The organism is Bartonella sp. CM120XJJH (assembly GCF_042194715.1).
Taxonomy (GTDB): domain Bacteria; phylum Pseudomonadota; class Alphaproteobacteria; order Rhizobiales; family Rhizobiaceae; genus Bartonella.
The window spans coordinates 115,343-169,711 of sequence record NZ_JBHINE010000004.1 but is presented as its reverse complement, the minus strand read 5'-3'; the positions used below and the strand labels follow the sequence as shown (position 1 = coordinate 169,711).

General features: G+C 35.9%; 44 protein-coding genes, 1 tRNA gene and 2 pseudogenes (1 of these 47 running past the window's edge). 8 read left to right on the top strand and 39 right to left on the bottom strand.

The genetic code is table 11. From position 1 onward, the window contains the following. From ACFIKU_RS03355 to ACFIKU_RS03330, 6 genes and pseudogenes are all read right to left on the bottom strand, one after another. Window positions 1–260: addiction module antidote protein (locus ACFIKU_RS03355; protein ID WP_375656679.1), on the bottom strand; the 260-nt coding region annotated here is incomplete at its 3' end. Next, window positions 247–549, bottom strand: coding sequence for a type II toxin-antitoxin system RelE/ParE family toxin (locus ACFIKU_RS03350; protein ID WP_317994005.1), 303 nt, complete (start codon window positions 547–549; stop codon window positions 247–249). The genes ACFIKU_RS03350 and ACFIKU_RS03355, both read right to left, overlap by 14 nt. A 127-nt stretch (window positions 550–676) precedes the next feature. Then, window positions 677–1,155: pseudogene (locus tag ACFIKU_RS03345) on the bottom strand (SMI1/KNR4 family protein). 108 nt (window positions 1,156–1,263) lie between these two features. Beyond that, window positions 1,264–1,725, bottom strand: coding sequence for an SMI1/KNR4 family protein (locus ACFIKU_RS03340; RefSeq protein ID WP_375656678.1), 462 nt, complete (start codon window positions 1,723–1,725; stop codon window positions 1,264–1,266). 54 nt (window positions 1,726–1,779) lie between these two features. After that, window positions 1,780–2,349 carry an SMI1/KNR4 family protein gene (locus ACFIKU_RS03335; RefSeq protein WP_375656684.1) on the bottom strand — a complete coding sequence of 190 codons (570 nt, stop codon included), beginning with the start codon at window positions 2,347–2,349 and terminating at the stop codon, window positions 1,780–1,782. 53 nt (window positions 2,350–2,402) lie between these two features. Beyond that, window positions 2,403–4,334 carry a DUF637 domain-containing protein gene (locus ACFIKU_RS03330; RefSeq protein WP_375656677.1) on the bottom strand — a complete coding sequence of 644 codons (1,932 nt, stop codon included), beginning with the start codon at window positions 4,332–4,334 and terminating at the stop codon, window positions 2,403–2,405. A gap of 152 nt (window positions 4,335–4,486) precedes the next feature. Between ACFIKU_RS03330 and ACFIKU_RS03325 the strand changes: the two genes are divergently transcribed. Together ACFIKU_RS03325 and ACFIKU_RS03320 are read left to right on the top strand one after the other, a co-directional pair. Next, the gene (locus ACFIKU_RS03325) at window positions 4,487–4,858 is read left to right on the top strand and encodes a hypothetical protein (RefSeq protein ID WP_375656676.1); all 372 of its coding nucleotides are present in this window, start codon (window positions 4,487–4,489) and stop codon (window positions 4,856–4,858) included. 575 nt (window positions 4,859–5,433) lie between these two features. Next, on the top strand, window positions 5,434–5,973 hold the full coding sequence (locus ACFIKU_RS03320) for a hypothetical protein (RefSeq protein ID WP_375656675.1): 540 nt from the start codon (window positions 5,434–5,436) through the stop codon (window positions 5,971–5,973). On the opposite strand, the gene ACFIKU_RS03315 is transcribed toward ACFIKU_RS03320, so the two are convergent. From ACFIKU_RS03315 to ACFIKU_RS03280, 8 genes are all read right to left on the bottom strand, one after another. After that, a complete protein-coding gene (locus ACFIKU_RS03315) occupies window positions 5,957–6,814 on the bottom strand; it encodes a hypothetical protein (protein WP_375656674.1) in 858 nt (285 codons plus the stop codon). The genes ACFIKU_RS03320 and ACFIKU_RS03315 overlap by 17 nt on opposite strands. A gap of 228 nt (window positions 6,815–7,042) precedes the next feature. Beyond that, window positions 7,043–7,264: a BrnA antitoxin family protein gene (locus ACFIKU_RS03310; RefSeq protein ID WP_375656673.1), complete on the bottom strand. Its 222-nt coding sequence runs from the start codon at window positions 7,262–7,264 to the stop codon at window positions 7,043–7,045. Window positions 7,265–8,039: 775 nt separating this feature from the next. Continuing rightward, window positions 8,040–8,606, bottom strand: a complete 567-nt coding sequence (locus ACFIKU_RS03305) for a biotin transporter BioY (protein WP_375641567.1) — start codon at window positions 8,604–8,606, stop codon at window positions 8,040–8,042. 260 nt (window positions 8,607–8,866) lie between these two features. After that, complete coding sequence (locus ACFIKU_RS03300; protein ID WP_375656672.1) at window positions 8,867–9,430, bottom strand: biotin transporter BioY; 564 nt, start codon at window positions 9,428–9,430, stop codon at window positions 8,867–8,869. Next, a complete protein-coding gene (locus ACFIKU_RS03295) occupies window positions 9,427–10,083 on the bottom strand; it encodes an energy-coupling factor transporter transmembrane component T family protein (RefSeq protein ID WP_375656671.1) in 657 nt (218 codons plus the stop codon). Before ACFIKU_RS03295 ends, ACFIKU_RS03300 begins: the two co-directional genes overlap by 4 nt. Further along, window positions 10,080–10,760 carry an energy-coupling factor ABC transporter ATP-binding protein gene (locus ACFIKU_RS03290; protein WP_375656670.1) on the bottom strand — a complete coding sequence of 227 codons (681 nt, stop codon included), beginning with the start codon at window positions 10,758–10,760 and terminating at the stop codon, window positions 10,080–10,082. Before ACFIKU_RS03290 ends, ACFIKU_RS03295 begins: the two co-directional genes overlap by 4 nt. A gap of 40 nt (window positions 10,761–10,800) precedes the next feature. Next, a complete protein-coding gene (locus ACFIKU_RS03285; protein ID WP_375656683.1) occupies window positions 10,801–12,228 on the bottom strand; it encodes an amino acid permease in 1,428 nt (475 codons plus the stop codon). Window positions 12,229–13,314: 1,086 nt separating this feature from the next. Then, window positions 13,315–13,518 carry a SlyX family protein gene (locus tag ACFIKU_RS03280; protein WP_375641571.1) on the bottom strand — a complete coding sequence of 68 codons (204 nt, stop codon included), beginning with the start codon at window positions 13,516–13,518 and terminating at the stop codon, window positions 13,315–13,317. Between the two features lie 450 nt (window positions 13,519–13,968). Here ACFIKU_RS03280 and ACFIKU_RS03275 point away from each other — a divergent pair. Further along, a tRNA-Thr gene (locus tag ACFIKU_RS03275) sits at window positions 13,969–14,044 on the top strand. A 527-nt stretch (window positions 14,045–14,571) separates the two neighbouring features. Here the strand turns inward: ACFIKU_RS03275 and ACFIKU_RS03270 are convergent. Further along, window positions 14,572–14,892 (bottom strand): hypothetical protein, encoded by a 321-nt coding sequence (locus ACFIKU_RS03270; protein ID WP_375641572.1) that lies wholly within the window; start codon window positions 14,890–14,892, stop codon window positions 14,572–14,574. Between the two features lie 508 nt (window positions 14,893–15,400). Here ACFIKU_RS03270 and ACFIKU_RS03265 point away from each other — a divergent pair. Continuing rightward, window positions 15,401–15,526: a hypothetical protein gene (locus tag ACFIKU_RS03265; RefSeq protein ID WP_375641573.1), complete on the top strand. Its 126-nt coding sequence runs from the start codon at window positions 15,401–15,403 to the stop codon at window positions 15,524–15,526. A gap of 1,043 nt (window positions 15,527–16,569) precedes the next feature. Here the strand turns inward: ACFIKU_RS03265 and lldD are convergent. After that, the gene (gene lldD / locus ACFIKU_RS03260) at window positions 16,570–17,721 is read right to left on the bottom strand and encodes an FMN-dependent L-lactate dehydrogenase LldD (protein WP_375641574.1); all 1,152 of its coding nucleotides are present in this window, start codon (window positions 17,719–17,721) and stop codon (window positions 16,570–16,572) included. A 1,154-nt stretch (window positions 17,722–18,875) separates the two neighbouring features. After that, window positions 18,876–19,964 (bottom strand): 2'-deoxycytidine 5'-triphosphate deaminase, encoded by a 1,089-nt coding sequence (locus ACFIKU_RS03255; protein ID WP_375656669.1) that lies wholly within the window; start codon window positions 19,962–19,964, stop codon window positions 18,876–18,878. A 275-nt stretch (window positions 19,965–20,239) separates the two neighbouring features. Between ACFIKU_RS03255 and mutL the strand changes: the two genes are divergently transcribed. Then, window positions 20,240–22,093, top strand: coding sequence for a DNA mismatch repair endonuclease MutL (mutL, locus tag ACFIKU_RS03250; protein WP_375641576.1), 1,854 nt, complete (start codon window positions 20,240–20,242; stop codon window positions 22,091–22,093). A gap of 108 nt (window positions 22,094–22,201) precedes the next feature. After that, entirely contained in the window at window positions 22,202–22,438 is a 237-nt protein-coding gene (locus ACFIKU_RS03245) for a DUF2093 domain-containing protein (RefSeq protein ID WP_273787833.1), read from the top strand. A gap of 19 nt (window positions 22,439–22,457) precedes the next feature. Here ACFIKU_RS03245 and lpxK read toward each other — a convergent pair whose 3' ends face one another. The 9 genes and pseudogenes from lpxK to ACFIKU_RS03200 form a co-directional block, all read right to left on the bottom strand. Beyond that, window positions 22,458–23,498, bottom strand: a complete 1,041-nt coding sequence (lpxK, locus tag ACFIKU_RS03240; RefSeq protein WP_375656668.1) for a tetraacyldisaccharide 4'-kinase — start codon at window positions 23,496–23,498, stop codon at window positions 22,458–22,460. Continuing rightward, window positions 23,488–24,810: a lipid IV(A) 3-deoxy-D-manno-octulosonic acid transferase gene (gene waaA / locus ACFIKU_RS03235; protein WP_375641578.1), complete on the bottom strand. Its 1,323-nt coding sequence runs from the start codon at window positions 24,808–24,810 to the stop codon at window positions 23,488–23,490. Before waaA ends, lpxK begins: the two co-directional genes overlap by 11 nt. Before the next feature lie 904 nt (window positions 24,811–25,714). After that, window positions 25,715–25,989: pseudogene (locus tag ACFIKU_RS03230) on the bottom strand (type ISP restriction/modification enzyme); the annotation flags it as partial. A gap of 261 nt (window positions 25,990–26,250) precedes the next feature. After that, window positions 26,251–26,496, bottom strand: coding sequence for a DUF4170 domain-containing protein (locus ACFIKU_RS03225; protein ID WP_375641579.1), 246 nt, complete (start codon window positions 26,494–26,496; stop codon window positions 26,251–26,253). A gap of 46 nt (window positions 26,497–26,542) precedes the next feature. Continuing rightward, the gene (locus ACFIKU_RS03220; protein ID WP_375656667.1) at window positions 26,543–27,346 is read right to left on the bottom strand and encodes a 3'(2'),5'-bisphosphate nucleotidase CysQ; all 804 of its coding nucleotides are present in this window, start codon (window positions 27,344–27,346) and stop codon (window positions 26,543–26,545) included. Further along, on the bottom strand, window positions 27,333–28,664 hold the full coding sequence (locus ACFIKU_RS03215; protein ID WP_375656666.1) for a TldD/PmbA family protein: 1,332 nt from the start codon (window positions 28,662–28,664) through the stop codon (window positions 27,333–27,335). The genes ACFIKU_RS03220 and ACFIKU_RS03215 overlap by 14 nt, the downstream gene beginning before the upstream one ends. A 1,749-nt stretch (window positions 28,665–30,413) precedes the next feature. Beyond that, on the bottom strand, window positions 30,414–30,842 hold the full coding sequence (locus ACFIKU_RS03210; RefSeq protein WP_375656665.1) for a hypothetical protein: 429 nt from the start codon (window positions 30,840–30,842) through the stop codon (window positions 30,414–30,416). A 725-nt stretch (window positions 30,843–31,567) separates the two neighbouring features. Further along, entirely contained in the window at window positions 31,568–32,134 is a 567-nt protein-coding gene (rsmD, locus tag ACFIKU_RS03205; protein ID WP_375656664.1) for a 16S rRNA (guanine(966)-N(2))-methyltransferase RsmD, read from the bottom strand. Further along, the gene (locus tag ACFIKU_RS03200) at window positions 32,115–33,509 is read right to left on the bottom strand and encodes a pseudouridine synthase (protein WP_375656663.1); all 1,395 of its coding nucleotides are present in this window, start codon (window positions 33,507–33,509) and stop codon (window positions 32,115–32,117) included. Before ACFIKU_RS03200 ends, rsmD begins: the two co-directional genes overlap by 20 nt. Window positions 33,510–33,778: 269 nt before the next feature. On the opposite strand from ACFIKU_RS03200, the gene ACFIKU_RS03195 reads away from it, so the two are divergent. Then, on the top strand, window positions 33,779–34,225 hold the full coding sequence (locus tag ACFIKU_RS03195) for a nucleoside deaminase (RefSeq protein WP_012754668.1): 447 nt from the start codon (window positions 33,779–33,781) through the stop codon (window positions 34,223–34,225). A gap of 641 nt (window positions 34,226–34,866) precedes the next feature. Here ACFIKU_RS03195 and ACFIKU_RS03190 read toward each other — a convergent pair. The 8 genes from ACFIKU_RS03190 to ACFIKU_RS03155 all read right to left on the bottom strand — a co-directional run bounded on the left by ACFIKU_RS03190 (window position 34,867) and on the right by ACFIKU_RS03155 (window position 48,223). Further along, entirely contained in the window at window positions 34,867–35,358 is a 492-nt protein-coding gene (locus tag ACFIKU_RS03190; protein WP_375641585.1) for a hypothetical protein, read from the bottom strand. Window positions 35,359–35,536: 178 nt separating this feature from the next. Beyond that, window positions 35,537–38,452 carry an isoleucine--tRNA ligase gene (gene ileS, locus ACFIKU_RS03185; protein WP_375656662.1) on the bottom strand — a complete coding sequence of 972 codons (2,916 nt, stop codon included), beginning with the start codon at window positions 38,450–38,452 and terminating at the stop codon, window positions 35,537–35,539. A 248-nt stretch (window positions 38,453–38,700) separates the two neighbouring features. Beyond that, complete coding sequence (locus ACFIKU_RS03180; RefSeq protein WP_375656661.1) at window positions 38,701–40,317, bottom strand: outer membrane protein; 1,617 nt, start codon at window positions 40,315–40,317, stop codon at window positions 38,701–38,703. 1,846 nt (window positions 40,318–42,163) lie between these two features. Further along, window positions 42,164–43,054, bottom strand: a complete 891-nt coding sequence (locus tag ACFIKU_RS03175) for an outer membrane protein (RefSeq protein WP_375656660.1) — start codon at window positions 43,052–43,054, stop codon at window positions 42,164–42,166. A 181-nt stretch (window positions 43,055–43,235) separates the two neighbouring features. Continuing rightward, window positions 43,236–43,655 carry an outer membrane protein gene (locus tag ACFIKU_RS03170; protein ID WP_375656659.1) on the bottom strand — a complete coding sequence of 140 codons (420 nt, stop codon included), beginning with the start codon at window positions 43,653–43,655 and terminating at the stop codon, window positions 43,236–43,238. Between the two features lie 737 nt (window positions 43,656–44,392). Continuing rightward, window positions 44,393–45,214, bottom strand: a complete 822-nt coding sequence (locus ACFIKU_RS03165) for an outer membrane protein (RefSeq protein WP_375656658.1) — start codon at window positions 45,212–45,214, stop codon at window positions 44,393–44,395. Window positions 45,215–45,550: 336 nt separating this feature from the next. Next, entirely contained in the window at window positions 45,551–46,384 is an 834-nt protein-coding gene (locus ACFIKU_RS03160) for an outer membrane protein (RefSeq protein ID WP_375656657.1), read from the bottom strand. Between the two features lie 1,509 nt (window positions 46,385–47,893). Continuing rightward, window positions 47,894–48,223 (bottom strand): hypothetical protein, encoded by a 330-nt coding sequence (locus tag ACFIKU_RS03155; RefSeq protein ID WP_375656656.1) that lies wholly within the window; start codon window positions 48,221–48,223, stop codon window positions 47,894–47,896. A 722-nt stretch (window positions 48,224–48,945) separates the two neighbouring features. Here ACFIKU_RS03155 and ACFIKU_RS03150 point away from each other — a divergent pair. Continuing rightward, entirely contained in the window at window positions 48,946–49,149 is a 204-nt protein-coding gene (locus ACFIKU_RS03150) for a DUF4102 domain-containing protein (RefSeq protein ID WP_375656655.1), read from the top strand. A gap of 507 nt (window positions 49,150–49,656) precedes the next feature. On the opposite strand, the gene ACFIKU_RS03145 is transcribed toward ACFIKU_RS03150, so the two are convergent. The 5 genes from ACFIKU_RS03145 to ACFIKU_RS03125 form a co-directional block, all read right to left on the bottom strand. Then, window positions 49,657–50,277, bottom strand: coding sequence for a ribonuclease D (locus ACFIKU_RS03145; protein WP_375656654.1), 621 nt, complete (start codon window positions 50,275–50,277; stop codon window positions 49,657–49,659). Then, the gene (locus ACFIKU_RS03140; protein WP_375641593.1) at window positions 50,270–51,664 is read right to left on the bottom strand and encodes a M20/M25/M40 family metallo-hydrolase; all 1,395 of its coding nucleotides are present in this window, start codon (window positions 51,662–51,664) and stop codon (window positions 50,270–50,272) included. The genes ACFIKU_RS03145 and ACFIKU_RS03140 overlap by 8 nt, the downstream gene beginning before the upstream one ends. Before the next feature lie 84 nt (window positions 51,665–51,748). Beyond that, window positions 51,749–52,612 (bottom strand): bifunctional DNA-formamidopyrimidine glycosylase/DNA-(apurinic or apyrimidinic site) lyase, encoded by an 864-nt coding sequence (gene mutM / locus ACFIKU_RS03135; RefSeq protein WP_375656653.1) that lies wholly within the window; start codon window positions 52,610–52,612, stop codon window positions 51,749–51,751. Window positions 52,613–52,893: 281 nt separating this feature from the next. After that, window positions 52,894–54,141 (bottom strand): aminopeptidase, encoded by a 1,248-nt coding sequence (locus ACFIKU_RS03130; protein ID WP_375656652.1) that lies wholly within the window; start codon window positions 54,139–54,141, stop codon window positions 52,894–52,896. Between the two features lie 175 nt (window positions 54,142–54,316). Beyond that, window positions 54,317–54,369, bottom strand: partial view of a cell wall hydrolase gene (locus tag ACFIKU_RS03125; RefSeq protein WP_375641596.1) — the 3' end only. The gene runs 784 nt beyond the window's last position; 53 of the gene's 837 nt are visible here — the last part of the coding sequence; the start codon falls outside the window, past its right edge; the stop codon is at window positions 54,317–54,319.

Genomic DNA, 54,369 nt, shown 5'->3' with positions numbered 1-54,369 from the left:
ATCTGCAAATTTAAAGCACTCAAAACACTGAGAAAAGTAGAAAGCCGTGGGTCGCCTTTATCACTTAAAGAACGATAGAGGGACTCGCGATTTAAACCTGTCTCTTGAGAAACAGCTGTCATTCCTTGTTTACGTGCAATAATACCTAATACATGTGCAATATAACCACTATTTTTAGTTTCTAAAGCATCATCTAATAAAATCTTAAAGTCTTCAGGCGTGTTAAAATATTCACTTACATCAAATTTAGTAATTTCCATGTTTCATTTCCTTTACTAATTGAAGGGCTTTTTCGATATCTTTTTGTTGTGTGGATTTATCACCAGCATTTAACAATAAAATGATTTGTTTTCCTTGTTTTACAAAATAAACCCGATAGCCTGGTCCATAATTTATTTTTAACTCACCAATACCACGGAAATATTTCACGTCTCCTAGAAGCCCATATTCAAGGCGGAAAATACGTGCAGCAATTTTCTTTTGCACTTGTTTGTCTTTTAATGAGTCTAACCACTCTGTAAAATAGTGTGTTTTTTTAACAATAAACATCTGTAGTTTATATGCTACAAAATTGATAATGTCAAATACATTCTTTTGTTCCAATGAAAGAGCGACATGAAGCTTAACCAAGCTATCTTTCCGAATGAGAAAGATGTCAATTTTTTAATCCAGGTCATTACCCCCCAGCTTGTTCCATAATTCTTTTACAGAGAAATTCATAAAAATTACTTGCATAATAATGTGACGCTCCAGATGGAATCTCGACGTAGAGTGGGCATTCATCATCCTGAAACTGAGTATAATCAAAGTAAATGTCTCACCAAAATCAGTTCTACTGACAACAAGCTGTTCTAATGTCGCAAAACCATGTTTCCTATGATATAAGTTTTTATGCACAATATCACCAGCAGGATGATCCTCAAAACTTGCGTTATAAATGCTAAAAATTTCCTCATAACCAATTTCTCCTCCCTTATAATTTTTTAAAAAATCCTTATAAGAAGTTGTAAACTGTAAACCGAGAGTTTTTTCTGCCTCTTTAATCCGTACATCACTAACTGCATCCTCTGCAGTACCAAAATTGATAATCTCATCATCATATTTATTTACTTTATCAATTAATTGTACAACATCAGCTAAAGTATAAGTTTTCATAAGTCCTTCCCCCCTAAAAAATATTAACGACGCTTGCATTCTTGAAAAGAAAAAAATAATGGTGGTTTAACATTGCAATTTGAAAGTAAAACCACCATACAAAGAAATTTACTTCAAATTATCTGTAATCCTTTTACAGAGGAATTCATAGAAGTTACTTGCATAATATTGTGGATCTTTGGGTGGAAAATCAAAATAGAGTGCACATTCTCCATTCTGGAATTGAGAATAATCGAAGAAAAATGTCTCACCAAAATCAGTTCTACTCACAACAAGCTGTTCTGATGTCGCAAAACCATTTTTTATATCTGTTAAGTGATAATAAACAATATCACCAGCAGGAATACCTACATAATCCCCATAAAGGCTAAATATTTCTTCACAACCAATTTCTCCTCCTCCATAATTTTTCAAAAAATCTTTATAAGAAGTTGTGAACTGTAAGCCGAGAGTTTCCTCAGCTTTCTTTATCCATATATCATCAGGCGCATCCTCTGCAGTGCCAAAATCGATAACATCCTGATATTTATCAACTAATTCTAAAACATCAGCTAAGGTATAGGTTTTCATGGATGATCCTCAAAACTTGCGTTATAAACGCTCCATATTTCCTCACTATCAATTTCACCTCTTCCATAGTTTTTTCCAAAAACTCTTGTAAAAAGGGATAGGTTGCGGAGTGGGAGTGTGCTCAATCTTTTCAATCGGTTGATCACCATCAGGTATCTCTTCTCCCGCGCTTTCTTTAATTCTTTTACAAAGGAATTCATAAAAATTGCTAGCGTAATATTCGCAATCTTCAGATGGAAGCATGACATAGAGTGGGCATTCTCCATCCCTAAACTGCGTATAATCAAAATAAAAGGTTTCACCAAAGTCTGTTCTACTAACAACAAGCTGTTCTGGTGTTGCAAAACCATCTTTTCTATCATTTAAGTTCTGAAAAACAATGTCATTAACAGAAACACCTATAGGATACTCATAAAGACTATAGATTTCATCACCACCAATGTCCCCGCCTTTACAATGTTCTAAAAAACTCTTGTAAGACGATGTGAATTGTAAACCGAGAGCTTTCTCCGCCCTTTCAATCACGAGATCATCAACTGCGTCATCTTCAGTACCAAAATTGATAATATCACCATTATATTTATCAACTAATTGTATAACATCATCTAAGGTATAGGGTTTCATCAATTATGCTCCATCAATTATTCTATAAGTTTCTTTTCATCAACCGTAGAGCATTACTGCCGATGCTCCTGTCTCCATCTGTCAAAATTTAGACCTATAATGCCCCATTTCATATTGATTATTCCTCCTAAACTACTGTTTTCTTGTTCTCCATACCCATTACCAAGTTTATACCAATATTCCTCTCTCTGCTTCTCAAACTTTTTTCTCTCTATGAGCGATTGATGTGTTTTTGGATTAGCATGAATAACAGAAGTATATTTTTTATGAAATTCATGGCTCATTTCTGCTAAGGGTCCATCAGGGGTTTGATTTAGGTGATGCAACTCAACCGACCTATTATCAAATCCTATAGGTGCTCTTCTTGCTTTCATTCTATCAATATTAGTGCCCCATACCGTTTTTTTGTTATTTTTCCAATCAGAAACTCTGTAAGGATCAAACAGGTCGTCTCTCCGATAAACTGTGTAGGTCTGTCCAAATTTGCTATCGGTAAATTTAGTGGGTTTCTTTTTTAACCACTTCTTTTTTTCTTTAGCAGCGAGTTTAGTTAGTTCTTTCCTAGCCGCAAGTTTGTCAGGATCTCCTTGAGCTGCAAGTTCTGCAAGATTTTTCTTGGAAGCGAATTGAGCAAAATCTTTCCTAGCATTGAACTTGATCACAGCCTTTTCGCCAAGCTTTATGGCTCCCTTGGCTGCTCCAGCAACTCCTGTCATTAGGGATGCTGTTTCAGTCAATAATTTTCCAAATTCAAGTCCAGCTTTAAAGGATCCACCAGCACCGGCTCGCTCATATTCCTCCTCCATTTTATTAATGCGATCTACATAGGACTGTCCAAGGGTCCGACCAATTGTCGCCAAAATCTCACCACTGCTGAAAAAATCTTTAAGTGCTTTCAAAGTCTCTTCGGGATGTTTGGCTAGTTGCCAAAAACCATCAAGCGTATCGTATATTTCAGCCGGTACACCAGCTACTATACCAGCCCCAAAGCTTATACCTTGCCCTGTACTAATCGCAGACCACTTCGCAGACACTTCTGCTTCACATAAAAGGTCAGGACACTCCTTTAATTCTTTATTCATCTGGGCTATTTGAGCACTGCTGAGGTAGTTATTTGCAGCGGCATTACCTGCGGCATCGGCGCCGGCATCAACATCGCCACCGGCAAGGGCAGCGGCAACGCCCCCAGCAGCCCTTGCAACATCAATGGTGTGGTCTCTAAAGTCAGCAAACTGCGCATCAATCCTTGCATTTATACGCGCTTCCTCTTCCGCAGTAGGGGTGCGACCGTTTAGATCCCCCATTTCCTCTTTCACAATGCCTTGCACCCACAATTGAAACTGGAGCATAGCAGTGGCTTCGCCCACAGCCCCGCCGATAGCACCGGCAGAGCAAGCACCGCTCGCAACAGCGCCTTTTAAGCAGCCAAGACCGGCGTGGGCAACGATCTGAGTGACCGTATCTATTTTGCCTTCTGCCTTGGCGGTACCGATTTCTTCTGCCAACGATTTGCCAACCGTATCAGACAGGGCGATGCGCAGATTGTTAAAAAAGTTCTTGTCAAGAGAGCCGCCTTCAAGAGCCGTTTGAACGCTCGTGCCAATGGCGGCTTTGATCAGGTTCTTTTTCGCTTCAAGGGCAATGCGATCGACAAAAGGAGCGGTTTTTGGCAAAGATTGTCCAACACCAGCCATTTCCGTTATTTGGCTGGTTAAGCCTGCTGTCAACATCGAAGAGACAATGCTGAGAATATTCTTGGAAGAGCCAAGCTCATGCAAGGCGCCGGCAATATTGCCGCGATTATTGACAAGAGCCACAGCGCTTTTGTTAATCAGCGCTTGGACACCTGCCTGTATCGCCGCATTCATGACGGTACTCGAGCCAAGCCCTAAAGCACCTGTAATGGCACTGGCAGCGCCCGAGGCTGCTCCGCCCGTAACCGCCGTGACAGCCAATGCCACGATAGCTGCGCCGGCTTCTGTCAATCCTTGGGCTTTATAATCCCAGTCTTTAAATTCAGCCTTAACTGCTTGCCAATCAACTTTCCTTACAAATCTTAATCACTCCAAAGAAATAGCCTGAAATAGCAGTGTGTCGTATGGAAAATTAAAAACAAAAACCGAATGAAGAAAAACTTATGTGGGGAAACAAAGAAAATGTACTTAAGGCTTACCTATGGCGTCACAGGTTTATTGCTATAAAAGCTTCAAATGATGATATCTCTAATACTTTTCGCTTGTTCTCTTGTGTTAGCTTCCACATGCGAAAATATATGGACTATGATACCTCTTCTCAAGCTTATCAAACTGAACTCAAAGGTTTTTCCTTATTGATTTTGAAAGAGTCCTTAAAACGCATTTTGCAGAGCAACGTAGAAGGCATGTCTAAAAAAATCATTCCAAGAGCAACAGATTTTTCTAAGTATTATGAAGAGATTGAAAAAGATCTTCTTTCACGAGCCAAAACTCTTCATGAACTAATGATAGGAGAGTTTAAAATAGATTTCTAAAAAATAGCAAAATAGTGAAAAGTGCTGATCATTTTTGGATTGGATATGCATTTAAAGAGTGATTAAAAAGTTTTTTTAATGTACAATATATTTTTAGAAGCCAAAATGGCTCTATAGTATCAAATTTATAAAGTAAATAAATCCATTAATACAAATTAAGGATTTTAGGATACACGAATTTCAAAATATTTGTTTTTTAAAACATGAGTCGCCAGCATCAGCGCAAAAAATGTTGCGGCAATTATGATTCCTTTTCGTGTACTTTTGAAATAACAGAGCTTTTCTTTAATCTTTATGAAAGGGTTGCAAGTGCTATGGGCTTTGTTGAAAGGTGGATTTGGGTATCAAAATGCAAGCGAGAGTTTGGGATTATGGAGCTCTGTGTTTAAAGCTATCATCAACTATAGATAAATCATAGACGAGGTTAACTAAAATATTAAAAGCAACTGGATGCAATAGAAGACATTGCTATTAAAAGAAAAGCAAATGCTAAAAAGACTAAAAGGTAGTTTGTGTTTTTATATCAGAAAATAATTTAAGAAATTGAGATCATAATTTTTTCACAGGAAATAAATATGTTTACAGATAAGAAGAGAAAAGCCTTGTTTGGCGTTATAATTTTTATATTTATATGTTTTTTAGGAATAAGAAAAAATCTTGACTTTATTCAGGGTATTTTGACATTCGCGTCTATTTCTTTGGTGATCGTAACAACTGTTTTTGCAATTTTATGCAATTCTAATATCCCTTCTGAGTTGCAAAACAACCCACAATATAAATGCGGCAATACAACAGGTTGGAAGAGATTAACATGTGAGTTACATCAGTATATGCACAGTCTCCTAAAGTTAATAATTTTAGCGCTTGTCGTTTTAATTTTCCCAAGTAGTTATAAAGAAACTGTTTCTTTGCCTGTCATTTCTAAGTACGTGGAGCACAAGTTTTCTTTTTCATTGGATACCGTACTTTGGTACTTAGATATTGCTCTTGGATATTCAAATATTATAATTTGGTACTTTTTTTTAGTCTGTGTATTCTTCCTTATGTTGCGTACACGCAGTTTAATAAATATATCTATTTACACGCTACAGTGCTCTATTAAAGAGATACAGTAAAACTTACGATTTCATGCTTTAATTTTTCTTTTATATGACCTTCATTATACATACCATTATCATTTTTACTTGTTTTAATAGCAAATTTATGTTGAAAAGTTTCAGTATTAAAGATTATATCAAAATTATTATGTGTCTTTCCAACAAAACTTATGTTTTTAAATTCTGGATTTAATTTATATTTTTTAAAAAGATTCAAAAAATAATTCTTTAAATTATTTTTTTCTTTAAATTTGATACCCAAGTCAAGTTCCATTTCAGAATAATCATCCGTGGGAAATTCACCCAACAAAAGTTTAGCCATCTTTAGCAAGTTGTCTTCTGATTGCATTGCAAAAAAGTCTGATTGTTTTGGTTGTGTATATTTCAGTTTTATCTCTTTAATTAAACGCAATTTTTTTTCAAACTCTTCCTTACCAACAATATCAGGTGAGATATCAATCGTTTTCGGGGGAAAAGATTTTTTGTAGTGTAGCTGCAAGAATTTATTTAACTCTTTATTTGAAGAAAAAAGAGTTAACTCTATAGGAATCAAAATTCCAAAATATTGCTTATTCTGTTCAATCTGATTTTTAGAACGTGGGTTAGGAATATTCTGAAAGTCATTTTCAGAATCAATAACCTCAGGATTATAAGGGCTATTTTCTCCCGTTAAAACATAAATCCAATAGCAAATCTTCGAGTTCACAGAAAACTTTTCGATTATTAAGGTAGCACATTGATTATCACGGTTAATAGAGTATCTTCCTTCCTCTAAAAATTTATCAACACCATTAATATTAACTAATTCTGAGGCTGGATCTATTTTATATTTATAAGAAAGAAAGTTAATAGTATTCATAAAGTTAACATAATTACAATGTCTACAGTCTTATCAGAGGTGGGTGCTGCCTAAATTATCTTAGTGATTATGAGGAGGTAGTATATCCAAAATATATTGCGTTGTTTAGAATCATTTAACTGAAAATTGAAGCTATAAAATTTTAATTGCAAAAGCAATCCGAGTTTTAGAGAACTCTGCAGTGAGAGCTGCTTAGATTTTTAGAATATGACTCCCCTTCCCTGCTTTTTAAGTAGAGGAAAAATAAGGCATTGAACGGAGCATGGCATCACGTAAAATGGCGTTAATCTGCGTTTGATATCCCTTCCCTTGACTTTTAAACCACGCTAGCATATCTGAATCCACACGCACAGTTAGAAACAGTTTTTGTTCGTTTATAAAACGAATTGAGAGCGGTGTTTTTCCAGAACGCATCATTGAGTGACGGAATATTTCTATGATCAATTGCATTATCCGACATTACAGCCAATTTATCAATTTCAACTCTCTGTTCATCTGTCACAGGCGATAAGTTACCCACATCAATTTCATAACGAACTTTCTTCTTTATAACGTTTTCTCTCTTTCAAATTGGCTCGCCGTGCTGAAATAATACGAATTACCTCTATGCCATCTTTATCGTCATGGACAGTATGCGCTACGAATAGTGATAAAAACATCCACAAGCACTAAAGCTTGCTAACCATACTCTCCATTTTCAATACGGTTTTGTTTAGCTATGGAGAATGGATCTGAAAAAACACATGCAGCTATTTCAAAACTTTACACGGTGCTTTCTAAGATTACTTTTTGTTTTAGCGTCACCCTATTTAAATCTTATTTTTATACTTTATATTCATACATTTATAAGGGGATTATATACATAAAATTTTTTAAATGAACACTGAATTATCCATGTTTTCGTACAATTAATATAATTTAATACTTTAAAAATGAGTGATTAATTAACTAAAAATATTAAAAAAATAATAAATTATTCTAAGGCGTTATGCATATAATATGCAAATCAAATAAAACTTACAAGTATGTTGAATAAAATGATATTACTTGGCTATTTAGGGGTTACTCCTGAAGAGAACAAAGTGAATTTTAGTGCCGAAATACTCAATTTTTATATGGCTACCTCTGAGAGCTATACAGATAAAAATACCAATGAAAAGTAGATAAAACAGAATGATATTCCGTGGTGTTTTTTAATCCACATACATTTGGCAAAAATTGTTCTTCAGTACAGAGCTTCCCCTTTTTCCAAATGAATGAGAGGGGAAACTTTTTTAATGGTCAACGCTACAAAGGATGCAATCAGCACTTTCAAGAAACCACCAGCCAAAAAACCTAATGAACTTATTAAAACTGTTAGCAAAGGAATCTGTGTCATATAAGCTACCCATGGCATTCCAAAAGAATAGACTATCCCAATGCCACCCACAGTATTTATCACAAATAATATTATAAAATTTAACCGCTTCCAAAACAACTCTACCATAAAGCCAATCAAAAATGCAGCAAATGGAAAACTAATCAGATAACCACTCGTAACTCCTGAAAAAACACTAATTCCACCACGACCACCAGGCAATAGAGGTAACCCAATCGCAATAAGAACAAGGAAAAGAAGTGATGCTAAAGCTCCCCTTTTCGCTCCAAGTACAGAGCCTGCTAACATCGGAGCCATAGACTGAGCTGTAATAGGGACCCCCAACAAAAAAGGAAGATAAATAGGAGGAAAAAGACTCAAAACAGCGTAAATAGCGGCAAATAAAGCAATATAAACTAAATCTTTTGTGTTCACTGAATTATTCCTTCACTATGGAAAAGCTTTCGTTATTGTTACACAATTAATAAAAAGTATCAGATTTATAAAATTACAATTTAAAAAATGCCGTAGATATAGAGAGAAATACTATAATAACTTATTTTAATAATATTACTTATATAAATCATATTAGATTCTACAATGTTTAATTATGTCATAAATTCATATAGTTAAATTCAATAAAATTATTGTTGTATATCAATATTATATAATAACAGTATAACAAAATAATACATTTATTTTAGCTTATTATGCTTTGAATGAATGAGAGGAACAGATCTTTTAATCGCGAGAGCAACAAAGGATGCAATCAACACTTTTAAACAATCGCCTATCAAAAAACCTGATGAAGCCATTAAAACCTTCAGTACAGAAACTTTGGTCATATACGCTGTCCATGGAACACCAAAAGAATAAACTATCCCAATGCCACCCACAGTATTTATCACAAATAATGTTATAAAATTTAACCGCTTCCATAACAATTCTACCATTAAACCAATAAAAAATGCAGCAAATGGAAAACCTATTAAATAACCACTTGCAATCCCTGAAAAGACACTGATTCCACCACGACCACCAGGCAACAGAGGTAATCCAATCGCAACAAGAACAAGAAAAAGGAGTGATGCTAAAGCTCCTCTTTTTGCCCCAAGTATAGACCCTGCTAGCATCGGCCCCATCGATTGAGCTGTAATAGGTACCCCTAGAAGAAAAGGAAGATAAATAGAAGGGAAAAGGCCCAAAATAGCATAAATAGCGGCAAATAAAGCAATATAAACTAAATCTTTTGTACTCATTTGATTATTCTTTTACTATAAAAACCCTGTTTATTATGAGATGCTGTATCAATAGTATCAGCATCATAAGAGCGCGCTTCCAATGCTTCAGCCACTTCTGAAGCCATTCTTATGGTCCGTATAATTAAAGGTATCGCAAGGGCAACAATGTTAGTATTAAGTCCCCGTGCTTGCTGTGCTTCATGTACCTCATTAAACTTTTCACTCAAAAGAGGAATAAACCTGATCGCCATAGAGATAACCATACTCACTTTTGATGGATTTATACCAAAACAACGAAAAGGCTGGAGTCCTGCTTCAATTGCATCCACCATATCTGAAACTTTTGTTGTGAATGAAATAACTGATGATAAAGAAAAGAGGATAACAAGACGTAATATGACCTCAACCCCCGTAAGCCAACCGCTAAAAATAGTTTGAAATACAAATAGAAGAACTAAAAGCAATCCCATCGATTTAAATTGCTTTATCACAGTTTTGAAAGGGATCTTGGCAACTCTATAGAATAAGACGACAAACAACAAAAATAAACCAAGAAGCGCTATGGAAGAAACCATCATTATGAAAGTTCCACACACCATAAGAAATAATAACTTAACTCCAGGACTTAACCTATGAATAAATGTATCCCTCGGAATATATAAACCGATCATGACATTCTTCTTATATACTCCTTGATAGCAACAAAAGGTACATCATCAATTGCTATCTCCCCCTTATCAAAAACCAGCACTCTATCAAACTTTTTCAAAAACTCTAAATCATGCGATACAACTATTGCCGTTTGTGGTAATTCTTCTATCACTTGCGTAACGCGATGCTTATTTCGCAAATCAAGTAATGTCGTCGGCTCATCAAAAATAATGTAGTCTGGTTTCATTGCAACTACACTGGAAATAGCAACAAGTTGTTTTTGCCCACCACTTAATAAATGGACAGCGTGATTTCTGAAATCTTGAAGTTCATAGCGCTGTAAAATTTCATCTACACGCTCCTTAATTTCATCTTTATTAAGCTTTAAATTTTTGAGACCAAAGGATAAGTCCTCTTCAACTAATGGTAAAACAATCTGATTATCGGGATTCTGAAAAACAAATCCAACTTTACGCTTTACTGCTTTTGCATCGCGTTTGGTATCAAGCCCATCAACGCTTACAAAACCATGAGATGGTAATTGAAGTCCATTAATAAGACGAACAAATGTACTCTTTCCAGAACCATTCGCTCCTATAACAGCAATTCGTCTTTCGGTAAGCTGTACAGTAATATCTCTTAAAACACACAAATCACCAAAAACTTGTGTTACCTCATCAAATTTTATAATCCCCAAGGTTTATTCCAATCAATCCCTTTTATTAGCTCTTCTTTCTCTATCGTTTCAGTTTATAACCTAAAAGTAATAACAAGCACCATAGAGGAATAATAATGACTGCCAAACTCATATCAGGCATTTGTACAGGAATATATGTTTCAAGAAAAGGCACGCTTATTCCTATCATATCAAAAAGTCGAGTCATCAATCCATTTTGCCCAAAACCACTGACAAACATAATGCAAAATAATAAAGCAAGAAAGCAGAGGCAAAGATAGTTAGCATAAGGATATAAACCAAACGCATAAGTAAAGTTGCCCTTTCTATTCTTATGTGCATTGCGAAATTTCAAATGAACAATAACAATAATAGCCCAAGTAATCACTGCTGCTGCAGTTGCAAGAGCCATGATCCGCATGAAACTATTATCAGGAACAAGAGCATTAACAACGACAATCAACGCCGTACATAATGATGAAAAAAGGATAGCAATATAAGGAACACGAGCAGCACTCAGTTTACTAAAAATATGTGGTGCATTTTTTTGTACAGCTAAACTATAAAGCATACGGCCATTAGAATAAATGCCACTATTGTAAACAGAAATAGCAGCCATAATCACCACAAAATTCAAAATATGACCAGCAGCAGGAATTCCTATAGTCTCGAAAATTGTAACAAAAGGACTCCCATTTTTTCCAATCATATTCCAAGGGCTGATTATCATAATAATGCTGATAGAACCAATATAAAAAATTATAATCCTCCACATAACTTGACGGATAGCCGCTGGAATTGTTTTTTGTGGATTAGATGCCTCTCCAGCAGCAATACCAATAAGCTCTGTTCCTCCAAAAGAAAACATTACTACAGAAGTCGCTAAAACAACCCCTACTGCTCCATAAGGAAAAAAACCGCCATGGTCCCAAAGATAATGAATATTCGCTTGATTTTCCCCTAGTCCAGTGACAATGAGAAAAATTCCCAAAATAATCATACCAATAACAGCAGCCACTTTGATCAAAGCACAAGCAAATTCAAATTCTCCATAAAAACGAACATCAAACAAGTTAACGAATGTAACAAATAAAAGAACAATGAAAGATGTCTTCCAATGATCAATCAAAATCCAATGATCAAGGTAAAACCCTATCACTGTAAGTTCAGCCATGCTTACAAGAATATAAAGAAACCAATAATTCCAACCTGTTATGAAACCAGCTAATCTCCCCCAATATTTATAAGCAAAAAAACTAAATGCTCCTGACGACGGTTCTTCTACTGACATTTCACCAAGCATTCGCATAATGAAATACATAACAAGCCCGCCGACAAGATAAGATAAAATGACCGATGGACCAGCTAATTGAATCGCCTCGGTTGACCCATAAAAAAGTCCCGTCCCAATAACGCCACCCAAAGCAATCATTTGAATATGGCGATTTTGAAGGCTACGCTTCAATTCCTCGTGCTTTTTTTCAGACATCATGCCTCACTACTTCTGTTGAACCTAACCTCAACTTTTATCGAAAAATTAGGCACTTCTTTCAAAAAACACAAAACAAACGTAAACTTATTTTCTTATCATAATGCAACTCCTTATTTTTTTGTGCATTATACGTATGTCCCGTTGAAATTTTAAGAAAAAATATGCCCCACCCTTTATTTAAATTAATGTCTTTCATTTTCGTTACACTAACCATTATAGTATTGGTTATTGATAACGCACACTCTGTAATAACATCACATTGGACAACAACCCCCTTTAATAAAATCTTAATAAACCTTCTGCAAACAGATATCTATCAACTTAATCAATCTCTATGCAAGGTAATGCCTGATTTTCTGTCCTCAATTTGCGTTACTCTCACTTATTTACCAGCATGGTCTATCTTTGGTGCTTTAGCAATAGTATTTTGTATCTTAAATTACGAAAAACAAAAGCCTTTCTACAAAATATCATATACATATAACGAAGAGTACATTTAATCTTGAAAAAACTTCTAGAGCTCTCTGTACTACAACACAACCAATGTCGCTTAAAATCCCTCACTCTATTAAAACAACCGAAAACCACTTGATCATCAGAACGGATTAAAACGCTTTATTATAAATATATGCACTCACTTATGATTTCTATAGATAAAGATAACATCACTTTATTTGTACCAATTTAAAAAATTAGCGAATAAATCTAACTCCCCTCTATACAAAAACTCTGTACAGAAAAAATTTAACATATTGCAGTTCATATATTTTTCTATAGCTGCTTCTTTATACTCTAAATACTCTAAAAAAAACTTTTCTTAATTTTCGTACTAGAAACTCCATATAAAAAACGTCTTCTAATATCAGCACTCCTTATAAGATTGGAACTTATTAAAATTAATGAAGAATCTTATAAAAATTATTCTACAAGCCTAACAAAATACGTTAAATAAAAACTAATCTGTAAATAATTGCAATTGTGATAAAAAATATTTTGCACCTTCCTCCCATTGTGATATCCACCCTATTACATCTAAAAAAACAAGAGACTATTACTAGAAAAAATTTTTAAGCACCTTTTTCCTTATTGAGAAGATGTTAAGATAACAGCTTCAGTAACACTCTGTTCTTTAAAGTCTGAAAATCTTCTCGCTAAAATATCAACTTTTTTAGATATCTCATCCAAACTTTTCCATTGATTAGTTACCTCTTGAGAAAGTTCCTCAATGAATTTTTCTTGGTAAGCTAGCTTCATTTCTAGTTCTATCAGCCGATCTTTATCCGACATGATTCTTACTCCATCTTAAATAAAAAACGTGATTAATTTTATTAACCCTCCCCCTTTTCTTCCCATAAAAATGAGAAGTAACTTTTCAAATAATTCTACTCATCTTATTTTCACATTATAAAGGATTTATGATGATCTTTATTTTCCCAATCGCTTATGCAATAAATTCCTTTCTTAAGAATCAGAAAATGTTTTTATCTTTACTAAGTTATCTTGACACCATTTTTCATCCTAAGATCTACATTCCCAGCTTCTTAATTTAAGTGTTACCGTAAATTAGAAAGCATTTTATAGCATTAAGGTCAAAGAATACTTTTCCTGACTTTTACATACTCCTCCTTCAAATTATTATCATATTTATAAATTATTGGAAAAATGCATTCTTGCTTTTATACGTACTTTTAGCTATTACCCTCAAATTAGTTTTGTCTCATTGACTTACAAACCTATGCCGCATTAGCTCAGTTGGTAGAGCACATCATTCGTAATGATGGGGTCGCTGGTTCGAATCCGGCATGCGGCACCATTTTGTATCTTGCGCATACTGGAACATATAGATTTTTTCTTTAATACTTACTTTTTTGTTGAATCATAAAAATATGTCCCAATCTTACCTCTATGCATTTTTATATGCTTTGCTTCTTGTTGCTAAAGCCTAAACTGCCTGCATATCCCACTGTTTTTATATTTAATATATATTTTTAGATTTATTCGTAACTTGTTAGAAAAGTTTCTATATTTTGATAGAAATATCTTCTATCAGTTCACTTTTTTCAACAGATTCTGAAAAGATTCTCAAAAAGCCTGCAAAATTAAAGACTATTTAATACGTATTGTTTCTTTTTTAGAAATCAAAATTAGTGATGCCCCATTCCTTACCAGCAATTGTGTTATTTGCAGAGTAATCTGTATAAGATGGTGCAACCTCTTTTATGAAGTTAACTAAAGTTTTTTGAATTTCTAGCATATTGTTTAAAGACAAAAACTCCCTTTTATTTATGAAAGCAGCTTAGATATCGGCTGATAATCCTTCCGCTTATAAAAATCCTTTCTTTAATAACCTTCAAAACCACAATTAAAGTGGTGAAGATAAAACAAGATTTTTAGACGATCATAACGCACAATAAAATCGGACCAGTTTAAATGTTCAATGCTAACACCTGCTAAACAGAGAAAAATAAGTTTTAGCACGCCTTCAAATCGGAAGGGCTTAAGCCCCCGCGCGCTACGATGAGTTTCAACTCTCATCGTACGATTTACCTTCTCTCTAAAACTTAATCGTTGTAAATATAAAAATCTTGAAGCTCGTTCTAAATCCGTGAGAGTTTCTGGATCTTGCTGTATTAAACGTTGAAACTCCTCACGGCTGCTCATCTGAACTGCTAATATTTTTCATAAAAGGACGATAGTGGCGTTGTAATGTCCCTAAAAAGTTTACGACATCACCTGAAAGATTATTGCTAATTTCAGGGGATAGAATCAATTTCAGCTCAAAGAAAATCACACCTATGCCAACAAAGGGGGGCGTTCTATATGCTATGAAAAATGTTCTCAATAATTTTGATAATTTTTTCGGTCAAATTTCTTTTGTCACCAATATCAGCAGCAACTGTGTGGAATTAACAGGATTATAATTTTTTATCCTAAAATGTATCCATCATTTTTTTACATTCTTTCATCTATCTTAGCCTTCTTTTCACAGCTTCAAGTGATAAAAAGTAACTGCAATGTTAAGTTATCTTGTATCGAACAAATTGTTCGCAAACTATCCCTATTGACTAGATGATAATCTATCCTCTATTTAAAGAGAGAAAAACTTTTCTTTTTTATTCAGTATTAAAGTAAATATTATCCAATTACTTATGAGTAGTAATTTGATCAAATGGAAACTGTAACTCTTTCTACTCTGAGTAATCTTGTACCCGTTTATATAGGTTTAGGAAAGCGCGCTGTTATGAATATTCATAAAAATGCTTCAAAAATTGATATCAGCAAAACTTCTGTTTAAAAAAGGAAAAAATGTTCCCTTACTTGCTACTGAATAAACTGTTCAGATTTGTCTTGATGTTGCTGAAGAGCTTCAAAAAATATGAAGTTATCCCAACGCTTACAAGTGTGCCAACAATTCAACTTTGAGATAATATATCTGTGCTAGAGTTATGCCAATCTCACTAATCTGTTGTTGTCTGTAAAGAGAATAATATCAGTGGAGAAGCTTAGACATGAAATCAATCGAGAAAGCATAAATAGTGTTAGTAATGACATACTATACAAAAAATATTCAACTGCTTCCTAATATGCTCGCCAGTTCAAAAACATCATAACTCATTGAGGATGCAAGAAAATAAGAAATAACCGCACATTAATTCACGCAGACTTGCTCTCAGTAAACGAGATTTTTTAAAGATCGTATGGGTGTTTTTTTTTCATTGCTTTAAAATATACTCCATAAAAACAATATCATATCCATATAATATATTATCCAATAAACTTAATATAAATAATATACGGATTATAGAAATATTATTTATTAGATCCATTTTTTATTATAATTATAGCTTACAATAAATACATATTGACATTTTTAATAATTTTATTTATATAATAATTAATATTATTCTATATTAAAATAAAACTAAATGAAGTTTACGTTTTATGTTAATGTGGAAAATAAGTAATTAACATATTATATTTTAATGTTTTTATATATATGAGGGAAAAATGCTCACAGCATTATTTATATCTATTTTTTCTATATCAACAGTTGTTTTACCTTTAATATCAGCGCTTGTTCCTTTTTATCCATAGAATGAGCTTTTAATAAATTAAGTAAAAGATGTATGCAATGTTATTAGTGTTTTTTTTGTGTTTATTATTATTAAGATTTTTGCGTTAATATTATTGTAGTTACTGAGTATTTTCTGTGATTTTATAGAGGAGCGTTTTGATCTTTTCTATTTAACTTTAACTGTCAATATATTTGTAAAGTATATAATTATGCTCCTCTATAAAAAGACTTTCTTTTTCTGAAAGCAGTATAACATATTGCTTTCATTGCTTAAAAATATCTATATTTACTAAACTCTTGCGTGTAATATCTTTGATTATCTGAGTACCGGTCAGTGTCATAGCTACCCGCATTTCATTGGCAAAAAGATCAAGGAGATGCATAACACCTTTCTTACCTGCTGCTGCAAGCGCATAAACAAAAGCACGACCAATCATAACAGCATCAGCACCTTGTGCAATCATGCGTACAACATCAAGACCAGAACGAACACCTGAGTCCGCTAAAATAGTCAAATGATCCTTTACAGCATCTGCAATTGCAGGCAACGCCCGTGTTGTTGATAATACACCATCAAGCTGACGACCGCCGTGATTAGAAACAACAATACCATCCGCACCAAACTTTACTGCTTCTCGCGCATCTTCTGGATCAAGAATACCTTTCAAAATCATTTTTCCTTTCCAAAAATCGCGAATCCATTGTAGATCATGCCAACCAATTGATGGATCAAAATTTGCACCAAGCCAACCAACGTAATCATCCAATGCAATTTTCTTTTTGAGATAAGTGGAGACATTTCCAAGATCATGAGGGCGCCCCATAACACCAACGTTCCAAGCCCAATATGGATGAGTCAAAGCTTGTAAAAAACGACGTAAGCCAGCATAAGGACCAGACATCCCCGAATGCGCATCACGATAACGTGCACCAGGAACCGGCATATCAACTGTAAAAACCAATGTGCGTACACCAGCTAACCAAGCCCGTTCTAGTGCATCACGCATGAAACCGCGATCTTTGAGAACATAAAGTTGAAACCAAAATGCACCTCCAACCGCCTCTTGCACTTCCGCAATGGGACAAACTGAAACAGAAGATAAAGTAAAAGGAATCCCTTTTGCTACTGCGGCACGCGCTGCTTTTACCTCTCCACGACGTGTATACATGCCCGTTAGCCCAACAGGAGCAAGTACAATTGGTAAATTAAGTCTCTGATCAAAAAGCTTTATTGAAAGATCAACTTCACCAACTTGCCTTAGAATTCTCTGACGCAGTGCAAGTGCTTGAAGATCTGTACAATTACGTCGCATCGTTTCTTCAGCATAAGCCCCACCATCAATATAATGAAAAAGAAAGGGAGGAAGACGACGCTTTGCTGCCTTACGATAATCAAGTGTTGAAGAAATAATCATTGATGGCACCATTGTTCCTAAATGAAAAGAGAAGACATCCTAAAACACATAAAAGCGAATCCGTGTCCCTACCTATTCGATATTCTCCCAAAACACTCTATTGAATAGATAGAAGCAACAGAGACTGCAACTTTCTAAAAAAACTAATTGATAAAAACAACGTCTTTATTTCTCTTATCCAAATTTTAAATCTCATAGTATGAAATATCATTAATAACGTATCTACTCATATATTATTCATGTGCAATTGAAATGTTATACTTTCTTTAAACGAATACCTCTTCGAAAGCGATTGCTCCGCAGATTAATTAGTTATAATTTAAAGTCGTTTCTTCCTCCAAAGGTCCTTACATTATCGGTTATAAGAATATAGGGTGTCATTAAGTATAAACCATAATCTCCCCCAAAAGATGAAAAAATCCTTTATTAATACTGGAAATAAAGCTGTCGCATACATCCAGAAATCTTCTTATATCAATATTCAAAACTGAGACCTGTTACTTATTCATGAAAATTTATAAAAATATACAGTGCCTAATTCAGATAAAGTATAAAATTTTTTTAATGTCCATACTAATAGAAGATTTCCATATTGAATTGAATAATTTTCTAGCAATATTATATATTGAGACTATAAATGAGTTACTAAAAGTAAAACAATGTTTATTAAAAAAATTGTTACTAAACTGTAGTGCGAAAGTTATTTATTGGCTCTTAAGGATAAGTTTTATACGAAATAAAATATACTGATCATTTAAGCTCTAGAAAAATGGAGTCAAGTGCAGCATCCAGTCTCGCATATTTATTTTGAAAAGTGAATACGCTACTGTTATATTGAATTTTAGTAACTTATTGATTTATTATAATAATAAATATGAATAACATATTGAATATAGTAAAATTCTTTCATTTTAGATTTTTCATGATGAAATACTCAAAGCTATTCTTTTGTGCATCATAAACGGAGTTCGTATAGATACAACCTCTTGAAAAAAGAAGTACAAATGCCTCTCATATCCTCTAAAATGTAAGGGATGCGATAACTTTTGAAACTAAAAATAGAAGGAATGGCGCCGGTTTTGCGAAGCACATAATTTTCTTTTATCCAAAATACGCTTTCTGCATACATGTTATCAAAACTCCTAGTTTCCAACTCATTTAAAATGCTTGGACAACTTTAAACCCTGTGCTTGATAATGTGAGCCAACATCATGTCCATAAAGGGTTGATGGTCGATTCAGCATATGCTCATAGACCAAACGGCCAATCATTTGACCATGCTCTAAGATAAAAGGAACTTCATGACTCCGCACTTCTAAAACCGCTCTTGCTCCTTTTCCACCCGCCTCCTTATGCCCAAATCCTGGATCAAAAAAGCCTGCATAATGCACCCTAAACTCACCAACTAAAGGATCAAAGGGTGTCATTTCTGCGGCATAAAGCGGAGGCACATGAACAGACTCTCGTGAAACTAAAATGTAAAATTCGTCAGGATCAAGAACTAACTCCCTTTGACCACGATCAAAAAGAGGTTCCCAAAAATCTAAAACGTGGGCAACAGCACGTTTATCAATATCAATAACACTTGTATGATGTTTACCACGATAACCTATAAGCCCGTTTTCATCTCCCTTTAAATTAATGGAAAGACCAATACCACCAGCGCTAATATTAGGAAGATCCTCCGATATCAGTGTTTCTTGCCTTTGCAAAGTGTGCAACTCTATTTCATTTAAATAGCTTTGCCCTTTTCTAAACCGAAGCTGTGATAAATGTGAGCCTGTATGCACCAAAATTGGAAATGTGCGTGGACTAATTTCCAAATAAAGTGGACCATGATAACCAGCACAAATTTTATCAAACTCCTGAGCATTATCCGTAATGACGCGTGTAAAAATATCTAATCGGCCTGTAGAACTTTTGGGATTGGCAACAGCAGATAAAAATTCTGGTAAAGCTAAACTTTCCAAAAGAGAAACAATATAAACACACCCCGTTTCCAAAACGGCTCCGTCTCGTAAATCAAACTCATGCAACTTTAACCGTTCAAGCTTATCCAAAACTTTTGTATCAGGGCCTGGCATAAAAGAAGCACGTATACGATAAGCTTTCTCCCCTAAACGAAGATCAAGACTTGCTGGTTGTATTTGAGATCTATCAAATGGATACTGAGCCTTGAGAACGTTATTCTCAATCAAAGCTTGTATATCACTATCTGCTAAAATACCGCTTATACGCGCCATATATATTGCCTTCCCTTTTTACATTGTTTCTTTTTTGACCTAGATGATAAATTGGTGCAAGCTATTTTAAGGTGATAAAAACTATTTTTTCTGTTTTTTCCAACTAAGTTGTTATCATAAAATAAAATACTTCGAATGATGAAGAGCTCTTTAAAAATAAAATAGGAGGTATTGTAAAAATAATACCTTCCATGCTCTCTTATTCTTGAATGTCGCACAAATGATGTTATCATAATTATTCTATAGAACCCTTAAGATTCCTATTAGAATTTATTATGATTATACGCCATCTTAGCGAAAATATTATTAACCAAATCGCCGCTGGTGAAGTTATTGAACGACCAGCAAATGTTGTCAAAGAACTTGTTGAAAACGCTATTGATGCTGGTGCAACACGCATCGAAATTATTACAGCAAATGGTGGAAAAAATTTTATAAAGGTGAGTGATAATGGTCATGGAATTCCTGCAGATCAATTAACTTTAGCAGTTTCTCGCCATTGTACCTCAAAGATTACCGATGACGTACACAATATTTGCTTCCTTGGGTTTAGAGGAGAAGCCCTCCCCTCTATTGGTTCTGTTGCTAAACTTAAACTCATTTCACGAACAAAAGATGCTGAGAGCGCTGCTGAAATTTCCGTTACTGCAGGAAAAATTGTAGGACCAAAACCAGCTGCTGCAAATCTTGGAACAATTGTTGAAGTTCGTGATCTTTTCTTTGTCACGCCGGCACGATTAAAATTTATGAAAACTGATCGGGCTGAAACAAATGCTATTAGCGATATGATTAAGCGAATTGCTATCGCATTTCCACATATCCGCTTTTCTCTTTCGGGACTAGACAGAACATCTATGGAACTGTCTGCTACAGAAAATAATATTCAAGGACAATTACAACGTATTACGCAAATTATGGGAAAAGAATTCGCCCCTAATAGCATCGCACTGAATGCTGAACGCGAAGCAGTGCGCTTAACGGGTTTTGCCTGTTTGCCATCTTTCAACCGAAATAACAGCCTTCATCAATTTGCTTATGTTAATGGGCGTCCCGTGCGTGATAAGTTTCTATGGAGCGCTATTCGAGGTGCTTATGCTGATGTCATGACACGAGATCGTTATCCTGTCGCTATTCTTTTTATTGATCTCCCACCTGCTGAGGTAGATGTTAATGTACATCCAGCCAAAGCTGATGTACGATTCCGTGATCCAGGATTAATTCGTGGTCTGATCGTTGGAGCTATTCGTGAAGCATTGCAGCAATCTGGTATTCGTCCTTCTTCAACCCGTTCTGAAGCAACGCTAGCTGCATTTCAAATACAAAAACCATTGGCACAACAACCGTTAGGCAATTTTAAGAACACGTACCAATCCTCTTCTTATAGCCCACAGCCTCATCATTTTTCCGCCGCTTCAATGGTTCACAAACCATTGGATATTACCAGCTCTTTTGGTTTAAAAGAAGATGCTACTCCTATTATGGAGGGCTTAGATATACCAAGTGGAGATGCGTACATTCCAAACACTACATCTTCATCAGAAGAGTTATCTTATCCATTAGGAGCGGCCAGAGCACAAATCCATAAAAACTATATTATCGCCCAAACACAAGATAGTTTGATCATTGTCGATCAGCATGCAGCTCACGAACGATTGGTTTATGAAGCACTCAAAAATGCACTTTATTCCAAACCGCTTCCTTCACAGTTATTACTTATTCCTGAAATTGTAGAACTCTCTGAAGAGGATGCAACATGCCTTTTAACGCATAAAGATGCTTTGCAAAAATTTGGATTAGGAATAGAGCCATTTGGACCAGGAGCAATCGTTGTGCGTGAAACACCTTCCATGTTAGGAGAGATCAACGTCCAAGCCCTTATTAAAGATCTCGCAGATGAGGCCGCTGAGTATGATACAACAAACAATTTAAAAGCAATGCTTGATTATGTTGCCGCAACGATGGCTTGTCACGGTTCAATAAGGTCAGGGCGCCTTTTACACCCCGAAGAAATGAATACACTGTTACGACAAATGGAGGCAATACCCAATACAAGTACGTGTAATCATGGACGCCCTACTTATATTGAACTCAAATTGGCAGATATAGAACGGCTTTTTGGTAGAAAATAAAATCTTAAGCATTTTATCAAGAAAAATATTTTTAAATTAACTCTCGACTTTATAATATATCTTATGGCACTTTTCTTGAATCTCTTGTATCAGTAAAAAGGAATTATAATGTTTTCCGATAGTGAACGCGAAGCAAAAATTCATTATTCTAATAATGGATATGACATTATAGAGTATGGTACCTATACCATTTGTGCTGTTAGCGGACAAAAAATCCCTATAGATGATTTAAAATATTGGAATCATCACCGCCAAGAAGCATATGCTAGTTGTGAAATCTCCTATCAGCGCGAACTTGAGTGCAACCCATATCTCAAGCAATTGTTAAAAACAAAAGAAAAATAGACCCTTAAAAGCTATAAATTTAGCCTTTGCCTTTTAGACAAGAAAATTCAAGGGAACGTTTTCTAAAGCGGGTCATTACCTCCTCAAGGACCATACGACAGAAATCTTTTTGAACAAAAGCGACATTCACATCAAAGACAATAAGGTTTTTCAAATCTTTTTGCGTGTGAAGTGTCCGTATACGGATATAATCTTTAGCTGTTGTTGCTAGCCATAAATTGTGCATCTTAGCCTTTTGTATAAGGCTTTTTAAATTTTTATCTGTGAAAAAATAGTGGTCTGGATATGTGTAAGTTTGTACCACATGACCAGACAATTCTTTAATAGATTTAAAAAATTTATCTGGATTGCCAATACCGGCAAATGCCAAAAATGATTTTCCTGAAACCTCATCAGAGGCACTTGCCTTAAGATGAGCACGATATAAAGGCTTTCCAGTACGAGAAACAAGAAAAGCAACATTATCAGGCGCATCGGAGTGACCAATCAATAAAACACTATCCATAAAAGAAAACTGCGTTTTTAATGGTACGCGCAAAGGTCCTGCTGGAAAGACAGCTCCATTACCAAAACCGCGCATCGTATCAACAACGAGTAACGCATAATCCATATAAAGACGGCGACTTTGAAATCCGTCATCCATTAAAATAAGACTACATCCCTCTTTTTTCAGCCGTTGTGCTGCTGCATAACGATTAGGTGATACAGCTACAAAAGCATGCCGTGCAAGTAAAAGTGCCTCATCTCCAACATTATGTGCAGTATCATATTTCTCATTTACAAGATGTACCCCTTTAACTGATCCACCATAACCACGTAATACAATACCAGGTACGAGACCAAGTTCTTTAGCCACTTTGGTAAAAGCAATAACAACCGGCGTTTTACCCGCACCGCCACATGTAAAATTTCCAATACACAAAACTGGCAAATCAATCATGGGAGGCTGTCTTTCCATAAAACGACTTGAAAAATAACCATACCCCCATGAAACTGGAGCTAATACAAAACGCAAAAAGCTTTTATTTTTCCACCAAAAATGGGGGGCGCTAATATGCATATCTACCCTGACGCTGACGTAAACCTGTTTGTATTACAAGGGGTTGCAAAAATGGATCTAAAATCTTTAATGTACGCTCAAGTGCACCTGCCATACCTGTCGCTACTTCATGAGCCTTATCAACCATTTCTTGTCGCAATGTTTCATTTGTTAAAAGCTTATACACCTGAATAGCAAGCTGTTTTGTATCTTGAACCATATATGCCGCATCATGCGTTAAAAATTGTTCAAACATCTCTTGAAAATTTGAAACATGAGGTCCTGTCAAAATAGCGGAACCAAGCAAAGCCAATTCCAATGGATTGTGTCCACCTTTTCCACATAACGATTTACCAACGAAAGAAACTTTCGATAAGCGAAGAAAAAGTCCCATTTCTCCAATTGTATCTCCCCACAAAATATCGGTATTCATGTTTGGAACAGCATCTCTACTCCTACGAATAAAACGCAACCCCTTATTGTCACATTTTTTGATAAGATCTTCTGAACGTTCAGGATGACGAGGCACAATAATTGTTAATAAATCTGGCAAATAATTTTTAACAATCTTATGGACCTCAAAAGCAATCTCCTCTTCTCCTTCATGTGTTGAAACAGCTGCCCAAACTGGGCGATTGCCGATAGCATTACGATAACGTGCAAGTAATGCTTGATTTTCAACCAGAAAAACATCCGCCTTGAGATTACCAGAAAACGTAACAGATTTTACGCCAAGTGTATGGTAATAAGCTACATCTCTTTCGTTTTGACCAATCGCCAAATCAATATCCTTAAAAATATGTTTGGCAAGAACGCGTCGTTTTTGCCAAGCTTTAAAAGAACGTTCAGACATATGGGCATTAACCAAAATCTGCGGAATACGCATTTTTGCAAGTTCTTTAATACGAAGAGGCCAGATTTCTGATTCACAAATCAGGACGAGATCAGGCTTCCAATGACTAATAAAACGACGCACTGCAAAATCTAAATCCAAAGGAGCATATTGATGAATCAACCTATTACCAAAATGTTTTTTCACAAGAGTAGAAGATGTCACAGTCCCAGTTGTCATTAACACATTGATTTTCAATGATAAAATATAATTTATAAGTGGAACAAGTGCAAGTGTTTCTCCAACACTTGCTGCATGCAACCAAACTAACGAACCTTGGGGGCGTACATGAGAACTTTTACCTAAACGCTCTTTTTTGCGACACCACTCTTCTTTTCCACGAATAGCACGAAAGAACAAATAAAAAGGAATAACAGGACATAAGCAAAAACCAATCATCCGATAGCTTAAAAGAGCCGTATGTGCCTTTAATTCTGCCATTTAAAATCACCTCATCCAGCTATTTTAAGATATCTATATGCTTATTTTGTTAAAAAATTCATCAACACTATTGGTTGCATCCATATTTTTTTAATATCATCCATATCTTGATATAAAAACGCTTCACCACTAAGAAAATTCAATACATAAAGGACAAAAAATGCAATTTATTGCCATATTTTTTTTAAAATTTTCCCATAGGAATAATATATACACATTATTTAAATCTCTTTTAATGAAATTTTGTCACTTATATCGATTTTATCACTTCATTCTGCACCCTATAAAAATCTTACTTTAAAAATAACAAAACTATTTTTCAGTCGATTATAATTTTGAAAATATAAATGATAAATATCATACAACCTATGACATAAATTGTATCAATTTTTTTAAGCTCACTGAACAAATACTTCTTATGATTTTAGTGAGACTTTGAATTATGCACGTTGATATTTTAGTGAAAAAACTTATTTTTACGTATATTAGGTATTGTCAATTTTTCAAAAAATAATCCATATAGACATTACAATCTATATAAATACAACATAAAATATGTTTAAAAGGAATTTCAATCTCTATGATTTCATTTCAATAAAATGAATATGTAAAACTAATCTTAAAAAAACTTTTAAACGGTATAGAGCTTTCATTTTAAATTGTGATATAATTTCTTAAAGGTAATCCAGAAAAACCTAATCTTGTTTAAGAGAGAATTGCTTAAAAGCCTTAAAGCAATTTAAATAAGAATTTTCAAAATTTTAAATCCTCTCTTTTGAGGAGATAGCATGATATATTATTCCTTTTAAGATTGTATATAATCAGCACAAAATAACTAATTTATAGATTGTAGCTTTAAACGAATACTCAAGAAACTCTTATGAGGTAAGTTGGCTTCATAAACCTATTCAGTTTCTCTAAGTTTTTAATTTTGGTAAGTTTCTAACGACTTTCATGGTTTCTAAGCTTACAGTAATACCCCATTGAAAAAATTCCAATGGATAAGTAGGGAGTGCTAATAATCTCAACAGAGTAGTCATTGGTATCATTAATAATGCTACTTTTTTATTAATCTTAACGCATTAGTGTCTCATACCCCATTCAAAGGCAAAGTGACTATTCACAATATAATCATAAACTTCGAGTAATCGCTGTCATGATAATATTGCTGTTGTAAATAGGTTGATAGAACTGTCTTGCATTTTTATTAAACGTAAAAATGGTGGTGCAACAATGGATTTTATACCTTGCACGGACACCATTATGAAATGTGCTTGGGTGCCTTGAGAAATGTTTCCTTAAGAAAACATATGAATTTTTAACAGCAAGCATATTGTTTTTTACGGCATTCTATTTTACCCGAAGAACGTACCTATGGAAAGAACGATTAAACAAAAGCGTGAAGCAATCTACAGGCTATAATGACCAAATATTCAAGCTTTACTCTGCATCGCCTAACTCAGCATCAAGAAACGAATGCAAGTCTACAATGTAATAACGTTGTAATGCATTATCTACACTGCTTTGTGCTTTTGCCTGCCATGCTTCTTTAGCCGATTGATAATCTGAGAAAATACCAACCACATCTAAATCATCAGGATTCTTAAATTGATTACTGTTAAGATTTTTTAATTCCCCACCAAATACAAGATGTAAATATTGTTTTTTTGCGTTGGCTTCAGTCATATGTGCCTCTATATTATTTAGATTATTTTAGCGTGCTTTTACGTGATTAAACTAACTTTGTTTGACGAACAACATCTATCATATCTTGACAGCAATTATTTTTACCAGCAATTAAAAGTCCGTATTGGTAAGGTTCAATTCCATAAGATAGTAAAGGGGCATCAAGCGATAAAAAACACCCTCCACACTCCTGCAAAATAAGATCAGCAGCGGCAATATCCCATTCATGACAATTCGGACGAACTAATACGATATCAATTTCATCTTGAGCAACAAGAACAATACGGTAAGCAAGAGAAGGAAGATAATGGTAAAGATTGACTCGATTGAGAAAATCATCTGGTAATTTTTCTGCGAGCGATTTATCAAGCGAAATTTTATATTTTCGATGAACCTGAAAGGCTAAACGAGGAAGTTTTACCCCATTTAATGTTGCCCCTCCACCCGTGACAGCTGTATAAACATCTCCTTGAACCGGACATTGTAGAACGCCCACAATAGGACGCCCATTCTCAATAATGGCAACCGAAATACACCAATAAGGACTGCCAGAAAGAAAACCTCGTGTTCCATCAATAGGATCAACAACAAAAGAGCGTTCATAATCTTGTTGTTCTCGACTATCTTTTGTTTCTTCTGAAATCCATCCATAATTTGGACGTGCTCCAAGAAGCTTCTCTTTCAAAAAATGATCAACAGCAAAATCTGCTTCACTGACTGGAGAATTACCCTCTTTAATCCAAACATCCAACGTACACCCAAAATACCGCATTGCTAAATCTCCTGCCTCTCGACAAACGTCACGCAAAAGATTTAAATCAGAAGAATGATGCGTGTTATTTTCCTGCAAGTGTCATCCCTTCAATTAACAATGTTGGAGCTGCTGTACCATAACGCCGATCAATATCATTGGCAGGTGTTAAATGTGCTAACATATGAAGCAAATCAGAACCTAGCGTTACTTCACTCACCGGATAAGCAATTTCACCATTTTCAATCCAAAAACCGGAAGCCCCACGACTATACTGACCAGTAATAAAATCAATACCATGACCGAATAATTCGGTCACATAAAATCCATTTCGCAAATCTTTTATCATATCGCAAGGCGATACTAAACCCGGTTCAATAGCAAAATTTGTACTTGTCGGCTGCACTAATGATGCCGAACGTACACCGTGTCCATTTGTTTTAAGTCCTAATTCACGTGCTGTAGATGATGAAAGAAGCCAATTTTTTAAAATACCATTTTCAATAATATTGAGTGTTTGCCCCTCTACCCCTTCTCCATCAAAAGGATGAGAAGCATTTCCACGTAATCGCAAAGGTTGATCGGTTACATTAACATTAGGCTTCATCACTTCCTTGCCTAGGAAATTCTGTAAAAGACTCGTTTTACGAGCTACAGAGGCTCCATTGACCATAGATGCGATATGCCCTGCAATTCCACGAGCCGTACGCGGATTAAAAATAACATCAACGCCCCCAGTTGCCGCACGAACTGCACCCAAACGTCGGACAGCACCAAAACCTGCATTCTTTCCAACAGTTTCTGCTGCCTCTAAATCAGAAAAATGTAAGGCTGTTGTATAATCATAATCCCGCTCCATCTGTGTTCCTTCACCTGCAAGAGCACTACAAGAACGTGAAAAACAACTGGAGCGATAGGCTCCACAAAAACCATCGCTGGTCACAAGAATAAACCCACTACGGCCATAAGCTGTTGCAGCGCCACCAGAATTGCTTACACCTTTAACATCAAGAGCTGCTGCCTCCGTTTTTAAAGCATCTTCTGTTAAAAAATGACTGCTTGGCACAAAATCATCAAAAAGATCAAGATCTTTAGGATTCTTAACCAAACATTCTTTATCTGCCAAACCTTCAAATAAACTATCGGGAGAAGCTTTAGCCATCGCAACAGCACGTTCCGCAAGTTCTTGCGGATAAGATCCTAAATTAGCAGAAACACTTGCTACTTTTTTTCCAACAAAAACCCTTAGAGTAAAATCATTGCTCTCTGCTGCTTCTGTCGATTCGACTTTCCCAAAACGAACTGATACACTGGTAGAATGAGCATGAACAATAGCAGCATCAGCAGCATCTGCTCCAGAACGCCTTGCTGCTTCAACCAGCGAAACTGCTTTCTCAATCTGGTTTTTGTCAGTCATCATAGACTCCCTAAAATATTTTATTATTTACATTGATAAGCATTCTGACAAATTGATATAAATCAGAATATAACTCTTGTGTGTTTATTCATATGCACATTTCATGCATTCTTTTTCTTTTAATGCATTAAATCATTTCCCTTTTAGCTTCTTTATGAAAAGACGTAATATGCCGTATATGCCGTAAAATCTCTTTAGTTTCAAGATTTCTCATAGGCCCTTATCATTTTAGATAACCCAATCTGTACTGACAATTAAATCAACCGAAAATTTGGCAATTAACAAAAGGTCTCGCAATAACATTTGAATTTAAGCCAAAATCCTCAAAAATTCGAAAGCATAAAATGACTTAAGTCACAAGCCTTATGTCCTCTGGATAGTCAAATAACTTCCTTCATTCCTATAGCACTCTTTAATTTCCAAGCAAGAATCAAGAAAATGCTTTATATTTGTGTATACTTCTTTGCTTCTATAAACTCTCTCATAATAAGATGGCCATCTTGTAAACAAAAAAACATAAATGGAATAAAAAATTTTCTTTCATTATGGTTTCAACAAAATGAGCAGTCATCAACTTCTTTACTCTCATGGAGGCAATATCATAAAGAGCTCATTTTTTATATTTATCAGAAATAAGTTATAATCATAACATTCTCTCTCGTTTCTAATGCGTCTAATCGAGAGCATCTCATTTTTTTCATGCCTCATCCTTAATCGGTTATTTTGTTATTAAACAGGCATAATTTGACTGACTTCTTTTTCCTGAAACAAAAATTCTAAGATACTAGATAGCTTTTGATTTAAGAACTATACTCTTTCCTCTTTCCCCTCCATTAAAAAATAAAGAAGCGTAATATTGTCATAAAACGATAATCAATAAAACTTTTATATGAAACTCAACATTGTATTTATCTTTCAATTCAATCTGCAACAAGCGTATTCTTCCAATTAATTTTGGCAAGTTTATCGCTCATCATTGTTTTAATAGATACAAAAATATTTGCAGAAACTGGGATATCTGTAAGCATTTTAAAAAATCGCTTTTTAAACATTTAAACCAAATACATACAATGATACGAAATTAATTTTACGGAAATTAAGAGTGTGCTTATTTATCCTCTAGAGCCTTTTAAAGCTGTACTCTCTAGAAAGTCATTATCTTTTAATCAAAAAAACACTTTGATTTATCATCATAATTGATCGGTTTGTAATTTGCATAGAAGAATCAAATATCATTAATTTTTTTCCATTTTAAACTTATTTATGTTGAAGAAATCACAACTATTCGCTCTCACATCATGAATAGAGGTAATGTTGATAAAAACTATTTAAGAATGAGTCAAAATGCCTTTTATGAATGCTCTCAAATCAAAAACTATCGCAACACTAGAAACTGGCAAATATCATGACAATATCGACCTACAGATTCACAAGAGCAGAAATAAGCTTCTACAACTTTCTTTATTTTCAGTAAAAATACGCACCTTATAAGCTTTTCTATATTGAATAAAATTCAATGACTTTTATAAGATCTTTGGTGTAAAATTATTTTTCTCAGATGATTTGACTCGATTTCAACGGCTAACTAAAAAACAGATCATAGCTCATCGATTTACTATATACTCATAACTGATTGCATTCTAACAAGGCTAAGATTTCTGCACCTTTGTAAAGGTATTAACTTCTTTATAAATGCACACCCTTACAAGATGATTTTGTTTTCAGTAAGAGCACGTCTGCTCATTTCAATCATTGCATCACGAAGGTGTAACTTAACATTGCATCACGAAGGTGTAACTTAATTTTTGACCCAATAATCATTCCAAAGAAAGGAGAAAGTAAACCAGACATGGTTACAGTATGACGAATTTTGTTATCTGAAGAACCCGATTTTTTTGAACAAATATATTCATGATCAAAACTCATGTGAGTAAGAGGAAGTTTAGCATAATCAGAAAAACAAACATTTTTTATAACTTTATCAAGTATAAAAGTTACTGTAGGTCCCTTTTTAGGTTTCATGCGTCCTATAGCGCCTTCTTTGAAAGGACCAGAAAGTTCTACCCACTCAAGTTCACTATCCCAGCAAGGCCATGATGCCACATCTTCCCATATAGCCCAAATTTGCTCAGCACTCGCTTCTGTGTTAATTTCTTCGCTATATATCCATTTAAACATGATAATCTCCCCTGTTTTAGAAATGTTTTATTGCTTAAGAATAATATAAACATTATTCTTAAAAATGTAATAACGATAGCATACTTAATACTTTTAGATTTACTTAATATGTAATGATTAACTCACTAAGCGATATTAATAAAATAAACACAAAAATATTCATGATAAATGAACAATATTGTCTACCTTAAATAAAAAATATCTGTTTTAAGTTCATACAATAACAAAGATAAAAGTTACGCACTATTTAGGATATAAATGCAGATTGCATAGTTGAAAGCTTTCTCGTGAAATATATATCCTATTAGAGAAAAAACATTCATCAATAGGAAAGCTAATAATACACTACAGCTTTGACAATATGTTACACTTTTAATGTAGCTAAAATTAACAAATCAGCATATAACTTACAAAAATTAGCAGCAATACATACTTCTATTTAGGTCCAATAGCATTATACCTCAAAGCAATTTTTGGCTAGACAGAAGAAGAGATGGCCTCTCTATATGAAAGGGCGTATATTGTAAAAGCCTCGCTCTTGGGGCTATAAAAACTTCAAAAAAATGAAAGATTGAGACAAAAAACATAATGAAATCAAAATTCATCAATTCCTTTAACATTAGAATCTTTTATTTACTTTCTGCTTAACCTTTTAAAACCATATAAAATGAAGAAAACTATGAAGAAGCATTTTTTCACCCTACCGGATAAAAACGAGAACTTTCTCAAGATGTAAGCGATCGTAATTTATAGAGACGTATTGCTGTCTCACCATAAAACCGCTCATCATCTAAATAAAAGACATCAGGTAAATGAATCGTTGTATCTTTCTTTTCTTCAAGTATGAAGAGTGTATCAGCTTTTGCCCACCCCCCTCGCAAAGCTTCTACGAAAGCACGTTCACCTAAACAACGGCTATAGGGAGGATCAGCGCAGATAACATCAAATGGAAGCATTGTGCCAATATTGCCAAGTTTGGTCGCATCACGACGTAAAATCCGTCCTATCGACTGTAATTCAAAAGCTTCTATATTTTTTTGAAGCAACCCACGCCCCTCAACCGAGTTTTCAACAAAAACAGCCGCCTTTGCTCCACGTGAAAGTGCTTCGATGCCTAAAGCACCAGTACCAGCAAAAAGATCAAGAATGCGTTTATTGGTCCAAAATTGTTCTTCACGGCTAGAAAGAATATTAAAAAGGCTCTCACGTGTACGATCACTCGTTGGGCGAATCGACTGATTAACAGGCGAAAACAAAACACGCCCAGCAAATTTACCGCCTATGATCCGCACGTGAACCTCCAAATCGCTTCGAAGTTTTTGCACCATCCCTATGTGGTTTAGATTTTTTCATAGCACCACCAAACGATTTTTCCTTTTTCTCAAAAAAATGCTCATCATGACCACCTTTTATCATTTTCTCTTTATCTTTTAAAAAGCGATCTTTCTTACCAAAGGGATGCGTCTCATCATGAGATGTTTTGTCATGTTTTTGAACAAAACCTCCCCTCTTCTCTTTGTGTGCCGGACTTTCTTTTAGTTTTTCCTTGCCTCGATGAAAGGATTTTCTACCATCCAAATTGCTCTTATGATCATGCGATTTCTCCTCACTATAGGAAGGCTTTCTACGTGCACCCTGCGGACGTGCACCAGGAGCCATCCAAACATTAGCACGGCGAGAACGCGGTAGAAAACGCTCTGCTTTTCCTTCTTCACTTTTCTCCTTCTTTACATTCTCATGAGACTTTGTACTGAATTGCGCGCGACTATGTTCAACAGAACCATCTCTTGGTCGGCGCCGTATCACCCTTTCACTTGAGAAAACCCAATCATCATTTGCAACAGAACGATCTTTCTGGCATTGCTTTTCTGCAACAACTGCAGAATTTGAAAAGGGTTTCAGAATAGGAGCATCAAAATCTGCATTGGCTTGCATAATCAAACGCTCACCCAACTGATCTCGTAACATTCGCCCTTTTAACTCTTGCACGGCTCCTTCTTCTAAATCAGAGAGATGAAATGGACCATAGGATACACGGATTAATCGATTAACTGATAATCCCAATGCCCCTAAAACATTCTTTATTTCACGATTTTTTCCTTCACGCAACGCAACAGAAAGCCATATATTCGACCCTTGTTCACGTTCAATTGATGCTTCAATCGAACCATAAAAAATACCATTAATCGCAATACCATTTTTAAGGTTATCCAGCGCGCTCTGCTTTACTCTTCCATGAGCACGGACGCGATATTTGCGGACCCATCCTGTTACAGGAAGCTCTAATACACGCGCTAAGCCACCATCATTGGTTAAAAGCAAAAGCCCTTCCGTGTTAATGTCAAGCCTTCCAACAGAAAGAACACGCGGCATTCCTTTTGGTAAGTTACTAAATACTGTAGGTCTGCCTTCAGGATCACGGTTCGTGGTAACAAGGCCTGCTGGCTTATGGTAAAGCCATAAACGCGTTCGTTCTATAGGAGGTAAAGGTTTGCCATCAACTTTAATAATATCAGAGCGGCTAACATTAAAAGCAGGCGTTGTCACGATTGTACCATTCACAGAAATACGACCTGCAACAATCATCATTTCTGCATCTCGACGCGAAGCAACACCAGCACGCGCTAACCTTTTAGCAATTCGTTCACTCTCATTATTTTCATTCATTTGCGTTTCAAACCAATCTTTGCCAGTATGTTCAGAAAATTATTCACATGCACCATACCGCTTATCTTAAAAAAGGAAGTAGCATAATCATTTATCATTTTCTATCCTTTAACGACAATAATGTATCTGTTGCCTTGCAAGTTTGTTTTAAATTCTTTAAAAAATAGAGATATTCCTTTCATCATAAAAGCGTAATAGATTATTCATTCCATAGCATTTCTTATCGAGATAACCTTTAGATTTTCTATACCTTCAGTAGAAAGAATATTATGACTTTGACGCCCATGGAAATAGCCCTTTTAGAAGCGCAATGGGCTGCAAAAAAAGATGAAGTTCCCGTAGGCGCTGTCATTACACGTGGAAAAGCTATCATTGCACGTGCTGGTAACTTTATAAAATCTGCATATGACCCTACAGGACACGCAGAAATGCGCGCAATCCGTATGGCTTGCGAAACATTGCAAAGCGAAAGGCTTCCTGATTGCGATCTTTATGTAACACTTGAGCCTTGTGCTATGTGTGCTGCTGCCATTTCATTTGCACGCATACGACGTCTCTATTACGCAACAAATGATCCCAAAGGGGGGGCGATAGAAAATGGTCCACGTTTCTATCAGCAACCAACCTGTCATCACAAACCTGAGATTTATTCTGGTTTTAAAGAAAAAGAAGCTGCTCAATTACTTAAAGATTTTTTTGTACAAAAGCGATACTAAAAAATCTTCTTCTTCCATAACTTTCACTCTTTAAAAACTATCCTATTTCTCAAAAAAAGGCTATTAATTCCTCTGATATATATAGCAAAAGCTATTTCGAAGCATTTTTCTCTCTTTTAATGCTGCATATTTCTTCTATTAGATGATACATTCATTCATAAGAATAATTTATTATTTTGTATATAAAATATAAAGTCCAAAATATCGTAGATATACTCTCATTCCAAATTACATTGAATCAATAAAAACCACTTTTTGCACATCGTAAGCGGATTATCGTCTAGATAAAGAACATTTTAGAAAAGACTAAAAATATCCCTTATGAAGGCTCTCAAATGCAAGAATTGTCGCAACATTGGAGTCTGAAAATAAAATGATGGTATCAGCTTTCTCCTTCCTAAGCATAAAGCTGCTGGAGCACAATAGATTTTACGTTATACTATCCACATGAACGATGTTGTAAAATGAGCTTGAAAAATGTTTCTTGTTAGAAAACGCATAAGGACTCTCTCAATGCTGTTGTCATATGGCTATTTCATGAGAATAATACCCATCTTACAGCAGTATTATAACTGTGCGTAAATGAGAGCTTGGTATCATAAGTAATTGGAAAAATACTTTTTAAATATTTTGTCTTTTCTCTATCGACCAATAGGTGCGGTTTTTGCCGGTTGGCGATAACTTAAAGGTGGTTCAGTGAGATAGCGACGGTATTTTGAACTTCCAACTTGTGCTCTCTGACGACGTAAATATTCCTGTCGTTGCTTCGCATTCAATTGTGAAGGGTTTTCTAAACCAGCACCATTAACTGACGATCCCTTGTGAGGAAAAGAAGTATTTCCTTGATTCTTCTTCGATGCTGCCATTTCATTGACAGATCTATCTTGTTGCGGCACCGGCAAAAATCTGCGCGAACTAGGGCTTGGTATTACAAGTTTTGGATGAGGTTTCATAACAATCTGGCTGCTGTTATTTGTTGGTGTTAATGAAGTAATATTAGCAACATCTTCAAAAAACTGTATCGAAACTGGTTTATTGGTACCATAGGTAGGAGCGGATAAATTACATCCCGTTAAAACAAAGCACATCCCTAAAATTCCTATTGGAAATATTTTTATTTCACGTTTTCTCACTGCCTATTCCATTTCCTAGGTGTATGGCTGATTAATATTCCCGTTATTTATGAGAGAACGGTCCATACACAAATTTCCCCCCCTGCAGATAAAACAACGGAATTTTCTTCGTACCACAAAAAACTATATTCATCAATATGAGAAATTTACTTGCATTTCTTTCCTTTAATCTAAAATTTTAAATCTTGCCAAGAATCTGCAATTCCCGCAAAGCAGCTGCATCACGAGCAGATACATCCGGATAAGCTGGATCACTCCCAACATCTTGTGTATAACGCCATGATCGCGCACATTTTTTTCCTAATGCCTTCTCTGGATATACACCAACACCTTCAACATCACTCAAAGTAAAAGCATCAGAAGGTATTGTATCCTGCGTAATTGTGAGTGCACTGGTAATACAGATCTCCGCCATGTCCACATTTTCTAATGCTTCCCGTAAAACCGGATTGGAAATAAAAACAACAGGAGCGGCTTCTAACGAGGATCCAATACGCTTATCAACGCGTTCAAGCTCTAAAGCACCTGTAACAACTTTACGGACCTGCCGAATTTTTTTCCAACGTTCAGCTAAAGATTGATTTTGCCATTCTTCTGGTACAGAGCGAAATTGTTCTAAATGCACCGATTGGCTTTCTGGGTAACGCTCTAACCAAGCTTCCTCCATAGTAAAAGGCAACATTGGAGCAAGCCATGTTACCATACGCTCAAAAATCTCACGAACAACCTGCAAGGAGGCCTTGCGTTTTTTTGATGAAGGCGCATCACAATAAAGGGAATCCTTGCGGATATCAAAATAAAATGCCGATAACTCAATGATTGAAAAATCCAATAATGCACGCATAATCTTTTTAAAATCAAATTCGTCGTAAGCGCGATTAATTAACTGATCAAGTTCAAAAAGCCTATGTAATATAAATTTTTCAAGATCCGGCAGTGCGCCATAAGATATTTCTTCTCCATCATCATATGCTAAAGTTCCGAGCATCCAACGAATTGCATTGCGTAGTTTACGATACGAATCCACATTTGTTTGAAGAATTTTGTTGCCTAAACGCTGATCTTCCCAATAATCAGTTGTCATAACCCAGAGACGAAAAATATCAGCTCCAGATGTTTTAATGATCTCTTGCGGAACAACCGTATTGCCTAAAGATTTAGACATTTTCTTACCATTCTCATCCAAAGTAAAACCGTGTGTGATCACTGCCTTATAGGGAGAGCAAGCACGCGTACCACAGCTTTCCAAAAGAGAAGATTGGAACCATCCGCGATGTTGATCTGAACCTTCAAAATAAACATCAGCAGGCCATTTCAAATCAACCCGATCTTCCAACACAAAGCTATGGCTTGCTCCAGAATCAAACCAAACATCCAAAATATCATAAACCTGTACCCAAGGCTCATGTGCACGCTCACCTAAAAAACGTTCACGTGCTCCTTCAGCAAACCATGCATCTGCCCCTTCTGCTTCAAAAGCCCGTAAAATACGCTCGTTCACACCTTCATCTTTTAGAATAACACCATCCTCATTCGCAAAAATACAAATAGGAACACCCCAAGAACGCTGACGAGAAAGAACCCAATCAGGACGATCTTCTATCATAGAAGCTAGGCGGTTTTGACCAGAAGACGGCACAAAACGCGTTTTCGAAACAGCTTCCAAAGCCCGACTACGTAAAGTTGAACCATCCCCAAAATCTTTATCCATTGAAATAAACCATTGCGGTGTATTGCGAAAAATAACGGGTTTTTTTGAACGCCAACTATGGGGATAGGAATGCTTTAAACGCCCCCGTGCAAACAATCGATCTGCTTTAATTAAAGCGTTAATGACCTCTTTATTGGCATCACCCATTTTTCCATTATCATCAATAACACGCGCAGGTCCTCCTTCACGATCTGGTCCTAAACCTGGAACATCTTTCGTATAGAACCCTGCATCATCAACAGGAAACGGTATAGACGAATCAATCCCCGCTTGCTCCAGTAAGGACTTATAATCATTCCAAATTTCAAAGTCCTCACGCCCATGGCTTGGTGCTGTATGGACAAAACCTGTACCAGCACTCTCTGTTACGTGCGAACCATCAAGCAATGGAATTTTAAAGTTATACCCCCCAGCCAAACCTTTGAGTGGATGAGAAAGAACAAGAGCTTTCAATTCTTCAGCAGAAATAACACGCAAACGCTTCAAAACAAGTTTGGCTTTTTCTGCACAACTCATCGCTAAAGCGTCTGCAAAGAGAAGCTTTTCTCCCACTTGAGGACCAAAATCATTTTCAGCACTTTCAACTTCGTAAATACCATAAGAAATCTGCGAAGAATAACTCACTGCACGATTGCTTGGAATTGTCCACGGCGTTGTTGTCCAAATGACGACATAAGCACCATATAAATCATCAGAATTTGCTTCAAAAACAGGAAACTTAACCCAAATCACCTCTGATTCATGATCATGATATTCAATCTCAGCCTCTGCCAAAGCCGTACGCTCCACAACAGACCACATCACCGGCTTAGAACCACGATAAATCTGATCTGACATAGCAAATTTTATCAATTCACTGGCAATGCGTGCTTCTGCATGGAACGCCATTGTAGTATAAGGCGTGTTAAAATCTCCCACGACACCAAGGCGTTTAAATTCTTCACTTTGAATGGTTACCCAATGCTGTGCAAATTCACGGCATTCTTGACGAAACTCGTTAAGAGGTACCTCATCCTTATTTTTTCCTTGTGCTCGATATTTTTCTTCAATTTTCCATTCGATTGGAAGCCCATGGCAATCCCAACCAGGTACATAATTTGCATTAAAACCGCGCATTTGGAATGAACGGACAACCACATCCTTTAGAACTTTGTTTAAAGCATGCCCGATATGAATATGACCATTGGCATAAGGTGGGCCATCATGAAGAATATAAAATGGACGATCTTTTGCTTGTTGGCGTAATTGCGCATAAAGCCCCATATTTTCCCAACGCGCCATCAATTCAAGCTCTTTTTGCGGAAGCCCTGCACGCATAGGAAAATTTGTCTGTGGGAGATAAAGAGTTTTTGAATAATCTATTGTTTCATTTTTCACAGCCATTGTGAAATATTCCTGTCCACTTTTACGATTTCATTTTTGCATAACTTCCCTGAACCCTGCAACTTTGGTTTTTATCTATAGGGAAAGCCGAGCTTATTATTCGTATTAAGCAGCGATCAGGAAAATATATCATCACACTCTATGGGCTTTATCACGAAATTCACAAGAAAAGAAACCAAAAAGTGATCTTTTAAAAAATAAAGGCTCCACCGACAGTGGAGCCTCTTAGAAATTTACTCTTTAAAAAATTAGAATTTATAAGCTACACCAACACGGAAATCATTGGTTTTGTAGTTAACTTCAAGTTTTTCCTTTGCAAATTTCTTTTTACCAAAATCAGAGTAACGATATTCTGCACGTACAATCACATTATCCAGAAGCGAGAAATCAACGCCACCACCAAGTGTATAGCCAATCATGGTTTTTGTTTCATCAGCTAAGTTCTTAGAAGAAACGACTCTTCCATCCTCATCCTTAACGGATATTGATACAGTGTCTTGGAACTGCCCATAAGCAATACCCCCAGCAAGATAAGGCATAAAGCGATCAGCAGCAAAACCAATACGTACCCGTGTAGCACCACCCCAATTTTGTTTGAAAGTATGACTTAAAGTTTCAACTTCATCCTCTTGATCAAGACCAAGTTCAGAAGCCATCTTTTTCATTTGTTCTATACCATATACACTGGAATTGTTCTTATCCACCGCTTGTGTACTTTGTGCACCGTGAGAACGAGAAGCATGTGGATTAGCACCATGCGCATGAGCGCCAGAGCCATGTGCCCCTGCGTGAGTTGCACCATGCGGATTAGCATTTCCGCTACCATGATGAGTACTATGATAACCGTGGGCTCCACTTGTTCCATTGGAAGCTTTTGCTGATTCAGAGGATGATGCTGATCTCGCCAGTACAAGTGTCCCTCCGCTCGGTACTGTTCTTTCTACTGCTGAATTAACATTGCCAGAACTTCTAGTTGTTGGGGATTGACTTAATTGCCTTGCTCCTACTTGTGGTTGCTGAGCTGCATTTGCTGATTGATTTGATTGTCCTGCTCCTGCTTGTGGTTGTTCAGCTGCTGCTGGTTTAGCTGCTGCTGCTGGTTTAGCTGCTGCTGCTGGTTGAGCTGCTGCTGCTGGTTTAGCTGCTGCTGCTGGTTTAGCTGCTGCTGCTGGTTTAGCTGCTGCTGCTGGTTGAGCTGCTGCTGCTGGTTGAGCTGCTGCTGCTGGTTTAGCTGCTGCTGCTGGTTGAGCTGCTGCTGGTTTAGCTGCTGCTGGTGTAGTTGCTGCTGGACCGGATTGCGTTGCAGCAGATTTTCCTGATACGGCTTCTGCCGTTGGAGTCCCTCCTGTTATAGTTCCTACACCTGCAGGTGTTCCTGAAGCGGTTCTTTGTGCTTGTGTTCTTGGTACTGCTGGTGGGGCTGGAGGTGTTTTTGGTTCTGCGGATCTGCGCGATCTTACGACTGCATTTTCTATTGTCGTGTTATCAGCCGCACCTATGTTAATGGTCTTTGTGTGTTTTTTACCAGATATCATTAAATCCGTATCGACACCAAAAATAAAGTTATCACCGAGGTCAATATTAGAACCAGCATAAAAACCACCTATAAAACCTGAAAGTTTAGGAGAGAACTCTTTATCTAGTGGCAAACTCTTTTCTTGACCAACAAGAGCCATATCAGCTTTGCTCGAAAAACCACCAGCTTGGACACCTAAATAAAGACCTGTCCATGAAAAAGTAGGCGCAACAATGGTAGAAGAAGTCGATGATGCTGGCTGATGAGGAATCATAACATCAGCAGCTAGCGCTGTAGACGCTGAAATTAAAGAAAAAATAGACGCTGTTATTAAACGTTTTGTATTCATGAAATCTCTCCAAATATCCAAAATGAAATGTATATAGAGCATCTTTTTTGAAAGATCTGTAGCAAAAATGACACACTCACAAAAAAATAAAGATTTTTTTGAAAATAAGGCTTCTTAATTTTTTAATTTTTCATTCAATGAAAATTTGTAAACTAAACTACACTAGAATTATGTATCTTAAGGTTGGATTCATTTTAATTAAATTTTTGCATAACTGTTAATGATAATATTCTTTATAAATTTCTTTTTACCGAAATCTGAATAACAGTATTCTGCATGCAATAAACTATCATCTGTTATTTCAAAATCAATGCCAGCGCAAATAGTGAAATCAAATATTGCCTTTTTTAAAACCAAGAGACATCAAAGTTTCATCCATTTATCGCATGATCTATTTTTGGTGCTTTAGCAATAATATTTTGTATCTAAAATTAATAAAAACAAAGAACTTATTCAAACACTCGCAAAAAAACTTTTAAATTCTTTCCATAAACATCTTCATTCTGAAACATCGGTTTGATTTATAAGGATAACTTATTATTTTCATGTTGAATGAAAATAATAATACTGTAGGATTCTATCCTTTAAAACCTGTTCCATGTTGTATTAATCAAAACCATGTCTCTTGTACACCACAAGTGGAAAGAGTAGCCTAAATAAAAACATTAAAGAATTTTAAATGCCTCTTATGAACGCTTTTAACAGCCAAGGTCTATCCATAACATTCGTGGCCGGCAAAATGTATGATGATGCTAGCTTGCTCTTTTTATTAAGCGTGTAAAGATAATGGTGCTCTATAGATTTTATATTATTTCATTGGGAGGCTTTACCGTCTTACATCACTCACGGATACTGACATGAAGTGGGCTTGATGTACTTTGAAAAATATTTCTTTAAAACAAATGTGTGAATACACAACAACAAGTGTATTCCGTTTGAGACGCTTTGTTTTGCATAAGGGGCTTTAACAGTTTTTTTGTAATCTATTTATATGTGTATAATAATATATATTATGGGCAGATTTATTGGGATAGGTAGAACAGCTCAAACTTTGGGGGAGTCGATTAGCACTTTACGCCGTTGGGAAGGTGAAATTATTTCTGAGCATAAGGTAGTAAATCACCACCGTTATGACCTATCTAGGCTTAGACCTGATCTTTTCCATTCAAGAGAACTGTCACAAAAAAACTATTGCTTATGCTCGTGTATCGAGCCATAAAAAAGACGATTTAGAGCGATAAAAACAGGTTTTCGAGCTTTATTACGCAAGCCAAGGTTGGACTTATGAAATCATCTCTGATTGAGGGTAGATTCTATAAAAAGAATGCAATAAACAAAAATGTAAGACAATGCGTCATCTTCATTTTCATTATTAAAAAAATGTTGCTCTAAATGCTTTTGAAAATCGTAAAGCTAAATTAAAAGAAGATGATACAGTTGGAAACTAGTTTTTCTCTTTGTCACTTCATATGCTTCCCCAGTGAGGCTGTATTCCCGTTTCAGAACTTACTCTAACAGATATACGTAATACGTTCGCTCTAATCTGGTATATGCAGAATAAAGTTAGTCACTGGTTATGATCGTTTCCTATTTCTGAGATTAATTGAATACTTTTCACTTAGGCGTAAAACGATAGCAGTGATATAAGATTTTATGTAATTAGTAGCTATAAAATCCATATATACCATCAATTCGCCCTCTATAATATAAAACTTTTTTCTTTAAAGTCTTATAGCGCAAAATGATACAAATAAAAATAGAAGGGATTAAGAGAGAGCGAATAAAATAAAGGCCTCGTTTAACGAGGCCTTAGTATTTTTATGCTTCTAATTTCATTTTTACGAAATTAGAATTTGTAAGCGACACCTACACGGAAGTCATTGGTTTTGTAATTGAATTCACGTGTATCGTTTGCGAATTTCTTTTTACCAAAATCGGAGTAACGGTATTCTGCACGTAAAAGAACATTATCTGTCATTGCAAAGTCAACACCGCCGCCAATAGTAAACCCAACCATTGTCTTCGTGTCATCAGCCCAAGCACCACCAGTCAAATCTACATTTTGCTTATTTTCTACTGGTGGCTCTTTTTCACCTCCGTCAGCTTTCTGCTCAACTTTATCTCTCTTTCCTTTTCCTGCAACGGATTGAATACCCTGTACCTGCGCATAGGCAATACCGCCAGCAACATAAGGCATAATACGGTCAACAGCAGCAAAACCGATACGGACGCGCGTAGCACCAGACCATTTTTCTTTGTAACTGTGCGTTTCTGTTACCTTGTCATCTTCTTGAAACTGTTGCTGACCTTTTAATTCAACCTTAGCTTTTTCAAGGTAAGCATTAAAATCTGCTGCCTCTTTTCTAGTAAGAGTCAATTCACGGGCTTTTTTTGATTCTTCACGGTCTGCCCAAACTGCATCGGTTTCAACACCGAGAATGAGACCATTTCCAAGGTCTACATTAGACCCTGCATAAATACCACCCATAAAACCAGAAGGACTAGGTGTGTTATCTTTGTTGAAAAGTTCGTTATCTTCTCCTGGAATAGTTACTTTAGTTTTACTCGAAAAGTTGCCAATTTGACCACCAAGATAAAAACCTGTCCAAGAAAACGAAGGGGCTGCTGCGATAACTGCTGGGGCTGTTTCACGAGGGATCACCATGTCAGCAGCTTGTGCCGCAGAAGCTGAAATTAAAGCGGCAACAGAAGTTGCTATTAAAGCTTTTATATTCATAATTTTGCTCCTAAATTAACTATAAAATGACCTTACAAGATTATAGATAGAAAAGCTGTAGTAAAAATGTCACAATTATACAAATAAAGCCCAGAAAACAGCGATTTTGTCAAAGTCAAGATCTCTTTAAAATTTAACTTTTTATTAATACTTTTTATTCATAATTGCGATTTTGATTAAATTAAAACTTGTAAGCGATACCTACACGAAAGTCATTGCTTTTGTAGCCTAGTTTAAGATAACCCTTTTTAAATTCCTTCTTACCAAAGTCTAAATAACGGTATTCCGCACGAAGCAGAATATGATTTGTCATCGAAAAATCTATACCACCACCAAGGGTGAAACCCACCATTGTTTTTGTTTTATCAAATACCGTAGCAGAAACGGGTTTACTTGATTTACCATTTGCCGACTTTTTTGTTCCTGAAACTTTACCAACACCTTGTATTTGCGCACAGGCAATACCACCGGACACATAAGGCATAATGCGGTCAGCGACGAAAAAGCCACCACGAACTCGTGTTTCACCAGACCTTTTTCCTTTTAAACCAATGCGAGACACTGCTGTGTTACCCTTTTGAAACTTTCCATCTTCATCCAATGTAACACCAGCATCTTCAAATTCATCATTAAAATCATCAAATTTATCAATCGCAAGAATCTTTGAAATCGTCTTCGTCTCTCCTCGGTCTGCCCAGACTGCATCGGTTTCAACACCTAGAATGAGGACATTTCCAAGATCTATGTTGGAGCCTAAATAAATACAACCGATGAAACCTGAAGGCTTAGGTAGTCCATCTTTATGAAGTTTTTTCTTTTGCTTCTAAATCAAATACATCAACTTTGACTTAAAAAGTTGCTAACTTGACCACCAAGATAAAAATCTATCCAAGAAAACGAAAGGGCTGTGATAACTGCTGGGATTGTTTCACGAAGAAGAATAATGTCTGCAGCTTATGTCGTAAAAGCTCCAGCCATAGCGATAATAGACGTTTTGACTAAAGATTTTGTATTCATAAACTTTGTTCCTCATTTATTTAGAGGATAATGCTACAAGATTACATAGAGAAAAGCTGTAGTAAAAAATAATACAGTCATAGAAAATGGAGGATGCGCTCAAAACAAAATCTCTGCATGACTTTACAACGCTACTAACTTCACTTCGTGCAAGAAATTATAAATATGCATATTCATAAGATATTGATTTTACCGCGTAATTATTACCTGTCGTTTATGAAAATCTTTTTACATCTCCAACAAATATGGGGTGTGTATTAATATAACAGAGGCCCTGTCTTTGACAGAGCCTCTTGGAAGTTTATTTCGTTTTTTACGAAATTAGAATTTGTAAGCAACACCTACACGGAAATCATTGACTCTGTATTGAAGTTCAGCTGTGTCTTTAAAGTATTTCTTTTTACCATAGTCTGAGTAACGATATTCTGCACGCAACAGAACATTGTCTGTCATTGCAAAGTCAACACCAGCACCAAGGGTGAAACCAACAAGGGTCTTTGTTTCATCATATACGTTACCAGAAGCAACCAATTTACCAGAATCAGCAGAAGTATCAACAGCTTTTTTCACTTCAATCGCGGAAATTCCTTGCATTTGCGTATAAGCAACACCACCAGCGATATAAGGCATGATACGATCAGCAGCAAATCCAATGCGAACGCGTGTAGCACCAGACCACTTTTCTTTCAGAGTAACACTTTCGGTGTATGCATCTCCTGATGCAACTTTTAGACCATCTTTCACTGGAATCTTAGCTTCTGTAAGGATTTTAGTAATACCTTCAGCAGTTTTATTTAATAGTCCTCCAACCGTATGTTCCCCGTAATTAACTGTGTCTTTTTTACCAACAAAAGAGACATCTGTATCCAAGCCAAAGACTACACCACTGCCGAGATCAATATTGTAACCTGTGTATAGACCACCGATCATACCGGAAAACTTAAAATCGTTTGAAAAGTTATCAGATTTTATTGAACGCCCACCAATCTGAGCACCAAGATAAAAACCTGTCCAAGAATAGGCAGGGGCTGCTGCGATAACTGCTGGTGCTGTTTCATGAGGGATGACAACATCAGCAGCTTGTGCCGCAGAAGCTGCCGCTATAGCGATAACAGAAGTTGTTACTAAAGATTTTATATTCATAAACTTTGCTCCTAATTTATTTATGAGCACAGTGCTACAAGATTAAACGAAGAAAAGCTGTAGTAAAAATGATACAGTCACAGAAAATGGAGGCAACATCCCAGACAAAATCGCTTCATAGCTTGATTGTGTACGAGAAATTACAAACTGTATATATAAATAACTTATTGATCTTAAATGTAATTATTGTTTATTGCTTATGAAAGTCTTTTTTATAAAATCTGAATAATATCTTTCCACATCCACAATAAATTATGTGTTGTGTGATAATATAGCAACAGAGAATAACAGAGCCTCTGTCTTTGACAGAGGCTCTGTTATTTAACTTACCATCTGTTAAAATTTGTAAGCAACACCAACACGGAAATCATTGGTTTTGTAAGATGTCTCATATTTATCATTTGAGAATTTCTTTTTACCAAAATCAGAGTAACGATATTCCGCACGGACAATAACGTTATTGGTCATGGCTAAGTCAACACCAGCACCCAGAGTGTAACCAACAAGGGTCTTTGTTTCATCAGACAAGGTACCAGAAGCTATTACTTTATCTGAATCTTTTCCTGTTATTGAAATTGATGCAGTATCTTGAAGCTGTGTATAAGCGATACCACCAGCAACATAAGGCATAATGCGTTCAGCTGCAAAACCAATACGTACACGTGTCGCACCAGCCCACTTTTCTTTAAAAGTGAAACTGTGGGTTCGTTTAGCACCAGGTACAAGTGCATCTTTACCAATATTAATTCCAGATTCTGTTAATATCTTCTTAATATAATTTATGTGATCTGGAAGAATAACATATGTGTTTCCTGTTTTCGTGTCATCTTTATTAGACCACATGATATCTGTATCAACACCTAAAATAAGGCCATTGCCAAGATCAACGTTGGAACCTGCGTAAAGACCACCCATGAAACCAGAGAGTTTAGGCAAAAGGTCATCAGGCGCTGGAATCTTTTTTCCGTTACTGAGGATATCCATTTTCGTTTTACCAGAAAAACCACCAATCTGGCCCCCAACATAAAAACCTGTCCAAGAAAAAGTTGGAGCAACAATAACGGGAGCAACAGGTGTTGGACTAGGGGGAACAATAACATCTGCTGCTTGTGCTGCCGAAGCTGAAACAAAAGCGAAAGCAGAAGCTGTTATTAACCATTTCATATTCATATTTTCTCTCCATAGCTGAATATTTATTTGAACACATCATTCCATATAGAGCCCAAACTTCAGATATCTGTAGCAAAAATGATACACTTATCAAAAAAACAAAAAACCAATGAAAGCACCTTTGATCGCTTGATCTGTAATATCTGCAATAAATGAGAATTAAACTATGCCAATGCACAAATAATTTTCTCTCGTCACACTTGCTCTTCTTTATGAATTTTTCAAAAATATCTGCATTATCACCGTGTAAAGCGTGTGCTATTAGCATAAAAATATAATGTATTGATTATAATGAAAAAATATCTTTATATTCATTCATCTGCAATATTGAAGATGCTCTTTAAGCCTTTTTAAATTAAAGAAACCAAAACTGCCCCCTGCACCTCACAAACGAGCAAGTGTGTGTAGATAAATAAAACTACTTAAAAGCTGGAATGCTTCCTATTAATACTCTCAATATTATAACAGTGAAAACTGTTATAATATTGAGAGTAGCTAAATGTAACCGTTCTATTTAAATTCATACAAATAACGTTTTTACCTTTATCCTTAGCATGACCAAAAGTGAAAGCTATGTATTTCTTTTTTCATCATTGTAAAGAACGCTTGTACCACATAGAACAAGATCTCCACTACCCCATGGACAGCAACAAGATTACATGCAATTTCATCACGCTTGCTCTTTGTTTACAATTTAGGCATCTATCGTTTTTTTGACATACTTACTATTTTTTTCTTCTCTCAACCTTATAGTAAAGTCTTTTTCAGAGCTTCAGCCTTATTTTTAGGCTATCATTTCATACCCCTTTACAAGACTAAATTGAAAAAATGCCTAAAGACAGACAACCGGTATGATAAACATTAAAACTTATATAGAAATCTCCTTAAAGCTGAAAAAATGAGAAATCTTTCTTAAAGTTTTCAAACCACACCTTGCTTTAAAAATCATAAATTTGGCAGAAAAAATATCTGATATTTTGAATTATAGACAAATAAAGAATATTTTATAAATCTGTAGTCGAAACATACCATCAAAGATCAAAAGTTTAACATTTTTGTTCTTCCTCGATTTTGACGAAGCATCCTATCAGATCCTTTCTGCAAACAGCCCAGTTTCTTGTCGAGAGGATTTTTCTTAGCTCCTTACCCATGTGATTCACTTAACTAAAGGCTCTCCCTGGACAAGCCCTACTCTATCAAGGAGTTTTATGTGCGTTACATAGCCACGCTTAAAATAACAGTATTTAAAGCATAACAGCGTAACCCCAAATCCAGAGATTATATTTATCCAAACCCATGAATTTTGTAACAAGCGATTGCCATTATACAGAGTATTCCTGCACCGAAATCCACCTACCTATATCTTTTTCAAAGAGTACTCTTCACCCCCTCCGTACACAATCATAATACCCTTTGCAAACAACGCCCCCCACTTTTCAAGTGATAAAAACACCCATCTTTTTCAACTTCAAAGCATATATTATACTTCTTGATATTGTTTTTCACTTTTTAAAAACTCATTGGACTTCGTGAAAATAGGTTTGGCCGTCCTCTTTTCCCTGTTCTTCTTTTAGGATTATATCCTCTTTTTTTACCAGAATGTGACACAGCTACTAACTTAGCTGCTGTTATGCATTCGCTGTTATTTGTGCAAGAAAGTTCTATTTGAAAAACTTCAGATAAGACCCTGTGAAGCTGTTCACCAGAAAAAAGACCTCTTGAAGGAATAGCTGAAGATGCTCTCTGTATAAGGTTTTGAGCCGCTAAAAAACTCGCACCCTGAGTGATAGAGATTGAAGCAAAAGTAGCAAAAGCTGTAATAAAATATTTTATATTCATAAATTTAACCTCATTAATATCCATAATGGATTTTATCTAGTGCCTTCATTGCAAATTTCTAGAGAAAAATAATATGTTTATAGATAAAAAGCGAAAATCCTTAAAAATAAAGCTTTGGAGCATTTTTATTTTAAAATAAAAGCAAATTGCCCTGCGCTGCCAACATAGAAATCACTTATTGAGTAATAAATAAAGGCACGAAGTATCATCTAAAAATAATAAACTATAAGAACTTCACATCAACATATTGATTTATAAATATAATTTAATTTCCTCACACAAAATGAGCCTCTCAAATATCAGATATTCTCTCATTTCAAACTTATTCATTATACATGAAGAAAATTTATTCGCTTCCACATCATAAATGAGATTTGTATATGGATAAAACTCTTGAAAAAAGGGAGCTTCTTACGAATCTGTTGAAGTGCAAAAGCTATTACGGCATTTTGACTTAGTAAAGAGAACTCTTGCTGACTTGTTTCTAGCACACTTTTCTACGAGTTGCTCTTTGCATTATTCAGTATAATCGTAGTTATCTTTATACATTAATCATATAATATATTGATTTATAATGATCGTTTAACGTTATTTATATTGAATGAGAACCCTGAATACCGTAAGATGATCCTCTTATTCAAAATCTTTTTCATGTTGAATCAATCAAAACCATTTGTTTCCACATTACAAGTGTGGATAAAAAAAAACTAAAAATGCCTCTTATGAACCGTCTCAAGTGCCAAGGACTACACAATTATTGGGAGTTGGCACAGTTGTGTGATAGTAGCAGCTTATTACTCCATAAGCGTAAAAATGGGAGTGCTCAACGAATTTTATATCATATTTTGGGGCTTTCTTATTATACCATTCATAAGCGCCCCCGTGAAATGGGCTTGGGTGCCGGTTTCTTAAAAAAAAGCACATGAATTAGCAACACAAATATACTCCGTTTAGGGCGTTCTGTTTTACATGAAGAACGTAAATCCATTAAAAAACGTGAGAAACAAAAGCGTGAGGCAATGCATAATCTCTATTATTTAACAGACATTGCTTTATATACTTTTGAGCTTTATATACTTTTGAAAGTCGTAAAGCAGAATTAAAAATGATAGTAAAGATGAGATTTGGTTTTTACATTTACGCCTGCATATTTTCTCCCAATTAGGTGGCATACCAGTTTCAGAGATTTAAGTCTTCCAACCTACCGTATGTTTCCAGCCTCTCCTCAATTTTTTTTTAAACAAAAGCTATTACAAAAATAAAAAATATGAATTCGCAAAAGCACTTTGATTACCTAAACTTCAAATGAAATAGCACTTAAGAATTTATTATAACTCTTATCAAAAAAATGAGAGGATAAAATGCCCATAATGTACAAGCATTTTGTCCTCTCACATCAATAATTAACTCCATTTAAAAGCCAATTTTTAAAGTTAGCTATGCGCAAAAACATCCACTTCCGCCCATCCTAAAAGGTCAAGCTTAGCTCTCATAGGCAAAAATTGAAAACACGCCTTGGCAACACTTTCTCGCTCTTCACGTCTTAAGCGTTCTTCAAATATAACTTTTAAACGATGCAAATATAACACATCCGACGCAGCATATTCAATTTGTGCCTGTGATAACGTTTCTGCCGCCCAATCCGAAGATTGTTGCTGTTTAGAAATATTCACATTTAGCAATTCATTACAAATTTCTTTCAAGCCATGGCGATCCGTATAAGTACGCGTGAGTTTAGAAGCGATCTTTGTGCAAAAAACAGCCTCTGGCATAACACCAAATGTATGCGCTAAAATAGCAAGATCAAAACGCCCAAAATGGAATATTTTGGTGACAGCATTATTTTCAAGAATCTTGACTAGATTGGGTGCACTTTTTTGTCCTTTAGCAATCTGTATAATATCGGCGGTACCATCTCCAGAAGAAAGCTGAACAACACATAAACGATCACGATGGGGTTGTAATCCTAAAGTTTCGGTATCAATCGCAACAGCATCAGTTTTATAATTATCTAAGTTTGGTAAATCACCTTGATGAACACGAATCTCAGCCATTTACCCTCCTATTTGCAAAAGCTGCAAGAATACGCGCCCAAGACCGCTGCCCCTTATGAAACGATTTTAAATTATACTTTTCATTGGGAGAATGAATACGATCATTATATAATGCAAATCCAACCAGCACAGATTCCATATCAAGAATTGACTGAAAATCTCCAACAACCGGAATTGATCCTCCCATAGCATCGAGTACAGCAGGATTGCTCCATTCTTGCGATAAAGCTTCTTTTGCTGCCTTGATAAAAGGTGAATCATAAGGAATTTGAATTGCAGAAGAACCGCCATGCCCCTTAAATTCAACAGTACAATCAGCAGGAATTAGACTGCGCACATAATGACGGAAAGCTTGGCGTATCTTTTCTGGATCTTGCTTATGCACTAAGCGAAAAGATACTTTCGCATTCGCTTGAGAAGCAATGACCGTTTTCATCCCTTCTCCTTCATAACCACCACTAATTCCGTTAACTTCTGCTGTAGGACGCGCCCATACAAGTTCTAAAATGCTTCGTCCTTTTTCACCAACAGGAATGGAAAGTCCTATAGGACCAAGAAAGTTTTCAGCAGTACAATTCAGTGCATTCCATGACTGCAAAATCTGTGGAGGTGTTTCTTCTACGCCATCATAAAAACCTGGAAGCGTTACCCGACCATTGTCATCATGAAGCCCTGCTAAGATTTTCGTTAAAATATGAATAGGATTGGCTGCTACCCCTCCAAAAGCACCAGAATGCAAATCACGATCGGCTGATGTAATCGTAACCTCTTCTCCTAAAATACCCCGAAGAGCAATACAAACAGATGGTGTATCTGCATTCCACATCGCTGTATCACAAACCAATGCACAATCAGCCTTAAGCTCATCCTTATTTTCTTTTAAAAAAGGAACAAGAGAAGAAGAGCCACTTTCTTCTTCTCCCTCAAATAAAACAGTAACTTTAATGGGTAACTGGCCCGTTTCTTTTTTAAACGCACGACATGCCTCAACAAAGGTCATAAGCTGACCTTTGTCATCCGAAGCCCCACGCGCACAAATAACTTGTTCTCCATCTTTTTCTTTTAATGAAGGATTAAACGGATCATCTTCCCATAAATTTAATGGATCAACAGGCTGAACATCATAATGTCCGTAAAACAACACATGCAAACAATCATCTGAAGGCCCTGGATGATGTCCAACAACCATTGGATGACCTGGTGTATCGCGTCTTGAAGCCTCAAAACCTATTGTTTTTAAATCTTCTACTAACCAATCAGCTGCTTTACGACATTCATCCTTATAAGCCAAATCCGTAGAAATCGATTGGAAACGTAAAAGAGAAAAAAGGCGTTCAAGGCTCTTTTCTATATTTTCATCAAGATGTGTTAACACTTTATTCAGCATAAAAAAAACCTCTCAAGCCTTGTGTAATTATATTATAGATACGACGACTTTAAGCCTCTTGTAAGATTTTGCAAGACACCTTATTCATTTTTGACATTGTGAACAGTAAAAACTTGAACGTCCAGCCTGTAAAATACGCACAATAGGCGTGCCACATTCCAAACATTGCTTGCCTTCTCGTCCATAAACTGAAAAAGCATGTTGAAAATAACCGAGTGAACCATCTACACGCATATAATCACGTAAAGAAGAGCCACCAGACAAAATGGCTTCAGAAATCACATTGCGTATATTCTGTGCTAAAGAATCTGCAAATTCACATGCACGTGCCGTTTTTGATGCCAATGTAAAAGCACCACGTTGTGGAGACAAACGACTCCGCCAAAGTGCTTCACAAACATAAATATTCCCAAGACCTGCAACAATAGACTGATCAAGTAAAACGCTCTTGAGAGACATTTTTTTATTAACAAACGCCCTTTGTAAATAACGACCAGAAAACGCATTACTCATAGGTTCAAGCCCTAGCTTATTTAAAAGTGGATGTTCATAAAGCTTGTCCGTATTGACTAAAAGCATAAATCCAAAGCGACGCACATCATTATAAATAAGATGATAAACTTCACCATCCCTTGTTTGAATACCCATGACAAAATGATCATGCTTAACCAATTTACTTGTCGTTCTTAAAAGATCATTCTCTATACGCCATGAACCAGACATTCCTAAATGGCTTAAAATCGTTTCATTCTGAGAAAGATGAAATAATAAATATTTCGCACGCCGACCAAGTTCTATAATTGTTCTGCCAATAAGGCGCTCAGAAAAAGCCTCAGGAAAAGGAAAGCGCAAATCTCTACGATTAAGTCTGACAGATACTATCTTTGCATCAGTTACAACAGGTTCAAGTCCACGACGAACTGTCTCTACTTCAGGAAGTTCAGGCATCTCTCTTCCTTAATAATTATATACTTCCCAATTGTATCACCAATAAATTGCTTCTTTTCCCCCCTCAAAGAACGAAAACTTCCTCTACATCTGCTCTATAAAAAACTAATCCTTGATGAGTGGTTTTCACTTGTCTTCCTACTCATGTGAGTCATTTAACTAAAGGCTTTATGGCCAAGCCCTGCCTTGAATATTCACTAGGCATTCTAAAATACTTAACGTATCAATGAGGCTTACATCCCATCCCACCTCAAATGACGATATTTGAGGGCATAGCAGGATTAAGCCCACTCACCCTTACGAAATACAGGAACTCTTACACCCACCTGGGTAATGCCATCTATATCAATTTCGCCAGAACCAATCATCCAGTCAATATGAATGACACTTTTATTACCACCACGTGCTGCAATCTCTTCTGACGTCAATGATGCCCCATCTAAAAAGCATTTGGAATAACACTGCCCTAAAGCAATATGACATGCAGCATTTTCATCAAATAAGGTATTATAAAAAAGGAGGTCACTCTTAGAAATTGGTGAAGAATGGGGCACAAGAGCGACTTCGCCCAATCGGCTTGCACCCTCATCACTTTGCAAAACCTGTTGCAAAACTTCCTGACCCGTTGATGCACGGGATTCAACAATACGCCCTGCTTCAAAACGTACTTCAATATTATCAACCAGTGTTCCTTGATAGGAAAGTGGCTTTGTTGAGCGAACAACACCTTCAACCTTATGAGCATGAGGAGTCGTGAAAACTTCTTCTGTCGGAATATTCGGATTGCAAATCACACCATTTTGAGCAACGGATGCACCACCATGCCATTCGTGATCATCTGCCAAACCAACAGTTAAATCAGTCCCTGGCCCTGTAAAGTGTAAGGCAGAAAAACGCTGCTCATTAAGCCAAGATGATCGTTTCTTTAAATTCTCGTTATGAACAATCCAAGCATGTACCGGATCTTCTTCTGTAACACGTGAAGCAGAAAAAATTGCATCGGCTAATTTTTTAATCGCCTCATTAAGTGGTAAAGAAGGAAACATTGCCTCAGCCCATCCTGCTGTTGGATAAGCAACAATGGACCAATTTATAGCAAAATTCGATATTTTTTTGAGAGCAGGCTGGTAAGCTAGTGAAGTCGCCTTATTCAAACGCGCAACCTTATCAAAATCTTGATTGGAAAGGAGCAAAGGATTATCACCAACAATCGCTAAACGCGCTGCCCCATTTTCAAAAGCCTTCGCCATTCCCTCATAAAGCCAAGAAGGGGCACAATCAAAACTAGCTGTATGAGCATTTTCAAAACGTGTAAGCGATAATATATCATCACTAAAAATTGGTGTAATGACACCAGCACCAACCTTATAAGCATGATATGCAATACGCCGAACAAAAGGTAATGCTGAAACTGGAGCAGTCAAAACGAGATCCTGCCCCTCTTGTAAATTCAACCCCACTTTCACTGTAATTTCTGCAAGACGATTAAGCATTTCAGGCGAAATTGTCTCATGAATATCAAAGTACATTACCAATACCCTTCTTTAAATAAAATGCGTTCTTTACGTCGTCATATTATAAATTGTTTTCAGATCCTTTGAGTTCACTTTCTCTACGTATATTTATGCGTATCATTATTGCTAAAAGGTTCACTTAATTCATAAACAGCAATGGGTGTATAACCCTTCTTTGATCGTGAAAAACTTACCAGTTTCTGCGTCGTTTTTCTAACATTGCAACAATTGCATTTAACTGAT

Bases quoted from the DNA above. Each gene is read 5' to 3' on its own strand.
- ACFIKU_RS03350 (WP_317994005.1), bottom strand. From the start codon at position 549: ATGTTTATTGTTAAAAAAACACACTATTTTACAGAGTGGTTAGACTCA.
- ACFIKU_RS03340 (WP_375656678.1), bottom strand. From the start codon at position 1,725: ATGAAAACCTATACCTTAGCTGATGTTTTAGAATTAGTTGATAAATAT.
- ACFIKU_RS03335 (WP_375656684.1), bottom strand. From the start codon at position 2,349: ATGAAACCCTATACCTTAGATGATGTTATACAATTAGTTGATAAATAT.
- ACFIKU_RS03325 (WP_375656676.1), top strand. From the start codon at position 4,487: ATGTGGGGAAACAAAGAAAATGTACTTAAGGCTTACCTATGGCGTCAC.
- ACFIKU_RS03320 (WP_375656675.1), top strand. From the start codon at position 5,434: ATGTTTACAGATAAGAAGAGAAAAGCCTTGTTTGGCGTTATAATTTTT.
- ACFIKU_RS03315 (WP_375656674.1), bottom strand. From the start codon at position 6,814: ATGAATACTATTAACTTTCTTTCTTATAAATATAAAATAGATCCAGCC.
- ACFIKU_RS03310 (WP_375656673.1), bottom strand. From the start codon at position 7,264: ATGCAATTGATCATAGAAATATTCCGTCACTCAATGATGCGTTCTGGA.
- ACFIKU_RS03300 (WP_375656672.1), bottom strand. From the start codon at position 9,430: ATGAGTACAAAAGATTTAGTTTATATTGCTTTATTTGCCGCTATTTAT.
- ACFIKU_RS03295 (WP_375656671.1), bottom strand. From the start codon at position 10,083: ATGATCGGTTTATATATTCCGAGGGATACATTTATTCATAGGTTAAGT.
- ACFIKU_RS03285 (WP_375656683.1), bottom strand. From the start codon at position 12,228: ATGTCTGAAAAAAAGCACGAGGAATTGAAGCGTAGCCTTCAAAATCGC.
- ACFIKU_RS03280 (WP_375641571.1), bottom strand. From the start codon at position 13,518: ATGTCGGATAAAGATCGGCTGATAGAACTAGAAATGAAGCTAGCTTAC.
- ACFIKU_RS03270 (WP_375641572.1), bottom strand. From the start codon at position 14,892: ATGAGCAGCCGTGAGGAGTTTCAACGTTTAATACAGCAAGATCCAGAA.
- ACFIKU_RS03265 (WP_375641573.1), top strand. From the start codon at position 15,401: ATGGAAACTGTAACTCTTTCTACTCTGAGTAATCTTGTACCCGTTTAT.
- lldD (WP_375641574.1), bottom strand. From the start codon at position 17,721: ATGATTATTTCTTCAACACTTGATTATCGTAAGGCAGCAAAGCGTCGT.
- ACFIKU_RS03255 (WP_375656669.1), bottom strand. From the start codon at position 19,964: ATGGCGCGTATAAGCGGTATTTTAGCAGATAGTGATATACAAGCTTTG.
- mutL (WP_375641576.1), top strand. From the start codon at position 20,240: ATGATTATACGCCATCTTAGCGAAAATATTATTAACCAAATCGCCGCT.
- ACFIKU_RS03245 (WP_273787833.1), top strand. From the start codon at position 22,202: ATGTTTTCCGATAGTGAACGCGAAGCAAAAATTCATTATTCTAATAAT.
- lpxK (WP_375656668.1), bottom strand. From the start codon at position 23,498: ATGCATATTAGCGCCCCCCATTTTTGGTGGAAAAATAAAAGCTTTTTG.
- waaA (WP_375641578.1), bottom strand. From the start codon at position 24,810: ATGGCAGAATTAAAGGCACATACGGCTCTTTTAAGCTATCGGATGATT.
- ACFIKU_RS03225 (WP_375641579.1), bottom strand. From the start codon at position 26,496: ATGACTGAAGCCAACGCAAAAAAACAATATTTACATCTTGTATTTGGT.
- ACFIKU_RS03215 (WP_375656666.1), bottom strand. From the start codon at position 28,664: ATGACTGACAAAAACCAGATTGAGAAAGCAGTTTCGCTGGTTGAAGCA.
- ACFIKU_RS03210 (WP_375656665.1), bottom strand. From the start codon at position 30,842: ATGTTTAAATGGATATATAGCGAAGAAATTAACACAGAAGCGAGTGCT.
- ACFIKU_RS03200 (WP_375656663.1), bottom strand. From the start codon at position 33,509: ATGAATGAAAATAATGAGAGTGAACGAATTGCTAAAAGGTTAGCGCGT.
- ACFIKU_RS03195 (WP_012754668.1), top strand. From the start codon at position 33,779: ATGACTTTGACGCCCATGGAAATAGCCCTTTTAGAAGCGCAATGGGCT.
- ileS (WP_375656662.1), bottom strand. From the start codon at position 38,452: ATGGCTGTGAAAAATGAAACAATAGATTATTCAAAAACTCTTTATCTC.
- ACFIKU_RS03180 (WP_375656661.1), bottom strand. From the start codon at position 40,317: ATGAATACAAAACGTTTAATAACAGCGTCTATTTTTTCTTTAATTTCA.
- ACFIKU_RS03175 (WP_375656660.1), bottom strand. From the start codon at position 43,054: ATGAATATAAAAGCTTTAATAGCAACTTCTGTTGCCGCTTTAATTTCA.
- ACFIKU_RS03165 (WP_375656658.1), bottom strand. From the start codon at position 45,214: ATGAATATAAAATCTTTAGTAACAACTTCTGTTATCGCTATAGCGGCA.
- ACFIKU_RS03160 (WP_375656657.1), bottom strand. From the start codon at position 46,384: ATGAATATGAAATGGTTAATAACAGCTTCTGCTTTCGCTTTTGTTTCA.
- ACFIKU_RS03155 (WP_375656656.1), bottom strand. From the start codon at position 48,223: ATGAATATAAAATATTTTATTACAGCTTTTGCTACTTTTGCTTCAATC.
- ACFIKU_RS03150 (WP_375656655.1), top strand. From the start codon at position 48,946: ATGAACCGTCTCAAGTGCCAAGGACTACACAATTATTGGGAGTTGGCA.
- ACFIKU_RS03145 (WP_375656654.1), bottom strand. From the start codon at position 50,277: ATGGCTGAGATTCGTGTTCATCAAGGTGATTTACCAAACTTAGATAAT.
- ACFIKU_RS03140 (WP_375641593.1), bottom strand. From the start codon at position 51,664: ATGCTGAATAAAGTGTTAACACATCTTGATGAAAATATAGAAAAGAGC.
- mutM (WP_375656653.1), bottom strand. From the start codon at position 52,612: ATGCCTGAACTTCCTGAAGTAGAGACAGTTCGTCGTGGACTTGAACCT.
- ACFIKU_RS03130 (WP_375656652.1), bottom strand. From the start codon at position 54,141: ATGTACTTTGATATTCATGAGACAATTTCGCCTGAAATGCTTAATCGT.